At 44.2% G+C, this 50683-nt stretch carries 39 protein-coding genes; 31 read left to right on the plus strand and 8 right to left on the minus strand.

The features are described from left to right. Positions 1-178: 178 nt before the first annotated feature. From ACWNM1_RS20370 to ACWNM1_RS20390, 5 genes are all read left to right on the plus strand, one after another. The gene (locus ACWNM1_RS20370; protein ID WP_449602417.1) at positions 179-2356 is read left to right on the plus strand and encodes a methyl-accepting chemotaxis protein; all 2178 of its coding nucleotides are present in this window, start codon (positions 179-181) and stop codon (positions 2354-2356) included. A 165-nt stretch (positions 2357-2521) separates the two neighbouring features. Then, on the plus strand, positions 2522-4402 hold the full coding sequence (locus ACWNM1_RS20375) for a cache domain-containing sensor histidine kinase (RefSeq protein WP_449602418.1): 1881 nt from the start codon (positions 2522-2524) through the stop codon (positions 4400-4402). A 22-nt stretch (positions 4403-4424) separates the two neighbouring features. Continuing rightward, entirely contained in the window at positions 4425-5732 is a 1308-nt protein-coding gene (locus tag ACWNM1_RS20380) for an ABC transporter substrate-binding protein (protein WP_449602419.1), read from the plus strand. Between the two features lie 43 nt (positions 5733-5775). Then, entirely contained in the window at positions 5776-6840 is a 1065-nt protein-coding gene (locus tag ACWNM1_RS20385; protein WP_449602420.1) for a LacI family DNA-binding transcriptional regulator, read from the plus strand. 57 nt (positions 6841-6897) lie between these two features. Then, the gene (locus ACWNM1_RS20390) at positions 6898-7458 is read left to right on the plus strand and encodes a GNAT family N-acetyltransferase (protein WP_449602421.1); all 561 of its coding nucleotides are present in this window, start codon (positions 6898-6900) and stop codon (positions 7456-7458) included. Between the two features lie 61 nt (positions 7459-7519). Here the strand turns inward: ACWNM1_RS20390 and ACWNM1_RS20395 are convergent, their stop codons facing one another. The 4 genes from ACWNM1_RS20395 to ACWNM1_RS20410 form a co-directional block, all read right to left on the minus strand. Next, a complete protein-coding gene (locus ACWNM1_RS20395) occupies positions 7520-8422 on the minus strand; it encodes a manganese catalase family protein (RefSeq protein WP_449602422.1) in 903 nt (300 codons plus the stop codon). 277 nt (positions 8423-8699) lie between these two features. After that, positions 8700-9872, minus strand: coding sequence for a glycoside hydrolase family 130 protein (locus ACWNM1_RS20400; RefSeq protein ID WP_449602423.1), 1173 nt, complete (start codon positions 9870-9872; stop codon positions 8700-8702). Then, positions 9872-11086 carry an AGE family epimerase/isomerase gene (locus tag ACWNM1_RS20405; RefSeq protein ID WP_449602424.1) on the minus strand — a complete coding sequence of 405 codons (1215 nt, stop codon included), beginning with the start codon at positions 11084-11086 and terminating at the stop codon, positions 9872-9874. Before ACWNM1_RS20405 ends, ACWNM1_RS20400 begins: the two co-directional genes overlap by 1 nt. Before the next feature lie 22 nt (positions 11087-11108). Further along, positions 11109-12059 (minus strand): glycoside hydrolase family 113, encoded by a 951-nt coding sequence (locus ACWNM1_RS20410; RefSeq protein WP_449602425.1) that lies wholly within the window; start codon positions 12057-12059, stop codon positions 11109-11111. Positions 12060-12356: 297 nt separating this feature from the next. Between ACWNM1_RS20410 and ACWNM1_RS20415 the strand changes: the two genes are divergently transcribed. The 8 genes from ACWNM1_RS20415 to ACWNM1_RS20450 all read left to right on the plus strand — a co-directional run bounded on the left by ACWNM1_RS20415 (position 12357) and on the right by ACWNM1_RS20450 (position 23366). After that, positions 12357-13136 carry a response regulator transcription factor gene (locus tag ACWNM1_RS20415; protein WP_449602426.1) on the plus strand — a complete coding sequence of 260 codons (780 nt, stop codon included), beginning with the start codon at positions 12357-12359 and terminating at the stop codon, positions 13134-13136. A gap of 319 nt (positions 13137-13455) precedes the next feature. Next, positions 13456-14826 carry an ABC transporter substrate-binding protein gene (locus ACWNM1_RS20420; protein WP_449602427.1) on the plus strand — a complete coding sequence of 457 codons (1371 nt, stop codon included), beginning with the start codon at positions 13456-13458 and terminating at the stop codon, positions 14824-14826. A gap of 128 nt (positions 14827-14954) precedes the next feature. Further along, on the plus strand, positions 14955-15836 hold the full coding sequence (locus tag ACWNM1_RS20425) for a carbohydrate ABC transporter permease (RefSeq protein ID WP_042186108.1): 882 nt from the start codon (positions 14955-14957) through the stop codon (positions 15834-15836). A 3-nt stretch (positions 15837-15839) separates the two neighbouring features. Beyond that, positions 15840-16673 (plus strand): carbohydrate ABC transporter permease, encoded by an 834-nt coding sequence (locus ACWNM1_RS20430; protein WP_042186110.1) that lies wholly within the window; start codon positions 15840-15842, stop codon positions 16671-16673. A 76-nt stretch (positions 16674-16749) separates the two neighbouring features. Then, the gene (locus tag ACWNM1_RS20435) at positions 16750-17781 is read left to right on the plus strand and encodes a glycoside hydrolase family 130 protein (protein WP_449602428.1); all 1032 of its coding nucleotides are present in this window, start codon (positions 16750-16752) and stop codon (positions 17779-17781) included. A gap of 505 nt (positions 17782-18286) precedes the next feature. Continuing rightward, positions 18287-19249 (plus strand): acetylxylan esterase, encoded by a 963-nt coding sequence (locus tag ACWNM1_RS20440; RefSeq protein WP_449602429.1) that lies wholly within the window; start codon positions 18287-18289, stop codon positions 19247-19249. Between the two features lie 48 nt (positions 19250-19297). After that, a complete protein-coding gene (locus ACWNM1_RS20445; protein ID WP_449602430.1) occupies positions 19298-21370 on the plus strand; it encodes a methyl-accepting chemotaxis protein in 2073 nt (690 codons plus the stop codon). A 187-nt stretch (positions 21371-21557) separates the two neighbouring features. Then, on the plus strand, positions 21558-23366 hold the full coding sequence (locus ACWNM1_RS20450; RefSeq protein WP_449602431.1) for a peptidoglycan D,D-transpeptidase FtsI family protein: 1809 nt from the start codon (positions 21558-21560) through the stop codon (positions 23364-23366). Here the strand turns inward: ACWNM1_RS20450 and ACWNM1_RS20455 are convergent. Then, the gene (locus ACWNM1_RS20455) at positions 23327-24517 is read right to left on the minus strand and encodes an AI-2E family transporter (RefSeq protein WP_449602432.1); all 1191 of its coding nucleotides are present in this window, start codon (positions 24515-24517) and stop codon (positions 23327-23329) included. The genes ACWNM1_RS20450 and ACWNM1_RS20455 overlap by 40 nt on opposite strands. A gap of 210 nt (positions 24518-24727) precedes the next feature. On the opposite strand from ACWNM1_RS20455, the gene ACWNM1_RS20460 reads away from it, so the two are divergent. Beyond that, positions 24728-26128: a polysaccharide deacetylase family protein gene (locus ACWNM1_RS20460; protein WP_449602433.1), complete on the plus strand. Its 1401-nt coding sequence runs from the start codon at positions 24728-24730 to the stop codon at positions 26126-26128. 172 nt (positions 26129-26300) lie between these two features. Here ACWNM1_RS20460 and ilvD read toward each other — a convergent pair whose 3' ends face one another. After that, positions 26301-27986 (minus strand): dihydroxy-acid dehydratase, encoded by a 1686-nt coding sequence (ilvD, locus tag ACWNM1_RS20465; protein WP_042125516.1) that lies wholly within the window; start codon positions 27984-27986, stop codon positions 26301-26303. A 316-nt stretch (positions 27987-28302) separates the two neighbouring features. Next, positions 28303-29343: an acyltransferase family protein gene (locus ACWNM1_RS20470; RefSeq protein WP_449602434.1), complete on the minus strand. Its 1041-nt coding sequence runs from the start codon at positions 29341-29343 to the stop codon at positions 28303-28305. Between the two features lie 186 nt (positions 29344-29529). Here ACWNM1_RS20470 and ACWNM1_RS20475 point away from each other — a divergent pair, with 186 nt between their 5' ends. From ACWNM1_RS20475 to ACWNM1_RS20495, 5 genes are all read left to right on the plus strand, one after another. After that, positions 29530-30273 carry an alpha/beta hydrolase gene (locus ACWNM1_RS20475; protein WP_341049370.1) on the plus strand — a complete coding sequence of 248 codons (744 nt, stop codon included), beginning with the start codon at positions 29530-29532 and terminating at the stop codon, positions 30271-30273. A 32-nt stretch (positions 30274-30305) separates the two neighbouring features. Beyond that, the gene (locus ACWNM1_RS20480) at positions 30306-31070 is read left to right on the plus strand and encodes an HAD family hydrolase (RefSeq protein WP_076300028.1); all 765 of its coding nucleotides are present in this window, start codon (positions 30306-30308) and stop codon (positions 31068-31070) included. 34 nt (positions 31071-31104) lie between these two features. Next, on the plus strand, positions 31105-31845 hold the full coding sequence (locus ACWNM1_RS20485; RefSeq protein ID WP_449602435.1) for an NAD-dependent protein deacylase: 741 nt from the start codon (positions 31105-31107) through the stop codon (positions 31843-31845). A gap of 105 nt (positions 31846-31950) precedes the next feature. Continuing rightward, entirely contained in the window at positions 31951-32958 is a 1008-nt protein-coding gene (gene mgrA / locus ACWNM1_RS20490; protein WP_449602436.1) for an L-glyceraldehyde 3-phosphate reductase, read from the plus strand. Positions 32959-32987: 29 nt separating this feature from the next. Further along, on the plus strand, positions 32988-33986 hold the full coding sequence (locus ACWNM1_RS20495; protein ID WP_449602437.1) for an aminoglycoside phosphotransferase family protein: 999 nt from the start codon (positions 32988-32990) through the stop codon (positions 33984-33986). 86 nt (positions 33987-34072) lie between these two features. Here the strand turns inward: ACWNM1_RS20495 and ACWNM1_RS20500 are convergent, their stop codons facing one another. Further along, positions 34073-34939: an AraC family transcriptional regulator gene (locus tag ACWNM1_RS20500; protein WP_042186139.1), complete on the minus strand. Its 867-nt coding sequence runs from the start codon at positions 34937-34939 to the stop codon at positions 34073-34075. A 218-nt stretch (positions 34940-35157) separates the two neighbouring features. Between ACWNM1_RS20500 and ACWNM1_RS20505 the strand changes: the two genes are divergently transcribed. From ACWNM1_RS20505 to ptsP, 12 genes are all read left to right on the plus strand, one after another. Further along, entirely contained in the window at positions 35158-36333 is a 1176-nt protein-coding gene (locus ACWNM1_RS20505; RefSeq protein ID WP_060625251.1) for a galactokinase, read from the plus strand. Between the two features lie 4 nt (positions 36334-36337). Then, positions 36338-37324 (plus strand): UDP-glucose 4-epimerase GalE, encoded by a 987-nt coding sequence (gene galE, locus ACWNM1_RS20510; protein WP_042186143.1) that lies wholly within the window; start codon positions 36338-36340, stop codon positions 37322-37324. 55 nt (positions 37325-37379) lie between these two features. Continuing rightward, positions 37380-38960 carry a UDP-glucose--hexose-1-phosphate uridylyltransferase gene (locus ACWNM1_RS20515; RefSeq protein WP_449602438.1) on the plus strand — a complete coding sequence of 527 codons (1581 nt, stop codon included), beginning with the start codon at positions 37380-37382 and terminating at the stop codon, positions 38958-38960. A gap of 153 nt (positions 38961-39113) precedes the next feature. Beyond that, on the plus strand, positions 39114-40277 hold the full coding sequence (locus tag ACWNM1_RS20520) for an iron-containing alcohol dehydrogenase (RefSeq protein WP_449602439.1): 1164 nt from the start codon (positions 39114-39116) through the stop codon (positions 40275-40277). Positions 40278-40569: 292 nt separating this feature from the next. Beyond that, entirely contained in the window at positions 40570-41106 is a 537-nt protein-coding gene (locus ACWNM1_RS20525) for a hypothetical protein (protein WP_042186148.1), read from the plus strand. After that, a complete protein-coding gene (locus ACWNM1_RS20530) occupies positions 41106-42680 on the plus strand; it encodes a flotillin family protein (protein ID WP_449602440.1) in 1575 nt (524 codons plus the stop codon). Before ACWNM1_RS20525 ends, ACWNM1_RS20530 begins: the two co-directional genes overlap by 1 nt. Positions 42681-42791: 111 nt before the next feature. After that, positions 42792-43499: an ABC transporter ATP-binding protein gene (locus ACWNM1_RS20535; RefSeq protein ID WP_449602441.1), complete on the plus strand. Its 708-nt coding sequence runs from the start codon at positions 42792-42794 to the stop codon at positions 43497-43499. Further along, positions 43492-45105: a hypothetical protein gene (locus ACWNM1_RS20540; RefSeq protein ID WP_449602442.1), complete on the plus strand. Its 1614-nt coding sequence runs from the start codon at positions 43492-43494 to the stop codon at positions 45103-45105. The genes ACWNM1_RS20535 and ACWNM1_RS20540 overlap by 8 nt, the downstream gene beginning before the upstream one ends. A 128-nt stretch (positions 45106-45233) precedes the next feature. Beyond that, the gene (gene glcT / locus ACWNM1_RS20545) at positions 45234-46109 is read left to right on the plus strand and encodes a glucose PTS transporter transcription antiterminator GlcT (protein ID WP_339246209.1); all 876 of its coding nucleotides are present in this window, start codon (positions 45234-45236) and stop codon (positions 46107-46109) included. 278 nt (positions 46110-46387) lie between these two features. Continuing rightward, the gene (ptsG, locus tag ACWNM1_RS20550) at positions 46388-48451 is read left to right on the plus strand and encodes a glucose-specific PTS transporter subunit IIBC (RefSeq protein ID WP_449602444.1); all 2064 of its coding nucleotides are present in this window, start codon (positions 46388-46390) and stop codon (positions 48449-48451) included. A 100-nt stretch (positions 48452-48551) separates the two neighbouring features. Next, positions 48552-48827 (plus strand): HPr family phosphocarrier protein, encoded by a 276-nt coding sequence (locus ACWNM1_RS20555; RefSeq protein WP_449602443.1) that lies wholly within the window; start codon positions 48552-48554, stop codon positions 48825-48827. Beyond that, complete coding sequence (gene ptsP, locus ACWNM1_RS20560; RefSeq protein ID WP_149645821.1) at positions 48820-50532, plus strand: phosphoenolpyruvate--protein phosphotransferase; 1713 nt, start codon at positions 48820-48822, stop codon at positions 50530-50532. Before ACWNM1_RS20555 ends, ptsP begins: the two co-directional genes overlap by 8 nt. Positions 50533-50683 lie beyond the last annotated feature (151 nt).

Genomic DNA, 50683 nt, shown 5'->3' on the forward strand with positions numbered 1-50683 from the left:
ATACATAGGTTAAAAGTTATAAAAAAAGTATAGTAAAGCTAAGAAAAAAGGCCTAATAAACCGATATATAATATGGTTAGCGCTTTCATATGTCCTCTAATATTAGCGGAGATGATCATGATGGGGATCCTGATCAAGATAGTATTAGTGAAAAGCATAAAGAGAGAAGGTTAGAGAGATGAAGAAGAACAATAAAAAATCCGTAAATGTACAGAGCAATGAAGTAGGAACTGGAAAGACATCAAAGTTAGATGCTAAGAAAATGATGTTGGGTTGGGGAAGCCAAATCAAGAGAGTTAATCCTATCCAATCCGTCGGAGTGAAGTTATTTCTAATATTTCTATGTTCCACTGTTATTGTAGTTATGTCACTTGGACTTATATCTTATTCGAAGGCGAAAACAACGATAAAGAATAATGTATCCGAAGCCTATCGTCAGACTATTATTCAGACTGCTGAGAAGCTGGATATTACCTTGAAACAGTATGAGAACTTGGCATTACAGCTTTATTTTGATGCGCAGATGCAAACGGATCTGAAGGCTTTGTCTACTGCACAATCAGCTTACGAGAAATTTGAAGCAACAAGTGCAATAAGTAAGAAATTGTCCAGTCAGACAACAACAGATTCTAATATTATCAGTGTCTCTTTGATTCCAGAGACACCTGAGCAGGATATCGTTACAAGTGGTAGTGCTGGTATTAGTCTTGACGGATTACGTGAACAAGAATGGTACAAGAAGTTAGTAGAAGACACCAAAGAATATAATTCATATTATTCGGATGGTGACAAAGGCGGCGCCAAGAATATTTGGTTCTCCACTTCTATTCAAGGAAATGGTGATAAGGAGATTGCTATGGTAAGATCCCTTAAAAATCTGGGATCAGAAAAAGGATACATAATCATGCTTGTGTTGAAAAACACACTGCTGGAGGAATCTTTTGCAAGTGTGAAGCTGGGAGATGGCTCCCGTATTCAACTAGTATCTCCTGAAGGTACAGTTGTAGCTTCTTCTAATTCGATAGACGATGGAAAGCCATCCGAGTTTTCTTTTATCAAAGAGAGTAAGAAAAATAATAATAGCCTAGAAGCAAAAGATCCAAACGGAAAAGAAATTCTGGCGGTCTTTAATCCGATGATACGGGCGGATTGGAAGCTATCAGGCGTAGTACCTACAGACGAGCTAGTGAAGGAAGCCCGTCCGATTCTGTTGACGACGTTTATTACAGCTGCTGGCGCAGCACTGCTTGCGATATTGATCGGGATTTGGATGGTTCGTATGATTGCTCGCCCTCTGGCACGATTGAAGGATCTTATGGTTCAAGGTGCAAGCGGAGATTTAAGTGTACGTACAGAATATGTGTCTAAGGATGAGATTGGACAACTATCAGCCTCCTTTAACTTGATGATGGAGCGTATTACTGAGCTTGTATCTCAAACTAGAGAAACTGCTCGAGATGTGCTGGAGACCGCTGGCGAGCTTGGAGAAGCTTCGCGTAAGACAGCTATTTCCGCGAAGGAAATAGCAGCCGCTACAGAAGAAATTGCTGGAGGAGCAGGCAGTCTGGCACTTGAAGCTGAACGTGGTAATGAGCTTACAGATGTGATAGCTACGCAAATGCAGACCGTGATTAGTGCCAACAGTGAGATGGATGAGGCAGCACGCGGGGTTGGAGAAGCTAGTGCGCAAGGTGCCAAGCAATTAACGGATTTACTGGATCAGACTAGCCGTACTGGGGAAAAGACAGGTGCGCTTGTAGAACGTGTTAACAATTTGAAAGAAACAGTATTCTCAGTGATTAAGGTGCTGGATGTGATGAAGAGTATCACACAGCAGACGAATATTTTATCATTGAATGCGACGATAGAAGCCGCACGTGCAGGCGAAGCTGGCAAGGGCTTTATGGTGGTAGCAGATGAGGTAAGACAGCTCGCAGACCAATCGAAGCAGTCTATTGCTCTTGTAGCCGGAATCACCGACAAGATCATAACGGAAATGAACGAAACGGAAGCTGTATTATCTGAAGTGGCACCTCTCTTTAAAGAGCAAATAAGCTCAGTGAAGAGCACGAGCGATATCTTTGTATCCGTAAAAGGACAGATGGATGAGTTCATCACTAGTCTGGAATCGGTGACAACAGCGATCAGTAGCTTGAATCATTCACAGGTTGTGTTGTCGGAAGCCATGGGTAATGTAAGTGCTGTAGCTGAGCAATCATCAGCGACTTCCGAAGAAGTGGCTTCACTCAGTAATGAACAGCAAAGTGTAAGTGATCAACTCGTTTCATTGTCAGGTAAGCTGGAAAGTGCTTCAGGACAGTTAAAGGACAAACTGTCATTATTCACGATAAAATAAGTGGGTCCCTAACTAATTTTTTTTATGATTTACATAACAAAACCGCTTCCTCGTAATGAGGAAGCGGTTTTGTTATTGTGTAAACAAGGACTTCCCCGTATAATAATTTTGTTAGGTAAATAATAATAACAAGTTAGGTAAAAAAGGGTTAAGGAGAAGGACCGTATGAAAGGTAAACGCATCTTTGGCTGGTGGTCCGTAATCGGGGACATGAGTATGGAACGCAAGCTGCTCCTCGTCTTTTTAATAATTATTACCCTTCCGCTTACCTTCATTAGTGTGTTTACTTATAAGAGTTATTCAGAATCTATTCAGGGCAACACCATTGCTTATTCTGAGAAGCTAATCGATCAAATGATGGATGGAGTAGATGATTATATCGAAGATATGAAACGTATTTCATCTATGCCAGCCTATGTGAACGATATTAAACAAAATTTAATTCGTTCAAACCACTATCATGAGCAGAAAGAGATCATGAGTGGCGAATCAGGCAGTGCTACATTGTTACCCGGAGATTTTGATTTACTGTTGTCTATTCAGCGGGGCATAGAAGGCAACATATCATTTATTAACAATATTAAGCGAGGCGCGAACACGGTTTATATTTTTGATGCGCATGGGAATGGTTATTATTCTGCTAAGGATGGTGGAGTACGGCTCGACCTCGATCAAAGCTATGAGTACTGGAGTCAGCAGACGAAGGATTCCAGCGGAGAGGCACTCTTATTTGGCACTCAATCATTTACGAGTAATTTGCAGAGCACTCGATATGCTTTTACCGTTGTTCGCAAAATCGTGGATGGCTTGTTAAATCCGATTGGACTGATCGCGGTAGAAGCGAATATTAGCAATTTAGAGAATCGGGTTAAGGAGCTGGATAAAGTAACACATGGCAAATCTCTGATCGTTGATGAGAAGGGAATGGCCGTGTTCGACAGTGACAAAAAACTTCTTGCCACGGATGTATCTGATTCAGAGCTATTCAAAAGGGTGGATGGGAAATCCGGAAGTTTCTATGATACAGTCAACGGAAAGGAATTTCTGAATATTTACTCAAGCTCTAGCAAGACCAACTGGAAGGCCATTATTTCGATTCCTGTAGATGTGCTAATGCGGGATGTGAAGGTAACCCGTAATACAACGCTCGCTGCTACATTAAGTATCATTGTACTTGCGTTAATTATCTCCATTATCCTTTCCTTTGCACTCACTAAATCACTATCGCAGATGATTCAACTGATGAAAAAGGTTCAGGGCGGAGATCTGGATGTGATGTTTAGGGTTAAACGGCGTGACGAGATTGGTCTGCTCGGGCATCAGTTTAATCGAATGCTGGCTCGGATCAGGCAGTTGATTCAGGATATCTACCGAATTGAAGAACAGAAGAAGGAAGCGGAGCTTCACGCTCTGCAGAGTCAGATTAATCCTCATTTTATCTATAATACGCTGGAGTCGATCCGAATGACCGCTGAGCTCAATGATGATATTGAAGCTGCGGACATGATCTCAATTTTAGGTAAACTGCTACGGTATAGTACAAGTGATTTAAGTGGCAAAACGACAATGAAGCAAGAGCTTGGATATGTACGCAATTATGTTGAGCTGCTGAACTGTCGCTACCCTAATCGTTTCGTACTCGAGATCGACGTACCGAAGGAGCTAGATAATTACTCTATTATCAAGCTGGTCTTCCAGCCGATCATAGAGAATGCTGCTTATCATGGCTTGGATGATAACAAGCCACAAATGAATTTAAGTATCCGTTGCGAGATGACTGAGCAAATGCTGTTCTTTCATATTAAGGACGATGGCTGTGGAATGGATAAGATCACTTTGGAGAGATTGAACGATGGGCTGCAGAAAGAAAGTCCGCCTAAGAAAAGTATCAATGGGGGCATTGGTATGAAAAATATTCAGCAGCGAGTGCGCCTCCATTATGGAGCGGCTTTTGGAATTGAGGTATTTAGTGAGCTTGGACAAGGGACTGATGTTATTTTGTCACTACCGCTATTGGAACCGGAAACGATTAGGATATCTGACTGAAATAAGAGGAGGCTGTCCGTTAATGGGGATGAGATTACACTGGACTATGCGTACCATACTGCTGCTTCTCTTTTTGTTATCGATTAGTGGCTGTGAGAACAACACCAAGCAGACGGAATCTACAGTGCCTCCAGTTGGAAACGAGGTGAAGTCTGACTTATCAGGAACCATAGTCATGATGACCAATCGAATAGATCTGATTGAGAACGGAACCTTTCAAGGGTACGCAGACCAATTTAAGCAAAAGTACCCCGAAGCGAATGTTGAATTTGAAGGTTTATCCAATTACGCAACGGATGTTCTGGTAAGGCTGTCTACCAAGGACGCCGGAGATGTACTTTTGCTTCCTGTGAATCTTCCATCAAACGAACTGGATTATTTTTTCGAACCGTTGGATGAAGAAACTTCGGCTAGTGAGCGCTTCACCTCTTTTGCTACATATGATGGTAAGCGGTATGGGCTATCCACGGGAACTACTACGGTAGGGATTGTCTATAATAAAAGATCCTTCGAAAAAGCGGGAATTACCGCTGTTCCGCAGACTCTGGATCAATTCTACGAAGCTTGCGCTAAATTAAAACAGGCTGGGATTATCCCGCTGTATATGAATTATGGGGCGGTTTGGCCACTGCGTGAATGGGGGAATACTCTAGTTAACTATATGGCAGGCGACCCTGAATATCTTAATAAGATGGTAAATGAGGATAGTCCGTGGCAGCTTGATAATGAATGGGGGAAATCCATTTCGATTGCTAGAACCCTAATTGCCAAAGGTTATGTTGAAGATGAACTCTTCTCGAACAATTGGGAAATATCGAAGACTAAACTCGCTAAGGGTCAATCGGGTATGTATTTAGTTGGGAATTGGACAATTAGACAAGTCCTTGATGTTGGAGCTTCTCCTGAAGATATTGGATTCTTCCCATTTCCATATGATAATAGCGACTCTCATTATGCACCAATCAATTCAGACTGGTTCATGGGGGTAAGTAAATATAGCAAGAATAAAGAGCTTGCAATGGCTTGGTTGAACTTTTTTGTGAAGGAGACTTCCTATAAAGATGATTGGGGATTTCTTCCTGCTGATGGCAGCTTGGACCCTTTTATGCCGCAGTATCAAGAGTTTTTATCTTATAAACCTAAGCTGCTTGATGCCACAGTTCAAAGTGATGCATTCATTGATATCGCCAATCGTGCCAAGCTATCCTTTTGGTCCGGTGATTATATTCAGGAGTTACTTGCTGCACCTGATTTACAGAAGGCTTTTGACGAACTGAATGCCAAATGGAAGGAAGCGCGAGCAGAAACACAGGGTGCTTCAAAGCCTTAAAGATATAAGTACATAAATTTCAAGTAAATCTGGAGGGATTAATATGGCTAAAAAGGTCACCATGCAAAAAATAGCCGATCATCTCGGTGTATCCAAGTTTGTTGTTTCTAAGTCACTTTCGGGTAAAGCTGGCGTTAATGAGACGACGAGAGAACGAGTGATTCAAGCGGCTTCGCAGTTAGGCTATTTTACGCAAAAAAATGCTTTCGTCCAAGGTGTCAAACGGACTCCTCCGGTAGGGGGGAGTGATCGGAATAAGCAATCTGTGCTTGTATTAATGCCGAATATCCGCTCGCAAACTCAGGATTCCTTGTATTGGGGAAAAATTGTGGACGGTATTGCCCTTGCGCTGGATCAAGAAGGACTTGGAATGGTGATCATCTCTGAGAATCGTGCGGATAATTTCGTGAATATCTTGAACCCAAGCGGGATTCTTGGTTTGGTAGGTGTGGGCGAAATCTCCACTTCTTTACTACTTGAGGTACATCGCATCGGTCTGCCGATGGTGTTGATTGACCATGAGGATCCATTAATTCCAAGTGATACTGTATTCGCGAACAATGTGGATTCTATGGGTCGACTTACTAATCATTTGATGGGGACAGGCCATACTCAAATGCATTTTATTGGGAATATTGGATTTTCACGCAGTTTCCGGGATCGGTGGATTGGCTTCCGGAGTGCGCTGGAGGAGAGTGGAATAAGACTGTCTTTGGAAGATGATGCGAATCTCTTTTTGGAAGGGGTGGAGGAAGATGTATTCCAAGAGGATTTTAAAAATTGGGTGATGAAGCGGAAAAAAGCCAAGACACTCCCAACCGCCTTGGTCTGTGCCAATGACAAAACAGCACTCTCGGTCAGTGATATCCTGAAGGCAGAAGGTCTTAATATTCCAGGGGATATCTCGGTCACGGGCTTTGATAATATTGAGGATGCCTCAAGAGGCGTTCCGCCGCTTACTACTGTGCATGTCCCTAAAGAAGCGATGGGCCGGGCGGCAGTGGAGAAGCTGCTAAGTCGGATTGGGCACCCCTCTGCACCACTGGAGAAGATCCTGATCGCAGCAGACATAGTGCATCGCGATTCTGTGGATATACCGAGAGACTAGAAATTATCCGATTAAAAATTATTGAAGCATAGAAATTTGGTTAGGGGGAATTCAGCTATGTCAGAACCAGTTGCATTACCTAAGATTGAAGGCGAGAATATTCATCTACGTGGTGTAGAAGAGTCCGATCTGGAGGCCTATTACAACTTTTTACTTGATGATGAGATGGGCCGTCTAACAGGGTCGAAAGGGGATATCTCTCGCGAGCAAACTGCGGCCTGGATTAGAAAGATTAGTGTTCCAGCTGAGGATCGTGTGGATCTTATGATTATCGTCAAGGAAACGAATGAGCTTATTGGAGAAGTGGTGCTGAATGAAATAGATCCGGACAACCGTAGCGCAAACATTCGAATTGGGATTCGTAGTCATGAACATAGAGGGAAGGGTAATGGTACTGAGGCTATGACTCAAATGCTGCGATATGGCTTTGAAGCCTTGAAGCTGCATCGTATCCATCTGGGTGTATATCCTTTTAATCCAAGAGCCATTCATGTCTATGAGAAGCTCGGTTTCAAGCACGATGGTGTGGAGCGGGATGCTCTTTATGCAGATGGAGAATTTCATAACATGAATCTGATGTCTATGCTGGAGGATGAATATCGGGCTTTGTACAAATAAAAAAGTGAACCAATGGTGAGGAAGACGCTGCGTAAATTCCTCACCAGATTCACGTTAAATATTATTCTGTAATATTTCCAGCCATTTTGAGGCGTTTGGCAATTTCTTTAAAGTCTTCGGGGGAGATTCCTGGAGCAAACTCCTCTTCGACAGCAGGAGCTACGGGGATCGGAAAGCCTTTAGGTGCTCCCTTAATGACTTCAAGCGGGAGGTTATCTTCTGGGTGGGTTCCCTTCCAAATCTGATCGATGGCGCCGAAGTCACTCTCACTCCAGGTGTACAGTTTTGTATGCACACCTTTCTCCTCATATTTCTTCGCTTCACTAAACGATTTGTTATTTAACGAAGGAACCGGCACGAGTTTCGTTACATTAACACCTGTTGCGATTTCGATGGCTTTGGCATAAGCGACCACATGGACACCACCGCGCACTAAGAGAAATCCGACTACAGCGCGTGCAGCTGGATGGTCCGTCATTTCGTAAACTTTCATTTTATGTGTTCTGGCTCCACATTCGAGGAAGAAGTTATGTAGCAGATCTTCCACTAGGTTGCCGCTATTAAATACATTTGCTCCGGTCCATGGATTTCCCGTTGAATCAAAAGGCATAGCACCTTGAGCCCCCGCCAGAAAGTGATAGGATAAACGCGCATCTTTTACGGACCCTAGAGGGGTGGAATCTGGCTCTTTATAACTTGTTGACCCTCGAAGGCATTTGTTGATGGCATGCGAAACTAGCTCCACATGGCCTAGCTCTTCAGCTGTTATACTCATCACCAAATCATAAAAGGGCTTCAGCTTGTCTTTTGAACGGAAATTAAAGGATTGATAGAGATAATTGTTAAGGGTCGACATTTCTCCAAACTTTCCGCCAAGCAGTTCTTGTACAGCGGCAGCAGCATTGGGATCTGGCTTCTCAACTTCAGGAATCTCGATCATGATCTCATCCATACGTTTGAACATTTATATCTCAGCCTCCTTGGAGTTAGGGGTTTACTGAGCTATTTTGAGCTTAATCTATAGGATTTAATCATTAATGGGTTAAAGAGTATGGATATTTATCAACAATAAGAATATCCATTAACAGACTTACAAGTCCAGTCGAAAGAAAATAAGTAGACACTCCCAGATAAGCATAGTAATAGTAACCCGCTAATGGGCAGAGAATGATAAAAAAACGCAGAGCAGCGATCCTCCAATAACAGGAGAATCGCTGCTTGTTGATTTTAAGGTTTCCAATTTATAGCGCTAAATTACGATCGATGAGGGCGGTACGTTGTTCTACACAAGCATAAGAGCGCAGTGGATCTTCTGGTGTGTTCAGCACGTAATCTAACATTTGGTCAACCGTAGTTGTTGCTACATGGATGCGGGTGTCGGAGGAAGCGTAGTAGATATAGATCTCACCGTTATCGCGTGCAATTACACCGTTACAGAATACAACGTTGGAGACATCACCGACACGTTCTTCACCGTCTGGTGCGATGAAATGACCGCCTGGTGAATGTGTGACTTTGTTTGGCTCCTCCAGATCAGATAAAAAGGCATAAAGGACATATCTAAGCCCAGCGGCAGTGTTTCGCACACCGTGTGCGATATGCAACCAGCCTTTTGGTGTTTTGATTGGAGCTGGACCTTGGCCATTCTTAACTTCCTTGATGGTATGGTAGTGGCGCTCATCCATGATTGTCTCACTTGTGATCACGGCATCCTCAATCGTATCCGAGAGTCCCCAGCCAATACCGCCACCGGAGCCTGCATCAATAAAGCCATCCTGAGGGCGAGTGTAGAAGGCGTATTTTCCATCCACAAATTCAGGGTGGAGCACGACATTGCGCTGTTGAGCGGAACCTGTCTTAAGATCGGCCAGACGTTCCCAGGTCTTCAGATCCTTTGTACGAACAATACCACATTGTGCTACTGCGCTGGAAAGGTCAACGTGTGGAGCGTCTGGATCTTTGCGTTCTGTACAAAAGAGGCTATAGATCCAGCCATCTTCATGGGTTACGAGACGCATGTCGTAGACGTTTATGTCCGGAACTTCTGTCTCAGGCAACACGACTGGATGATCCCAGAAGCGGAAGCCATCCACACCATTGTCACTTTCAGCTACAGCAAAAAAAGATTTACGGTCATTACCTTCCACGCGTGCAACAAGATAGAACTTACCGTTAAGTTCTATGGCACCAGGGTTGAAAACACCGTTGACGCCTATTCTTTCAGCGAAGTAAGGATTGGTGTCAGGGTTGAAGTCGTAACGCCAGATAAGAGGAGTATGCTCAGCGGTAAGCAGTGGATAAGCATAACGGTCATAAATACCGTTTCCATAAGGAAGCTTTTCATTTTTACGGGTGATCAGCGCTTCATAACGTTCTGTTAATTGTTGTTTGCGTTCTTGGAATAATGATGACATTATACCGTCTCCTTTATAGTTGAATTCAGTCGTGCGATCATTTCGAAGCAGGCTCTACTGTTATGATATGGGCATTTCCAGGCACTAACCTTGGATGCGTGGGGCAGGGGCAGATGGTTCTCGTCCACGCCCCAGTACCATTCGCCTAACTGGTGATCTACCATATACTTATCAATAAAGGTCCAGGAGGCTTGGGCAGCATCGTTAAATTTGCCATCACCAGTCAGCTGATAAGCATTATAGAATCCAACAACCGCCTCCGCTTGCGGCCACCAATCTTTATCTTTGCTTAGCAATCCGCTCAGATCAGCTTCATTCCATATCCCGCCATCGGTATCTATACCTTCTGCAAGAACAGCTTCTGCCATGGAGATAGCGACGGTTCGAACACGCTGTAGCAGCTTTTCTTCGCCAAGTATTTCTGCGGCTTCCACAAGCAGCCAACTGCCCTCGATATCATGTCCATAGGAGATAATATCTGACTTTACATTCCAGGCCTCATCTAGGAAAAGATGAAAATGCTTGCCTTCGTTATCAATGATATGGTCTAGCATCGTTTCGATTAGCTCAGCCAGCGTGTTCGCCAGCTCCTCTGACTTCCATACTCGGTAAAGTCCGGTATACGCTTCCAACACATGTAGGTGTGTGTTCATTGATTTTTTCTCATTTAAGTCCTTGCTGCTAAGACTGAGGTTATCCGTGATTTTCCATTCCCGAGATAAAGCTTCAACATAACCTTTATAAGTAGAATCATAGCCATATTTCTCAACAAGCTGGAATATTTGAATGGCCTCATCTAGCAGCTCAGGTCGTCCGGTCGCGTGGTAGAATTCAGCCAGTGCGTAGATAGCAAAAGCTTGGCCATAGATCTGTTTTTTCTCCTGAGAAGGTTTGCCTTCAGCATTTACCATCCAGTATAATCCACCATACTCCTTATCGATGAAATGATCCATCAAATAGGCATAGGCACGCTCTGCCATGGCCAGATATTCTGTCTTGCCGTAGATCCGGTAAGCGCTGGCAAAGGACCAAAGAATACGGGCATTAAGCACAAGGCTTTTCTCCGCGTCAAGTGCAATGTTCAGCTGATTGTCGATTTCGCCAACAAAACCGCCATTGATTTCGTCCTTCGTTTCTTTCATCCAAAAACTGAGAATATTACCCTGCAGCTCATCCTCAAGCTGACTCAGCCATGATTCTGGTGAATTAATCATTGGTCATTAGTCACTCCTCACATTACTTATTGATTTTCGAGGTGAAATATTCGTTGATGATTCCAGCGGCTTGTTTGCCATACATACAATAATCATCATTGTGTTCTGCTTCATGAATTGGATAAAGGTGAGTAGGCCAATCCCAAAGCATAAAGCCCTGAACCCAATCTCTGCGCTCACAGCCTTGAAACATTGCCTGATAGAATTTGCTTTGTTCTTCTTGACTTGGTTCGCCCTTTAAGGTCCAATCATTAGGAATCGCCGCACTCCCGCTTCGGCTTGGGCAACCCGCTTCCATGAAAAAGAATGGCTTATTCTGCGATCTCACCACATGCTCAATCCGGTCGAGTTGAGTCTCCCAATCACTAGCTGGATAATATCCACTTGAAGAAATTACATCGAGCGCATCCCACCAGGTCACGTTATCCTCCTGATACTTATCGCAATTATAAGTAAGAATTCCTGAGTAAACCTTCCGAACCTCGGCAATAAGCGTACGCCATTCGGTTTCTCGTCTATCCGTTTGTACAAGCTCGCAGCCGATACAGAACATCTCACAGCCTGTTTCTTCAGCAATAGCAGCATAATGCAGAATAAATTTAGTATAAGAGCTGAACCACTCCGACCACTTAGGCTCGCAAGGAACATCCTTATCGAAAAAGTTAATGTGAGCACGCCAAGTTCCGTCCGCACAATTAACGATCGGCTTCAGGCATACCTTTAGCTGCAGTGACTTTGCTTTACTTATGGCCCATTTCACTTCTTCGTCACTAACGGTTGGAGTTTCCCAATAGGGAATTTCCGTAGAATGAGCGGTAGCTTGAAGCGCACTAAGAGCGATAGCCGTCCAGTTCGCTCCGGTGACAGAGGACATTAATTCCAGCGAACACTCAGCTTCTTCTGTTGTCCATGAACCACGTCTACCCGAGAAGCCCCAGGTTACGCCTGCAATGTATTCGTTGTTTGACATCATCCAGAATCCTCACTTTACACACAAAAATAGAAAACTTAGCAAACTTCATTTTGTTATATAGTTATTATTGTTTTGTTAGTTTATAATAACAACTTAATTTAGTTATATACTTTTTCGAAGATGATTTCAAGGACAATTTATAGTTGCAGCTGGGAAATTAGAATAACTTTCGTTATAGTAAATACAAGACTATAGAAGAGTGTAATCGTAGATTGACGTAATACATAGGAAGAATACTATTCGTGATGATGGAGCAATCATAATAACTGGCAGATACAACTGGAGGGAAGTGCTCAAATGATAAATGTTATGATTGCGGACGACGAGGAGGTCATTCGCAGGGGGCTCGAAAAAATCACATCCAGGATGGAGCTAGATGTACATGTAATTGGATCCTACGGTAACGGGGTGGAAGCCTGGGAGCATTTTGAAAAGTTATCCCGAGATGACATTGATCTGCTTATTACAGATATCAAAATGCCTAGAATGGATGGCTTTATGTTGATTGAACAGGTTAGAGGACATATGGAGGATATACCTATTGCCGTTCTTAGCGGTTTTAGTGAATTTGAATATGCCCGCCGAGCAATCCGCCATGGGGTGATGGATTATTTACTAAAACCTATTGATAAGACTCAGCTATATGAATTGCTCAAGAGAGTAGAGGACACAAAGAAAAAGAACGTCACAGAGCAGGAGGAGATGTTCTCTCAAGCGGCAGATGGTGGAGAGCATTACGTTGTTGAACAGACTAAAAGCATACTGGAGAGGGAGTATGATCAGAACTTCGAACTCGAGCGTTTGGCGGAGACCGTAGGTATGAATGCGAGCTACCTTAGCCGTTTGTTCAAAATAAAGACGGGCCAAACCATCACCGATTATCTAATTCGAATTCGTATTACTAAGGCGAAAGAATTGCTAATCGAGCATCCCGACTTAAAAAATTATGAAATTGCCGATAAGGTTGGCTATAGTGATCCGGTTTATTTTAATAAATTGTTCAAGAAAATGTGTGGTATGACACCTAAGGATTATAAAAGTGGCTGTAAATTACCGAAAACGGAACGTGAGTTTTAGTCCTATATAGGAAGCTATTATTTAGGAGAGCGACAAGCTCTCTTTTTTTTGTGATTATTTTCAATAAATTAGATAATAAAAACGCCATAACAAAAACAAAAATAACAAATATAAGACCAGAAAAAGCAATTCAAACCATCGTTTTGCGTTAAAAATAGATCTATAATGAGTTTGTAAGCGATATCATCACTTTTTTAAAGAGTATTTCAGTGAGTTTGATAATAGTGATTACTCTATTAAATTAATGGTGATGATAAAAGTTATTGTTTTTGTTATTAAACCAAATTAGAGTCGAATGGAAGAGAGGGGTCGTAAAAGCATGAAAAAAGGCAAAACAATGATGGGCTTGATGGCACTGACACTTATGGCAGGATTGTTTAGCGGTTGTTCCTCAAACAACAACACCAACAATGAAGGCGCTAAAAACACAGGAAGCAATGGATCCTCAACAGAGGCGACGGCAGCTCCGGCTGATGATGCAGCAGCCAAGGATATTAAAGGGGATATCACGGTTATTACGCAAAGAACGGATATTGTTGATACCGTATTCAAAGAGTATGCGGCTAAGTTCAATGAGAAATATCCTGATGTAAAGGTAAGCTTTGAAGCGCTTGCTACTTACGAAGATCAAATTAAAATTCGCATGAGCACTAGTGACTATGGCGACGTTCTGTTGTTACCTACAAGCATAGCTATTAAAGATATTCCTGATTTCTTCGAACCACTAGGTAAGCTCGAAGATATGCAAAAACAATATACAGGTGTGGAAGAACGTGCAGTAGACGGAATGGCTTACGGAATTCCAATGACCATCAACTTTAACGGTATTATTTACAACAAACAAGTCTTCAAAGATGCCGGAATTACAGAGGTTCCAAGAACGCCAGAACAATTCTTAACTGCTCTGCAATCTGTTAAAGACAAAACGAAAGCTGTGCCTCTGTACACAAACTACGCAGCTGGCTGGACATTGACCCAATGGGAAGCGGATCTGGCTACAGTAGCTGGTAACCGTGATTATGTGAACATTGGTCAAGTGGCTAGCGACGATAACTATGTTCCAGGTCAACCTCACTATGAGCTGTACAAAATCCTGTACGATGCAGCACAAAAAGGTTTGATTGAAGAAGATCCAACGACTACTGACTGGGAATCTTCCAAAGCGGATCTGGCTAACGGAAAAATTGGCACGATGGTTCTTGGATCTTGGGCAATCGGTCAAATCAAAGGTCTAGCAACGAATCCAGATGATGTTGGCTTTATGCCATTCCCTACGAATGCAGATCAAGTGCTTGTGCCGCTTGCAGGTGACTACAATCTGGGTGTCAGCGTTCATAGTAAAAACAAAGAAGCTGCTAGAGCTTGGGTGGATTGGTTTATCAACGAATCTGGTTACCCCACGACTGAAGGTGGCGGTATGAGCCCGGCGATCGGTGCAGAGCTTCCAGAAATTCTGAAACAATATGAAGGTACAGAAGTAACATTTGATACCCTTGCTCCTGCTAAAGCTGGCGAAGAAGGCTGGTCTGATGAAATCGACAAACAAGCTGAAATCGGTGCTTGGCAGCCAGACTTCAAGAAACGCATTATTGAAGCCGCAATTGGCAACAGAAAAGAATCCTATGATGACATCATGAAGGACCTGAACGACAAGTGGAAAGCCGCCCGCGCTAAAGTAACAGCACAGTAACAACTATAAGCTTTTTTAAATGCTATAGGCGGTAGTGGATGTGGGAGGGGATATGCGAATGGGCATTTCCCCCTTCACATTTAAACGAGTCATAAATAAACTAGGATGCTTTTTTGGAGGTGTATCGGGTGTTCAAGTTTTCGAATTTGAGTTACAAAAATCAACGGATTGCCATTATATGCTTGTTCTCATTAGTGCCGATCGTATTACTACTCACGTTTGCTTATTATCCAGTCATCAGCATGTTTCGGTACAGCTTCACCAGCTGGAATGGCCTAAGTAAAAATATGGAATACGTTGGGTTAGAAAACTACAAAACCATTTTTACGAAACCGGAGTATTTTTCCGTATTTAAGGTCAGCTTGTATTATTTCTTCACTACCTTTATTCAGATGGCACTTGCTTTGTATTTTGCAACGATTCTGAGCTTTAGTGTTCGCATGAAAAATTTATTCAAAGGGATTTTGTTCTTCCCAACCTTGCTAAACGGTGTAGCGATCGGCTTTATCTTTCTGTTCTTTTTCAAACCAGATGGAACGCTAGATACGATTCTTAACCTGCTCGGACTCAGCGGTTTACAGCAGAAGTGGCTGCTCAATCCAAATTTGATTAACTTCTCGCTCGCAGGTGCGTCACTGTGGAGATACATGGGGATGAACTTCCTGATCTTCCTTGGGGCTATTTCCTCGATCGGTTCGGATATTTATGAAGCTGCTGAGATTGATGGTGCAAACAGATGGCACCAGTTTATGCATATTATTTTGCCAAGTATTAAACGTATTCTGCAATTGAACTTGATCCTTGCGGTCAGTGGCGCTATTGGTGTTTTTGAAATTCCATACGTCATGACAGGCGGATCTAACGGAAGTAGCACCTTTGTTATTCAGACGGTCGATGTAGCCTTCAAATATAGCAAAGTTGGATTAGCGTCAGCGATGGCCGTAGTTTTGCTGGGTATCGTTATAGTAGTTACTATTTTACAGCGCGTTCTGATCAAGGAGGAGAAATAAACTATGCATTCTGTAAAATATACCACTGCTAGTATATTCAAATATCTCACCTTGATTTTGGGAGCACTTGCAGCATTGATACCTATCGTAGTTGTGTTTTTCGCTTCATTAAAAACAGGGCCAGAGTACGCTTCAACCGGACCGTTAACGCTGCCAGAGAATTGGCTGAATTTCTCCAACTACACTAAGGCTTTTGTCGATGGCAAAATGCTTCTAGGATTTAAAAACACTGTCATTATCGTTGTGATCTCTATCTTGGGTGCAACGCTGACGGGCTCAATGATGGCTTATATTTTATCCCGGTTTAAATTTAAAGGCAGTAAAGTTCTCATCAGTATGTTTCTGATTGCTACCCTGATTCCGGGTGTTACAACGCAAGTGGCAACCTTCCAAATCATCAATCACTTGGGCTTGTTTAATACCAGATGGGCACCCATCGTGATGTACCTCGGTACGGATATTATCGCTGTATATATTTTCATGCAGTTCCTGGATTCGATTTCCGAGTCACTGGATGAATCCGCGATGCTGGACGGGGCTTCGTATTGGACGATTTATTGGAGAATTATTTTGCCACTGCTGAAACCGGCTATTGTAACAGTAATTATTGTGAAGGGCGTAAATATTTATAACGATTTTTACACGCCTTTCCTATATATGCCGAAAACAGATCTCCAAACGATCTCCACAGCGCTCTTTAAGTTTAAGGGTCCATACGGATCGCAGTGGGAAGTAATATGTGCGGCGATTATGATCGCGATTATTCCGACATTGGTTGTGTTTACCGCGTTGCAAAAGTATATCTACAATGGATTTTCACAAGGTTCCGTTAAGTAAGCTTAGTAGTAGATTTCATAGCAGTACTAGATAAAATAGCAAACTGAAAAGTTGCATACATTTGGAGGGAATACTAATGAATGAAGTTAAATTAGTTGGAGCGAGTGCAGTGAACATCCCGAACATGCCTTGGCAGGATAAGCCTGCTGGCTACGAGAATCCGATTTGGAGACATAATGATAACCCGGTTATCAAAAGAAATCCTGCAAAAGGTGTAGCCCGTATTTTTAATAGTGCGGTTGCTGCGTATGAAGGTAGTTTTATTGGAGTATTTCGTGTGGAAGATAACACAACTCGTCCGCATTTGCGCATGGGGCATAGTGTTGACGGTCTAGATTGGAAAATCGATGATGAGCCAATCCGCTTTATAGATGAAGAAGGTAACCCTTATCAGCCGCGTTATGCTTACGATCCACGTCTGGTTAAGGTCGAAGATACATTTTATATTATCTGGTGTACAGATTTTTACGGCGCAGCTATCGGTGTTGCTAAAACGCAAGATTTCAAAACATTTATCAGCTTGGAAAATCCATTCCTGCCCTTCAACCGGAACGGTGTATTGTTCCCTAGAAAAATCAATAACAACTTCGTGATGTTGTCCCGTCCAAGTGACAGCGGACATACACCATTCGGTGATGTATTCCTTAGTGAAAGCCCTGACTTTGTATATTGGGGTAAACACCGTCATGTCATGAGTAAAGGTGGCCAAGGCTGGTGGCAAAGTGTCAAGATTGGCGGCGGACCTGCACCGATTGAAACTACAGAAGGCTGGTTGATGTTCTACCATGGCGTTACTGGTACCTGCAACGGTCTTGTATATAGCATGGGTGCAGTTATTTTGGATATAAACGAGCCTTCGAAAGTAAAATATCGCTCGAAAAATTTTGTGCTAACTCCTGAAGAATGGTATGAGGAAAGAGGTTTTGTGAATAACGTTCTGTTCCCATGTGCCACTCTGCATGATGCAGAAACGGGCCGTATCGCCATCTATTATGGCGCTGCTGACACTTATGTAGGCGTTGCATATACAACCGTTGATGAAATCGTCAACTATGTCATCGACACCCATGAAGAGGTTGGCGATGATGCGGGTATGGGGAAAATTTAATAGGGTGAACAACCTTAGAGGAACAAGTTTTAGGTAGAGTGAGGTTGGTTAGGTGCTTGGAGGTTGAGCAGCGTTGGAGAAAAGTGTGCGGCGTGTAGTGTGCTGTATTTTAAGTACTGGGTTCTCGTTGCGCTATGTGATATGTAGCTTGGGCTTTTCATTGCATTCTCTGCAATAGATTTCCGCAAAAATCACTTTTATGCTCATTTTCGCTCGAAATGATTGCACAAAGTGCACTTAAACTAACCTGTTTGGTGGTGTTTAGTGTAAATAGTTGCACATTGTACACTTATTTCAGGCAATTTGCCCCGGAAACCCCGCTGTGAGCAATTTTAGTTGTATAAAGTGCAATTAAATGAACAACACAACTTACTTAGCTGTAATAGTTGCACAAAGTGCAACTATCGAGCCCTTGTTATTAGTAGAAACTAACGGAAAACCCACATACACGGGTTTTCCGTTTCCATTGTTTTTTAAGTGAAAAAACCTTAAGGAGGACCTTAATATGGGAAACGACATGACATTGTCACAATTGAAAAAATATAACGGAAGCAGCCCAAAACCAGTCGACTATGACGCATTTTGGGAACGGGCTTTGCATGATCTGGACGCCCAGTCACTAGATTATGAACTAGAGCCTGCGGAGTTCGTCAGCGAGCTGGCGGAATGTTTTCATCTGTATTTTACCGGCGTTGGCGGAGCAAGAATCCATTGTAAATATGTAAGACCGAAGAAAAGGGGTTCAGAAAAAGGTTCTGGTGTCGTGATATTTCATGGATATTCCTGTGACAGCGGGGATTGGATGGAGAAGGTGACTTATGCGGCCCATGGGATTAGTGTCCTTGCGATGGATTGCCGGGGACAAGGCGGACTTTCCGAGGATAATCTTACAGTAAAAGGCACAACCATTCGTGGACATATTATTCGCGGCATTGACGATCCTAATCCGGACAACCTTTACTATCGTAATGTGTTTCTGGATACAGCACAGACTGCTCGAATATTGATGTCTATGGAAGAAGTTGATCCAGCACGAGTAGGTGCTTTTGGTTTATCTCAAGGCGGAGCGCTTACTGTAGCTTGTGCAGCATTAGAGCCGCGTGTGAGCATGGCCGTTCCTGTGTATCCGTTTCTTTCAGATTATAGACGGGCTTGGGAGCTTGATATCACTACGTCAGCTTATGAGGAAATTAACTATTATTTCCGCTTTTTTGATCCGCATCATTTACGTGAGGACGAGATTTTTAATAGACTGGGTTACATCGATATTCAGAATCTCGCGGAGCGAATTCAAGCCAAAATGTTGTGGGTTACAGGGTTATCCGATGTGATTTGTCCACCTTCAACGCAGTTTGCCACATACAACAAAGTACTAGCGCCCAAAGAGCTTATGGTTTATTATGAGTACGGTCATGAGTATTTGCCATATCTTTCCGATCGGGTGTTACAAATGTTCATGACCTTGTAAACGATAAGCCAGTAGGCATAACAGACGACAACGGTGGTGAATGATTAGATGAAAGTACAAGTGAAAAAAGAAAAAAGACGATTCCAGCTGCATCCATCCAAATCCATTGGGGTGCGGCTTTTTCTCATCTTCTTTGTTTCGACGATGGTGCTCGTGCTCTCTCTCGGCTACACTTCCTATTCCGTAGCTGAGCATACGATCGAGACGAATGCGCTGTCAGCCAATCAACAGACAGTCGTTCAAACCGCTGAGAAGTTTGATGTGGAATTGTTACGTTATGAGGATGGTCTAGGAAGAATCTTGTACGACAATGAAATTCAAAATGCACTCAAACAAGGGAATAATCCCACTACAAGTAATGAGGAACGTAAGGTACTATCTAACCAGATTAGTGCGCAGCTAAATGATTGGCTCACGGCATCAAACGGTGTGGAGGCCGTATACCTTATTCCGATGAATGAAGGTTTTCCAATTTCTTCGGCGGGTACAAAAGATAGCGCTTTTATTGAGAGTTTCAGAGAATCCTCATGGTTTAAGCAGCTAGAGGAGAAGCCACAGAGTGTATGGATTCCACGTGAATTACAGGGCCAGGAAGGAAATACGTCAGGTGTTTTCCATTTGGCCAAATCGATTGCCGGCGATTCTAAAAGCTCGGGATACATAGTCATTAATGATATTAGAATTAGCGAATTAGAAAATCAGCTTCGTAAAGTAGATCTTGGAACAAGCTCCTACATGCAATTGCTAACGAATAAGGATGAATTGATAGCCTCCTCCCAGCAAGTGGGGACGGATACATATCTGAATCTGGGAGGGACGCTTCTGGGTGGTCTGCAGAATACAGCAGGCTCATTGCCAACAAAGGATGAGAAGGGGAAATCTATATTAGCTGTATACGGAACACTAGAAACCTCGGGATGGAGATTACTTGGTGTTGTGCCGGCTGAGAACTTGACGAAAGACGCGCTGCGTATTCTTAAGACTACTTATATTATTGTTGCTGTAGCTGCTGTTATCGCCATTTTAATAGGATATTGGATGCTCAGAATGGTATCTCGACCGCTGACCAGACTAAAGAATTTGATGTCAGAGGGAGCGGAAGGGAATCTGGGAGTACGTACGAATATCACCTCACGTGATGAGATCGGTCAGTTATCCGGCTCCTTTAACATGATGATGGAACGAATAACAGAGCTGGTTATTCATACTAATGAAACCGCTCGGAAGGTACTGGAAACCGCGGATGAGCTTAGCTGTGTTTCGCGCAAGACAGCTGATGCAGCTATGGATATTGCCGCGGCCACGGAAGAAATTGCGGGTGGTGCTGGCAGTCTAGCCTTGGAAGCTGATCGTGGCAATGAGTTGACGGGGCAAATTTCGGTACAGATGGATTTAGTTAATTCAGCTACTCACGAGATGGATCATACCGCACATAGCATCGGCGAACTCAGTGAGGAAGGCTTCAACAGGTTGAACGAATTACTTAATGAGACGAAAAGGACGGGCCTGAAGACGAATCAGCTTGTGGTGAAGGTTAATGAGCTGACAGAAACGGCATCTTCCGTTATGAGGGTTCTTAATGTCATGCAGAATATTACACAACAGACAAATATCTTGTCTCTGAATGCCACCATTGAAGCAGCAAGAGCAGGCGAGGCTGGACGCGGATTCATGGTGGTAGCCGATGAGATACGTCAGCTTGCAGATCAATCGAAAGAGTCTATCGCTGTTGTGGCTGAAATAACAGATACCGTTATGAGAGATATGAACGAGACGGTTGTGGTTCTTTCAGAAGTTGCACCGCTCTTTAATCAGCAAATGACTTCCGTGCAGAGCACTAGCGATATCTTCGTATCTGTGCAGGATCAGATGCAGCATTTTATCGCCCGTCTGAATGCTGTAACTGTGTCGATGGACAGCTTGAGTCAATCACAAAAGGTTTTATCTGATTCGATGAGCAACGTAAGCTCTATAGCTGAGGAATCATCGGCTGCCTCTCAAGAAGTTGCCTCTCTTAGTGGAGAGCAACAAAGTGTAAGTGATCATTTGGTAGAGCTTTCTTTGAAGCTGGAGGATGCATCCTTGCAGTTAAAGGAGAAGTTATCGAAGTTCAGCGTATAGGGTAGACATAACAGAATACTAAAATAATGAACCGCTTATTCCTTTTGGAGAAGCGGTTCTTTGTTTTGAGCGGTGACAAGCCAGAATATAAATTTTAGCTTCTGATGTTGCAATGAACATTTTATGGCGATTCTAATGGATGTAGGTAGGACATAATAAGTGTGGAGTCTGCTCAGGAGGGAAGACATTGCGTAATAACAAACATCGGCGTGTATTCAGCGGTCTTCTTATTTTATCTGCGGCTGTAGGCGTGTTGATCCTTAGGCTGGCGTGGGTTCAGCTAATTATGAAGGAACAGACGGTTCCTGGAACAAAATATACACTTGCGAAGATGGCGGAAATTCAAAGTGAACGGGAGACTGTACTGGACAGCGGTCGGGGACGTCTGTATGACCGCAAGAATGAGCCTCTTGCGGGGGAAACCATTTGGACGGCGGCTTTTTTTCCACAAGAGGAGATGGCTAAGAAATCTGTGACGAAGGTTGTTTACGAAGAAGCTAAACCCATGCACCGACTGGCGGAGATTCTGGGTGTCAGCTATGAACAACTGTTAAATAAGCGGTCGTCACTGAAAGAACCTTTACTATGGCCATCTTCAGTGGGAAAAGGACCACTCGCGTTGTCTCAGGTACAGGCAGAAGAAGTGAGTGCACTGGGGATCGACGGAGTAGGCGTGCTCCCTTTCGCACGCAGATATGATGGGATTTCTTCAGGTCGGCAATGGCTAGGTTATTTATCGGAAGCCACCATGCATGCTGGAGTTAAAGCTTCTCCTACGGGTCTTAGAGTTCCTATGACGGGAACGGACGGTTTAGAGAAGACATTAGAGCCTTTGCTTCAAGGAGTAGGACACACGGAAGCATATGTTCAAGTGGATGCGCGTGGGAATCGCCTTCCAGGCAGTCCCATTCAAGTTAAAGCTCCGGGCAATCCTTATTTCCCTCTGTCTTTATATACAACGATTGATAAGAAGCTTCAGGAGGGAATTGAGGAGCTTGCGCTCAAATCCGGAATGAAGGAAGGAGCCATAGTGGTGTTAGATACCGGGACTGGAGATATTGAAGCCATGGTATCTTTACCCTTTTATAATCCAGAGAAGATATCTCCGCAAGGCGGGGAGTGGAACAATCGGGCACTCCAGGCTGCCGTTCCTGGATCGATCTTCAAAATCGTTACAGCCGCCGCGGCGTTAGAAGCGGGTGTAACCTCCGCTGACGAGCTTTTTTATTGTTCAGGGCAATTTGAGAAATATGGATTGTCTTGTCTGACAGGAAAAGGACACGGACCCCTTACGCTGGCGCAAGGATTCGCCGTGTCCTGTAATACTGTATTTGCTGCTCTGGCAGAGCGCTTAAGCGGTATCCAGCTTCAATCAACTGCACTGGCGCTAGGACTCGGTAGAGATATCAGCTGGCAAGCCGAGAAGACGCTTGGGTTTCCGCTTCTAAAACCACTATCCGGAGAGCAAAAGGGAACCATCTTTACAACCTTACTGCCGGATGACAAGGGAGCCAGGGTACAGACTGCAATTGGACAGCGAGATGTACAAGTCACACCCTTACAAGCAGCTAATCTTATTGTAACGCTACTGCATGGAGGTGAAGTAAGGGCGCCGAGGATTCTGCAGCGAATCACATTTGCGAACGGGCAGAAGCTGGAGGAGCTGCCGGGACATCTGTCCCCTTCCTCAGCAGGAAGGATTTCTGAGTCTACAGCCCGCCAGTTACTGTCCATGATGCGCAAAGTTGTGACGGAAGGAACGGGAACCCGTCTACAAAGTACACACTGGCCCGTTGCAGGTAAATCAGGGACGGCACAGACGCTGGTTAAGGGCGTAGCACGCAACAATCAATGGTTTATCGGCTACGGTCCAGTGGATCACCCAAGATATGCCGTATCAGTTGCTGTAGAGAATGTCGCTCCGGACAGTCCGCATCTTGCTATCAAGCTGTTTGGTCAGATATTTGATTTATTATCGTCTTCTACAGAAGCTTGAGGCTCCGGAGGAGTAGCAGTGGCCTTGCCTTTAGATGAAGGGCCATTTGCAGCAAAGGGTGAAACGATAAATTCCTCTTGAGGCAAATAGATCCAGCTCTGAAGATATCCTTGTTGAATTAGTTCTTTGATCAGAATAAGCAGAATCGGCGACAGGATCAGACCGGCCATACCGAAAGCGGATGTGGACAGAATGACGAAGGACAGCATCAGAAAAGCAGACGATACGCCAATCGAATTCCCGGTAATCTTCGGTTCAAGTAGTTGTCTTACAATCAATACAATCGCCAGGAGTACGATTAAACCGATTGCTAATGAGGTATTGCCAACAATGAACAGATAGATGATCCAAGGGACTAAAATCGTCGTTACACCAAGGAGCGGTAAGACATCAAATACAGCACAGATAAGCGCCATAGTGATTTCGTTACCGGTCCTTAGTATGAATAAGCCAACCAGTACGATAACAAAGGTAATGCTGATCAGAATAAGCTGGGCTTTTAAATAAGAGCCGATGGCTTTAAAAACGTTGCCCTGCAAAAAAGCGTAAGCAGTTTTAAATGTTTTTGGCATTTTGTCATGGGCAATCTTGCGCCAATCTTTAATCTCCATACTAAGGAAAAATGCCAAAATAATGGCGATCCCAAAATTGGCCATGAAGGAGGAGAAGGATCCGAGCACGCCGACCATATATTTTAGAAAAGTAACAAGCCATCCAGTAAGAACATTCGTGGCATCTTTAAAGTAGCCATTCACTTTATCGGTAATATCCGGCGGCAAGTTTTCGATTTTTTGCTGAAGGTAGGTTGTGGATTCCACGAAATGTTGTTGCACCACATATGTATACTTAGGAAGATTATCTTGAAAGTGAAGCGCTTGGATGGTGACCAATAGCCCGGCGCCAAATAACGTACCTAGAAGAACGATTAGGAACAGAAGCACTGAAATCGCCGAAGCGAAGGGTTTGGCAAGCCCCCGTCGGTTCAAGAAACGGGCAAGCGGTTCAATAAGCAAAAATACAAAAAAAGATAGGAATACAGGTGCAGCTAACTGATACAATTTACTGAAGGCGAACATAACCAGATAGACCGTGAGGACAATTAATCCAATGTCGAAGAACGTGCGCCAATATTTTTTGTATAACGGCAGCATAGATATAAACAACTCCCTTTTTTTTATAAGTTGATAGGTCAGCTTGAATACATTGTACATGATTTTACCTAAAAACCGTCTATTTCTTTGATACATGTGTTAAAATAGGGGGTAACGTATTTTTTATCTAACTTCACTTGGCCGTATCACAGGTTCTGCTTGCAGACGTAAGGCGAGCCAAAGTCAACTCTGGAAAAGCGAGGAATTCATATGCAGACTTTGCTGCTCTGGTTATTTTATATCTCATCTTTTTATGCTTTTATCCCGGGTATGATTAGCCGCATTTTTGGTTACCGTGTCTTTCGTAAAGGAACTGGGCGAAATGAGTTCGCGTTGACCTTTGATGATGGACCTGACCCTCGATTTACACCGTTACTTCTGGATTTATTGAAGAAGTATGATGCAAAAGCAACCTTTTTTGTAGTAGGATCTAACGCTGAACGTTATCCGGAGCTTATTAGGCGGATACATGAAGAGGGACATCTTATTGGAATTCATAATTATGTTCACAAGACGAACTGGCTCATGCGGCCCGCAACCGTTCGTCGGCAGATTCAGCGCACGAATGATATTATCTACAACATAATAGGCGAACGTAGTACTTATTACCGTCCACCTTGGGGGATTGTCAATTTGTTCGATATTTCCAAACGTCGCCAAGTTGAAATTGTTCTATGGTCGGTAATGTTTGGAGATTGGCGTGAGAAGCTTGGTGCGCAGCGTCTCACTGAGAAGATGCTGGCCCGATTGAATCCCGGTGAAGTGATGCTGCTGCATGATAGTGGCACAACGTTAGGTGCCGATCCGGGCGCACCCGAGAATATGCTTGTAGCCCTTGAACTGACGCTGCAGGAGGCCCAAAGAAGAGGACTGCGCAGTATTCGAGTGGATGACATGATCAAGATGGCGGAGAAATCACCGATTCGGCATTTATCCTTTGGTAAACGAGTACTGGTCGGACTCTGGTTGGCTTGGGAGCAGGTATTCCAAGTAATGTTCCAGCTCAAGACGATTAACCCAGCCGATCCATTCATGCATTATCGAATGCGTAAATATCGGGGTGAGCCTGTTGATCTGGGTGATGGAACCCTGCTGAGAAAAGGCGATAAAATCATTGAGCTGCATATTGATAACAGGCAATTATTCGAATTAGGTATTCATTCTCGTTCTTCTGCTCAACTTGCGATTCGCATGATCCGCAGAATGGAGAAAGGGTTGCCAATGCTGGCAGAGGTCATTGCGAAAGATGTAAACCTCGCGCAGGCCAAAGCACTTTATGGGGTTAGTATGATTAACCGTGGGCCAGAGAAATTCGGCTTTAGTGTACATGATTTGCCGGACGGCATATTCGCACGTTCCACTAAGTTCTATTTGAAAATCCTGTTAAGTGTGATTCATCCAGATGGCGGTGCTAGGCTCAAGGAGCGTAGCGAGGTGCTTGTACCAAAGCTAATCCTGATGCCTGTCTCAGAATTGCTCAAGAAGATGAATCAGCAATTGCCTCATGATGAAAGGTCAGTAAGGAAACGTAAACCGCATCAAGAGGAAGCATTGTCACTTAACGATTCACTTACAGAAGTGGAATTGCCAGGAGCGACAGTAACGAATTGATTCATGATATTATTTAGTCTTATATAATGAGTAATATAGATGCCACACAAACCAGAAATGGATTGTGTGGCATTTTTTCATGTGCCCAATAAAAAAAGAGCAGTCCGACCATAGATTATCTAAGGTGAACTGCTCTTGTATGCTAGGAACAACTAGAACTCGGATTTGCTAATTAAATCTTCAGTACTGCACCGTTACTTGCGTTGGTAACCATTTTGGAATAGCGAGCCAGGTAACCTGTCTTAACTTTAGGCTCAAACTCTTTCCAGCCCGTACGGCGAACCGCCAATACTTCTTCGTCAACCAGGAGTTCAATCTTGCGATTGTTGAGGTCGAGTTCAATGATGTCTCCATCTTCAACAAAAGCGATCGGGCCGCCTTCAGCCGCCTCCGGAGAAATGTGCCCGATGCTAATTCCGCGGGAAGCCCCCGAGAAACGTCCGTCTGTAATCAGACCAACCTTAGCACCAAGACCCATCCCCACGATTTGCGATGTAGGAGCTAGCATTTCCGGCATTCCCGGTCCACCCTTTGGACCCTCATAACGGATAACGACTACATGGCCTTCTTTAACCTTACCGTTAGCGATACCTTCGAGTGCGGATTCTTGGGAATCAAAGCAGATCGCAGGACCTTTGTGATATCCACCAACAGAAGCATCTACTGCGCCTACTTTAATGATGGAACCTTCAGGAGCCAGGTTGCCGTATAGGACGGCGAGACCGCCTCTTTCGGAGTAAGGGTTATCGATCTTATGAATAACGGATGTATCTTGGATCTCATGTCCGATTACGTTCTCGGCTAATGTTTTGCCGGTAACCGTCATGCAGTCACCGTACAGAGCACCTGGTTTCTTCAGCAGTTCATTCAAGACGGCACTAACGCCGCCTGCGCGGTCCACATCTTCAATAAAAATATCGGATGCTGGAGCCAGCTTCGCCAAATATGGAACACGGTTAGCCACTTCGTTAATGCGTTCAAGCGGATAATCGATACCAGCCTCTTGAGCCAGTGCCAGGGTGTGTAGCACCGTATTGGTGGAGCCACCCATTGCCATATCCAGTGCAAAAGCGTTATCGAGTGATTCCTTAGTTACGATATCTCTTGGTTTAAGGTCTAACTTAATTAATTCCATCAGTTGAGTAGCAGATCTGCGTACAAATTCTCTGCGCTCATCAGCTACAGCTAGGATGGTACCATTACCTGGCAATGCCAGTCCAAGTGCCTCTGCCAAGCAGTTCATGGAGTTGGCAGTGAACATTCCTGAACAAGATCCGCAGGTAGGACAACCGAATTGTTCTAATTCAAGCAACTCAGCATCATTGATTTTTCCGACTTGGTGAGCACCTACGCCCTCGAATACGGAGGTAAGGGAGAGCTTTTTACCTTTACTGTCTACGCCGGCTTTCATTGGACCACCACTTACGAACATGGTTGGGATGTTGACACGCAATGCGCCCATCATCATTCCCGGTGTGATTTTATCGCAGTTAGGGATGCAGACCATGCCATCGAACCAATGCGCGGAAACGACAGTTTCCAAGGCGTCAGCGATGATCTCACGGCTTGGTAGTGAATAACGCATGCCGATATGTCCCATTGCGATACCGTCATCAACGCCGATCGTATTGAATTCGAAAGGAACGCCGCCAGCTTCACGAATCGCTTCCTTAACGATCTTACCGAACTCTTGAAGATGCACATGACCTGGAACAATATCAATATAGGAATTGCAGACCGCAATAAACGGCTTTCCGAAATCTTCTTCTTTTACTCCGGCTGCACGCAGGAGACTACGGTGTGGAGCACGGTCAAAGCCTTTTTTAATCATGTCTGAACGCATTTTCTTAGCTGCCATATTGACATTTCCCCCCTAAATAAATTGCAATGAAATATAGTGTCGCATTAACGCAATGAACTCCAAAGACCTGCGTATATACGGTTTATAGAATGAACGGGGACGAGCTTCCTAGAGAAGAAGGGCGAAGCCGATTCTATAAAAAATGCCGCTGTTTTGGTATAAACGGTTCCCGCCTATAATGAACGGAGAAGTCATTGTTATTAGTGAGTCTATCACAAAGAGCACGTTTTTTCTACCGGACAATGTGAAGTTTCTCATAAGGAGACCGGTCTTAAATAGTATAAAAAAACCTATCCGCAAGGGGATAGGCCACTTATAATGAACGCCTTAAGGCAACACGCTGCAGGGTGATCATCCAGCCAACGGGGGGCTCAACAACAGGATGCATCAGCCTTTTTACACTTGGTTGGGCTAAGAGAATGGTCAGTAAGATTGCAGAAAGCACTAATAAGATGGCACCTATAGAATGGTTGATATAAGCGTACAGGCCAGAAACAGCAGCAAAACGAACGATAAATCCGTGAAGTAGAAAAACATATAACGTACGGGAACCCCAGTCAGTCAGCCGGCTAAGCGAGTAAGGAATCCACCCCATAAACGCTAGTGCAGCAGTGATTTGTAGTCCGTAAACGCCCAGACGATAAATTCCTGCGTACCATTCTTGAAGCCCAAGCTGCATGTAGGTCATACTTCCATAAAGCCAGCCTATCGGCAAGTCTGATCCCCAAGATGCAAACAAAAGGAATAGAAGGATGGAGACTGCGGCAGCGGTAATTTTAATCCATTTTTGAAAAAAGCGAGAAAAGGACTGGAACGAATAATGATAACCTAATACGAAGAATGGCAGGTATACAAAAGTGCGGCTAATGCTGAACCATACGCCATCAAGCTGTAGGTACCCAACGGCAATTCCAGCGGCGACAGCAAAAATGAATTGAGTGGCAGGCGCCCATTTACGCATCCCGATCATCAGTATACGCCAGAAGGCATGACTTGCCAGGAACCATAAGAGCAAATAGGGGGCGAAAAAGGAATGATGGATTCCCTGCACCTGATATATGGTGGCGTCCAGCACAGAGTAGAGGCTTTGAAAAATAATGTACTGCAATCCGATTTGCATGATAATCCGACGGCCTTGTGTACCCGTAAGGTGTTTATTGGCAAAAAAGCCCGTAACAAGCACGAAGAGCGGCATATGAAAGCTGAAGATCCACATATATAAGCTATGCAAGCTGCTCATTGAGCCTATCAATGGTTCTATGGCGTTTCCAACGATTACAGTAACAATGAGAACAAAACGTAAATTTAGAAAAAAGGTCTTTCCAGGCGTGTCTAGCGAGTTTTCCCCTACCATGACTTCCCCCCAAAGATGCTTGATGCTTTAATTTTAAAATACAAGATTTTCTTCAATTGAATTGTGAATTAACTCACTATTGAAAGCGTTGTCATAAGTGCCAAATGTGGCGATGTGTTGAAGGTTGTTAGAACAGTGGGTTTCTACTATAATTTTCTTATATGCAGTAACATCCGGGAGTGGAGCATGTTGAAGAAAAGAATAACTAAGCGTCGTATTGGTTTAATTGTACTAATCATTCTTGTTGTAGCCGGATTGCTGTTGTGGAAATATTTAACTCCGTATGCACCGGCTGAAGAAGCTGAAACTGCACTGATTTCAAGCGGTGGAGTTACAGTTGAACAGAATGAAAACTGGATTTCGTTCGAACCCTCCATTACTAAGGGGGCCTCGATCATATTTTACCCTGGAGCTCTGGTGAAACCAGAAGCTTACTCCCCACTGGCGAAGGGCATTGCTGCTGCGGGGCATCCTTTCTACATCGCTAAAATGCCGCTTAATTTAGCAGTAACAAAGGGCGATGCTGCAGAAGAGATTATTCGTGTGCATCCAAAGCAATCTTTTGTTCTAGGTGGGCATTCGCTTGGGGGTGTCATGGCGTCACGTTATGCGATTGAGCATGCGGACCAGCTGGAAGGTGTGTTTTTCCTGGCTTCTTATCCAGATGAAAAAGGTAATCTGCGTGAGACTACTTTGTCAGTATTGTCGGTAGTGGGTACAGAGGATCAGGTTATTGACAGAGACAGCTACAACAAAGGACGTTCCTATTTGCCGGATAATACGGTTTATAGTTCAATCGTCGGTGGAAATCACGCTCAGTTTGGAAGCTATGGACCACAAAAAGGAGACGGGAAAGCAACCATTTCCGAAGAAGAACAGCAAAATGACACTGTGCGAGCCATGCTGGATTGGCTTGGGAATATCAGGTAGTCTTCGGTCTTTCCAACAAAGGGAGGATATTTATGCCAGAATTACAGATTAACGATGAATGCATTCCCTGTTCAGGAATATTGTTCGACAAAGATGGCACGTTATTGGATCTATTAGCCACTTGGGGGAATTGGGCCGAGCTTGTACTGTGTGGAATGGAAAATCAGCTTGCGATTATGGGAACTGATTTTATCGTGGATCGGAGTAAAGTGCTAGGTACCCAGCATGATGCTGCAGGAAAATTGATTGGTTATGATCCAGCAGGGCCGCTCACCATGGCTACAGAAGAAGAAAGTTATGGTGTGCTTGCATGGCAGCTATATGCTGCGGGTGTTCCTTGGAATGAAGCGTTGACCCGTGTAAAGAGTATAGCTAAGGACGCTATGTATGAATTACGCAAACGCCGCACGGCACAACCTCTAGAAGGGCTTCTTCCTTTTCTGGAACAGTGCGCGGCTGCATCACTCAAGCTTGGGGTGGTTACCTCGGATGGCGCAAAGACCACTCAGGAGCATCTGGATTGGCTTGGTATTGCTCATTACTTCCATTCGGTAGTTACAAGAGACAGAGTATTAAACGGAAAACCTGCACCTGAAATGGCTGAATTAGCCTGCCGGGAGCTGGGGCTGTCTCCTGAAGTGACGATTATTATTGGTGACAGTAATGCAGATATGCAATTGGGTAAAGGTGCAGGCTTACGCCTCGCCGTTGGAATCTCCAACATGGGTGATGGAAATCACTTGATTGACGCAGATGTGATTATTTCTAGCTATAATGAGCTAAGGATCACCTACTGATCAGCATACTAATGGAAAGGATGTGCTACAACATATGGATCAATTGCAGACACTTGCTTCTTGGATTAAAGACTGTGACAACATCGTTTTTTTTGGAGGGGCAGGTACATCAACAGAGAGTGGGATCCCGGATTTCCGCTCGGCAGCAGGATTATACCAGACTCAGCACAATTCACCTTATCCGCCTGAAGTGATGCTGAGCCGAACTTTTTTTATGTCCTCACCGGACATTTTTTTTGATTTTTACCGCAGTAAAATGATTCATCCCGATGCTCGTCCGAATGGCGCACATCTGCTGCTTGCAGAGTTAGAACGACAGGGCAAGCTTAAGGCAGTGATTACGCAAAATATTGATGGCCTACATCAGCTGGCGGGTAGCCAAAAGGTACTTGAGCTGCATGGTTCCATTCATCGTAACTATTGCATGGACTGCTCACGTTATTACAGGCTGGAGCAGCTCCTAAGTACCACTGAGATCGTCCCTCGCTGCCCCGAATGTGGTGGTATTATTAAGCCGGATGTTGTGCTATATGAAGAAGAATTGGACCACTCGGTGCTGGTGAGTTCTGTCGAAGCGATAGCAGCTGCAGATATGCTTATGATTGGTGGAACCTCTCTTACGGTCCAGCCTGCGGCTAGTCTGGTCACTTATTTCCGGGGCAAACGTACGGTGCTGCTGAATGGCGACCCGACACCTTTTGATGATCAAGCTGATCTTCTGATTACAGATCGGATTGGGAAAGTACTCGGCAGTGTAAAGGATCTGCTTGGTTAGAAGGGATAATCTCATGGCTTGTCGGTTGCCAGATTATTATTGCGCTTAGTAGTTTAAAGATAAGGTAGTACAGAAACAGCGCGTAATGAGAGGCAGGGATAAGCAATGGTATATGTAGCAAATGAAGCACGATATGAAGACATGCGTTATAACCGTTGCGGGAACTCAGGTCTTAAGCTTCCGGCAATCTCAGTAGGACTTTGGCAGAATTTTGGTGGAATTGATTCTTACGAGAATGGCAGAGAAATGATCACTCGTGCTTTTGATCTTGGAATTACTCATTTTGATCTAGCCAACAACTATGGACCACCAGCGGGTTCAGCAGAAGAACTCTTTGGGAAAGTGCTTGCAAGTGATATGGCTCCATATCGAGATGAAGTGGTGATTTCTACAAAAGCAGGGTACAACATGTGGCCCGGTCCTTATGGCGAATGGGGTTCGCGTAAATATATGCTAGCTAGTCTGGATCAGAGTCTGAAGCGGCTGGGCATAGATTATGTTGATATCTATTATTCGCATCGGCCGGACCCGGAAACACCTCTTGAAGAAACCATGCAGGCGTTAGACCATGCTGTGCGTTCTGGCAAAGCTCTGTATATAGGATTATCTAACTATACCGCGGAGCAGACGCTCGAAGCGGTTAGAATCTTGAACAGCTTAGGAACGCCGCTCTTAATTCATCAGCCGAGTTATTCTATGCTCGATCGCTGGATTGAGGGGAGTTTACAGGGTGTGCTGGAACAGAGCGGAGTTGGCAGTATCGCTTTTACACCTCTGGCTCAAGGATTGTTAACCAATAAGTATTTAAATGGAATCCCAGAAGGATCAAGAGCGGCCAAACCCTCTGCTGCGTTAAATGAAAGCCGAATTACACCGGATGTGAAGCGCAAGATCCACGCATTAAATCAGCTTGCTGTTTCAAGAGGCCAGAGTTTGGCGCAGCTTGCACTAGCTTGGACACTACGTGATGGGAAGGTTACTTCTGCATTGATAGGGGCTAGCAGAGTTAGTCAGATTGAAGAGAATATAGCTGCACTTCAGCATTTGGAGTTCTCGCAGGCAGAATTGGATCGCATTGAGACTATTCTTCAAACGGAGAATGGAACTGGATGAAGACGATGGTGAAGGGATGAGATGCGTCAGTGGATTTGCATCATGATGAAAACAGGGTGAAAGAGTGGACTGAAGCCAACTCGCAATCCTTAGGGCTAAATAGCTCGAAGATTGAGGCTAAGTATATTTGGAACCCTGGAGGGTTTGTAAACCAGTCTTATCGCATAACGGACGGACAAACCATTCGCCATTTAAAACTCTCGCAAGAACAAAAAGCAACAGGACTTAAACAGTGGGTAAAGATCAGCGGGCATTTGACTAATAATTATAAGGCTCCACGGTTGATTAGGGAGATTGCACAAGAAATAACGCCTGGTTATTCTTATGGTTTAGTATTTGATTTTATCGAAGGTAAACCATTAAGCTCCATTTCCGATCCACTTCCAGTGATTGAGAAGGTTCTGAAGTCCCTTCATCAATTACATGCGGATACAGAGATTAGGATGGTAGTTGCAAGTGAGGCTAAGGACTACAACTATGCCGCCGCATTTACTGACGAATACATCCATCGATTTGAAGAAGATTTACAAATCATTAGAGCGGAAAAGCATTTGCTGGACTTCGTAGCGGCGGACACTTTAGATTGGTTCGATACGGAAGTGGAAGCTTTGAGAATAATGGTTAGTCAGCACCCTTCTTTTCAGAGAAAGGCGTCCGACATCGTACACAATGATGTGAATTGGCAGAATATCTTAGTCAATGATAATAATGAATTTTGGATTATTGATTGGGATGACCTTACGGTTTTTGGAGACGCTGCAATGGATTATTCCGTACTACTTTGGCCGCTCTATAAATCAAAAGATTGGACTTACTGTAGGGATCTAGTTATTGATTTAGCAGGCCTTGCAATATTGGAACGGATTGAGTTTTATTTTAGAGCGAAGCTCCTTGATGATGTGATTGATGTTCTTGCTGACTATGTTGAAGCGGAGCAAGTGCCAGAACTGAAGGAAATGGCTCAGAAAAGGGCAAAAGAGATATATCTTCGTGCTTACCCTGAATATCTGAGTCTATATGCAACATAACCGAAGCTAACTGAATGATCAGCTTAATAAAGGGATTCACATATTGGACTTGCCTAATATGTGAATCCCTTTTTCAAAGGCTTCCCTTACTGATTTGTCTTTTTTACATGTCTAGTCGTTGTGAGACGGTAAGCGGTGGGTGACTGAGCACAAAACCGTTTGAATTGGCGTGAGAAGTATAAAGCATCGGTGAGCCCCACGGATGCTGCTACCTGTTCCACGGACAGCTCGGGTCGTTCACGCAGCAGCTGTCTGGACTTTTCAATGCGCAGCTTCAGCAAGTAGGTCACCGGAGATAGTCCGGTCTCCTGCTTAAATACACGGGATAGATAGGCCCGGTTATAGCCAAGAGTATCACACATTTGTTCAATGGATACTGGATGAGCATATTGGGAGGCCATGTAGTGGATCATTTGCTTCACAGTACGTTTAACCTGCGATTCAGCTCCAGGAAGACGGGAGAAGGAAGAGAGTAAATCTGCGGCTTCACCTACAATGAGATAAAGATACCCTAGAGAAGTTAGGTGGGCACTTTCTTTGTTTGCTTTGAAGGCTTGCATGATACTGGAAAGGGCACCTGGGATGACGCTATCACCCGTTGTAGTCACCACAGGTTTTTGAGGTGTAAAGCCTGTCTGCAGCACGAGGCTATCAGCCTCACTCCCAGTAAAAGCTGCCCAGCGATAGCACCAGGGCTGATCTTTATCCGAAACATAACTGACCAGCTGTCCTGGATGAATAAGGAAGCAGTCACCTTTTCCCAGTGCATATTGATGATGTTCTGTACGGAAAACACCTGAGCCAGACTCTATAAAGTGAAGTAAATAATAATCGTAAATCTTAGGGCCAGCTTGATGCATAGGAATCGTCTGACTCTGACCAGCAAACAGTACATGGAGATTTTGTTTATCGTAATATACGGGATTAGATCCTACGGAATAAGTATGCTCCATTTGAGACAGCCTTTCTTGTGTTATTGTCATTTTATGGCTTATAGTTTAGGTTGTATCAATTATTTGTGTAATTATTATATTATGGGAAGTCACATTTATCCATACATTACACACATGATTGCATTATCAGAGGATGACTGATTCTATTATAATGAATACATAAAGAACGCTTTACTAATTCCCACTGGCTGAAGCAGCGAAAGGATGGAGTGGCATTAATGAGCACACAGGAACTTAAAAAGAAATTCATCGAAAAGTACGGGGTAAGCGAGCAAGAAGCTCAAGTATTTTATGCACCAGGCCGTGTTAATCTCATTGGAGAGCACTTGGATTATAACGGTGGATACGTGCTGCCGGCAGCTTTGGAATTCGGAACAACTTTGATTGTGCGTCCACGCAGTGACAGCAAAGTGAATTTTGCATCTACTAATTTTCCTTATGAAGCATCAATTGATTATAGTGAAATTGGCAAGGCCAAAACTGGGGAATGGATCGACTATCCGGTTGGAGTAATGGTTGAATTGGAGAAGAAAAACACTCCTGTATCCAAAGGTTACGATCTGCTGTTCCATGGTGATATTCCGAATGGCGCAGGCTTGTCCTCATCGGCTTCTCTTGAAGTCGTGACTGCTTATGCTTTCCTAACTCTCGAAGGCGGTGACACGGATACTGTTGAGATTGCACTCTTGTCTCAGCGTGCTGAGAACCAGTACGTAGGTGTAAACTCCGGAATTATGGATCAGTTCGCAGTTGCTAATGGTAAACGAGATCATGCAATCCTGTTAATGTGCGATACGCTTGAATATAATCTGGTACCTTTCATCACAGGTGCTTACAAACTGGTTATCGGTAACACGAACAAACGCAGAGGACTTGTAGATTCCAAGTACAATGAGCGTCGTCAGCAGTGTGATGAGGCCTTGTCTATTTTGCAAAAAGAAGTTCCTTCACTAGCTTATCTGGCACAGCTCAATCGTGAACAATTCGAAGCACATCAAGATAAAATCACAGATGAAATTGTTAGACGCCGCGCTCGCCATGTTGTGGAAGAGAATCAACGTGTACTAGAATCCGTTGAGGTCTTAAAGAACAATGACCTGAAGCAGTTTGGACAGTTCATGAATGACTCACATACTTCCTTGCGTGATTTGTATGAAGTTAGCTGTGAAGAGCTAGATATTATGGTTGAAGAAGCACAGCGTATTCCCGGTACACTGGGTTCCCGTATGACTGGCGCAGGTTTCGGCGGCTGTACTGTATCCTTGGTACATGAAGATGATGTAGAACGTTTCATTCGTGAAGTAGGCGAGGCATATACCACAAGATCCGGTTTGGTTGGTGAGTTCTACGTTTGCGGCATCGGTAATGGTGTCCAAGAATTGAAGGGAGTGTAATCAAATGGCAATTTTAGTAACAGGTGGAGCAGGGTATATTGGATCTCATACTGTAGCAGAGCTGTTGGATCGCGGCGAAGAAGTGGTCGTCATCGACAATCTGCTAACAGGGCATCGTGAGGCGCTACTGGGAGGCAAGCTGTACGAAGGTGATCTGCGTGATAAGGAATTGCTTGGCAAGCTGTTCGCCGAGAATGAGATTGATGCGGTTATCCATTTTGCAGCAAGCTCTTTGGTTGGTGAAAGCATGAAGGACCCTGTGAAATATTATGACAACAACGTATACGGTACACAATGCCTTTTGGAAGCTATGCAAAAAGCTGGCGTGAACAAAATCGTATTCTCGTCTACAGCTGCAACCTACGGCGAACCGGAAAAGGTGCCGATTGAAGAAACAGACCGTACCGAGCCAGCAAACGTATATGGCGAAACTAAGCTGACTATGGAACGCATGATGGCTTGGTTTGATAAAGTACTGGGTATCAAATATGTAGCGCTTCGTTACTTTAATGCTGCAGGTGCACATGCTAGTGGCAAAATCGGTGAAGACCATCGTCCGGAAAGTCATTTGGTTCCGCTGGTATTGCAAACCGCTTTGAAGCAACGGGAGAGCATCGCCGTATTCGGAGACGACTATCCTACAGAAGACGGTACTTGTGTGCGCGATTACATTCATGTTAGCGATCTGGCTGACGCCCATGTTCGCGCAGTAACTTATCTGCGTAGCGGAAGCAGCAGTAATATTTTTAACTTGGGAAATGGACTTGGCTTCTCGGTAAAACAAGTTATTGAAACTGCGAAAAAAGTTACAGGACTAGAAATCCCTGTAGTTATTCAAGAACGCCGTGCTGGAGATCCGGCAGTACTGGTAGCTTCCTCCGATAAAGCGCGCTCTATCCTTGGATGGAACCCTCAGCATGCTGACTTAGAGAATATCATTCAAAGCGCCTGGAACTGGCATTCTGCCAATCCACAGGGGTACGGAGAATAAGGGGCTTTAGCATAGCTTAACTAGAGCATGTGACCCTACTTAAGGAGAATTGAAAATGCACAACGAGAATAAGGTTACGCCTGCTGGCCAGAAAGCCTTACATGCGATTGAGCAGCTAGTTCTGTTCGCACTACGTGAGCAGCTCATTGCTCCATCAGATGAAGACTATAGCCGTAATGTGCTGCTAGATCAGTTCGGATTTAGTGAGCCGTTCGTTGGCGAGATCGATCAAAGTCCACTTACAGGTCCACAGGTTCCACTGGATGCACTGATTGATTATGGTTTTGAAATCGGATTGATTTCAGAGAATAGCGACACTTACCGTGACTTGCTGGATGCCAAGATTATGGGACTCCTAATGGCCCGTCCATCAGACGTAAATGCGGAGTTCAATCGTTTAGCTGCTGAAAAAGGTATCTCTGCGGCTACAGATCGCTTTTATAAATTAAGCATAGATTCCAACTATATCCGGATGGACCGGATTTCCAAGAATGTCTACTGGCTGCAAGATTCGCCTTACGGTGACATCGAGATGACCATCAATTTGTCCAAGCCTGAGAAGAGTCCGAAGGAAATTGCTATGGCCCGCCTGCTCCCGCCGCCGGTCTATCCAAAATGTCTGCTGTGCCGCGAGAATGTTGGGTATGCTGGTCGGGTTAATCATCCGCCGCGCCAGAACCTGCGTGTCATTCCACTTCAGCTGAATAATGAGAAATGGCTCTTTCAGTATTCGCCATATGTTTACTACAACGAGCACTGTATTGTATTCCATCATGATCATGTGCCAATGAAGCTTACCAAGGATACCTTGAAGCGGCTACTTAGCTTCGTGGAATCTTTTCCGCACTATTTTATTGGCTCGAATGCAGACTTGCCGATTGTTGGCGGATCGATTCTGACGCATGACCACTTTCAAGGTGGACGTCACACCTTCCCTATTCAGAAAGCGCCCAAAGAAGATACGTTCACGCATGCATCTTATCCGGATGTCAGCATTAATATCGTAAAATGGCCTATGTCCGTATTACGTTTGAATGGTGAAGATCCAGCGGTATTGCTGGAGTGTGGCAATGCACTTTATGAAGCTTGGAAAGCGTATAGTGATCCTGATGCAGAAGTGTTGGCGTTCAGCGAAGTTGATGGTGAAGTGCAGCCTCATAATACCGTTACTCCAATCGTTCGTCGGGCGGAAGATGGCAGCTTCGAGATGGATCTCGTGCTGCGTAACAACCGGACTAACGAGCAATATCCTGAAGGGATTTTCCATCCCCATCGGGAGATGCACCACATCAAGAAAGAAAATATCGGCTTGATTGAGGTCATGGGACTCGCAATTCTGCCAGGTCGTCTGAAGGAAGAGCTCGATTCTATTGCGAGCATCCTTGCAGGAGATCAAGCGCTATTAAAAGCGGTGAAGAATGATCCAAGTCATCCACTTGCGCAGCATGCTGTTTGGGTTCAGGAGCTTGTAGAGCGTTTCGGGACGGCATTACAGCATGAAGAAGCCGTCAAGATTGTACAGAACGAAGTCGGCATCAAGTTTACACATATTCTTGAACACGCGGGTGTCTATAAACGGACTCCGGAAGGGCAAGCTGCTTTCCGACGTTTCGTGAAGAGCTTCGGCGCGATCTAAAGTTTGGAAAGGGGATGTTCTTAAGGCCTTAGGTCTTAAGGATATCCCCCTTTTTTATGACGCTTGAAGCTACTCCATTTGAATGCAGCTATTCAGAGGTTTATAATACGAGTGGGCACAACATTCTGAAATAACTAATGGAGGTTTACACATATGCGTAATTTTGATTTTTATAATCCTACCAAGTTGATCTTTGGACAGGGTACGCTGGAAGCGTTGAAGACTGAGGTTCCTAAGTACGGCAAGAATGTACTGTTGATGTACGGTGGCGGAAGTATCAAGCGTAGCGGTCTGTACGATAAGGTAATGGCTGAGCTGAGCGCAATAGATGCTGTGGTTACTGAACTCTCAGGCGTAGAGCCGAATCCGCGCCTTTCCACCGTACATAAAGGTGTAGAGCTGTGTCACGAGCATAATATCGACCTCATCCTCGCTGTAGGCGGCGGCAGCGTGTTGGATTGCGCTAAAGCAGTTGCTGTTGGGGCGAAATATGAAGGTGACATGTGGGACTTTGTTGAACGTAAGGCAGCTGCTCAAGATGCTCTCCCACTCGGTACAGTGCTGACGATGGCAGCTACAGGATCAGAAATGAATAGCGGCTCTGTTATCACTAACGAAGTGACCAAGGAAAAAATGGGCTGGGGCAGTATTCATGCATTTCCGGCATTTTCTATTCTTGACCCAGAGAACACTTTCACTCTGCCACGTGATCAGACGGTCTACGGCATGGTAGATATCATGTCTCATGTTCTGGAGCACTATTTCCATACTGATGGCAACACACCGGTACAAGACGGCTTCTGTGAGACTTTGCTACGTACGGTGATCGAAACCGCACCGAAGCTTATTGAAGATTTGAATAATTACGAACTGCGTGAGACGATCATGTACTGCGGCACAATGGCGCTTAACGGTATGGTTAGCATGGGTTTTGCAGGAGATTGGGCGACTCACAACATCGAGCACGCAGTATCAGCTGTATACGACATTCCACACGGTGGAGGCCTGGCCATTCTGTTCCCACAATGGATGAAATATAATATCGATACTGATCCTGCCCGTTTCCGCAAGCTTGCTGTAAACGTGTTTGGAGTTGATCCTGCGGGCAAGAATGATAAGGAAATAGGACTGGAAGGAATTGAAGCGCTACGTAGCTTCTGGGATTCCATTGGCGCACCGAAGACGCTCGCTGATTATGATATTGATGACAGCGAGATCGGCAGTATGGCTGATAAGGCGGTTCGTTTCGGACCGTTTGGTAATTTCCGCAAGCTTGACCGTGAGGATGTAGTTGAAATTTACAAAATGGCTCTGTAAGTAGATTCGTCTACGAAAGAGACCCTTCATCTTTAGTCAAGAAGATGTTATAGAACGTTAAAGAAAAGCGATTCTTCCGTAATGGATGAATCGCTTCTTTGTGTTTATGCTCTACTGTGGATTTCTCCTCAATATCGTCCCTGATCTCTGCTGCTGCTGACCGCATTTTTCGTGCGTTTATCCTCAGAATGGAACTTTTATGGGTGAATATCCAAAGTTTGTGAAACCAATGACCTACTTTATTCGTTTAAAGTAATATGACAGTCCTGAATGAAGACAGGAGGAAGTAAATATGCAAACGCTGTATTTAGGCTGCTTGGCGCTAGGCGTCATATTTGCCATAGTCAGCGTCCTGGTGGGTGATGTGATCGGAGATGCTTTGCATGGAGTCTTTGATTTCGTATCCGTAGATTTTCTGAATCCCACCGTACTGGCAGGAGGAATAACCGTGTTCGGCGGAGCGGGCATTCTTCTAACCCGGTACAGCGCTCTGGAAGCTGGGGCGATCATTGCTTTATCTTTGTTAGCCGCCGCTTTTTTGGGAGTACTTATGTATCTAGGGGTGGTTAAGCCCATGGAAAAAAGCGAAATGTCCAATGGGTTCTCTATGAGTGATCTGCCTGGCAAGATCGGGGAAATCACAATTCCTGTTCCCGCCACGGGTTATGGTGAGATTATGGTAAAGTTTGGCGCCGGCAATAGCCTGCATACGGCAGCAAGCTTTGATCATGAGCTGCTTCCGGCAGGGATTAAAGTTGTTGTAGTGGAGGTTAGAGAAGGCGTTGCATTGGTGTCAGAATTTGAAAAGAGAAGAGGAGTGGATCTTTAATGTTCGGTATTCCTGAGTATTTGTTAGTCCCTGCTGTTGTCGTTGCTGTTTTGTTTGTGCTAGGTATCGCATTCTGGGCACGTTACAAAACTGTTGGACCAGATGAAGGGATGATCGTAACAGGGTCATTCTTGGGGAACAATCATATTTCAGACGATGGATCTGGTCGTAAAATAAAGATAGTACGTGGGGGCGGAGCATTTATCCTCCCTATCTTTCAGAAGGCTGAATTTATGTCGCTTCTTTCTCATAAACTCGATGTGACGACTCCGGAAGTATACACCGAACAAGGGGTTCCGGTTATTGCTGACGGTGTAGCGATTATTAAAGTGGGTAGCTCGACTGAAGATGTGGCGACAGCCGCTGAGCAATTTATGGGCAAACCGATTGAAGCGCTGAAGAGCGAAGCACAAGAAGTTCTTGAGGGTCATCTGCGGGCCATTCTCGGTTCGATGACCGTTGAGGAAGTATATCGTAACCGTGACCGTTTTGCGCAAGAGGTTCAAGGAGTAGCGGCACGTGATCTTAAAAAAATGGGTTTGCAAATTGTTTCCTTTACTATCAAGGATGTACGAGACAAACATGGATATCTTGACGCATTAGGTAAACCGCGGATAGCTGCAGTGAAGCGGGATGCAGAGATCGCTGAAGCAGAAGCAGTGCGGGATGCGAGAATTCAAAAGGCAAACGCTGAAGAGCAAGGGCAAAAAGCAGAACTGCTGCGGGATACGAATATCGCCGAAGCCTCCAAGGAAAACCAGCTTAAAGTGGCTGCGTTTAAACGGGATCAGGATACAGCGAAAGCGGAAGCCGACCAGGCTTATCATATTCAAGAGGCACGTGCAAAGCAGACCGTTGTTGAAGAGCAGATGAAGGTTGAGCTGGTACGTAAGGAACGTGAAATCGATTTGCAAGCCAAAGAAATTCAAGTTCGTGAGAAGCAGTACGACGCAGAAGTGAAGAAAAAAGCGGAAGCGGATCGTTACGCAGTAGAGCAAGCGGCGGAAGCTGATAAGGCGAAGAGAATGCGTGAGGCAGATGCCTTGCAATATAGTATTGAAACGCAAGCTAAAGCGACAGCTGAGCAGAAGCGTCTTGAAGGTCAAGCGATGGCGGATGCAGAGCTGGCTAAAGGTACAGCGGATGCTGAGGTTATCCGGTTGCGCGGTCTAGCGGAAGCAGAAGCCAAAGAAAAGCTGGCGGAAGCTTTCCAGAAATTCGGCGAAGCAGCCGTGCTCGATATTATCGTCAAAATGCTGCCTGATTTGGCTGGCCAAATCGCGAAGCCGCTGGCATCCATTGACAAGCTTACCGTTGTAGATACCGGTAATGGTGAAGGTGCGGCACGTGTCAGCAACTATGTAACTCAGTTGATGTCTACGGCTCCTGAGATGCTGAAGAGCGTCTCTGGAATTGACGTAGAGGCCCTGATCAAAGGGCTGACGACTAGATCCTCAGGGTCAACTGGAAGCAAGGCTGTTCCGGTCACACCCGTGACCTCCATACAACCTCCAGCAGCATCGGGGGGAGCGAGCAAAACTTCAACTTCTGTGGCGGAGCAACCTGAAGACTAGTTAAAGCAATAACTACTATAGAATAATTTAAATTAAGGTAAGCTCGGTGATTGCTACCGGGCTTACTCTATGTTTTGGGTCTTAGCTATAGAATAGGAGAGGTGCGCGAGCGTGCAACTAACTTTAGATCATATCCATAAAAGCTTCGATGGTAAACAGGTGATTAAAGATGCAGCCTTCACCTTTGAAAGAGGGAAGATCTACGGGCTGCTTGGACGGAATGGAGCAGGTAAAACTACACTTTTCAATTGTTTGAGTGGTGAGATCCAAATGGATAGCGGAGCTGCCTTTATTGGTGAGAAGGATAGTGCCCGTCCGCTTCGTGACGAGGACATCGGATATGTATTTTCCCTACCCATTTTGCCTGAGTTTCTGACAGGTTATGAGTTCGTAAAGTTTTATATGGACATCAACCGTGAGAAGATCGATCCGAATAAAAGCATTGAAGATTATTTTTCAATTATTAAGTTTGAGGAAGAAGATCGGCACCGACTGATTAAGGGTTATTCCCACGGGATGAAGAATAAAATTCAAATGCTCTGCTTTATCATTACTCGCCCGCCTTTGATTTTATTAGATGAGCCTTTAACTTCTTTTGACGTGGTTGTGGCTCTTGAGATTAAGAAATTGCTGCGTGAGATGAAGCAGGATCACATCATTATTTTTTCTACGCATATTTTGCAATTAGCCGCCGATTTATGTGACGAGTTGGTTATTCTAAATCATGGAACCCTTCAAGAAATTCCGCGTGAGACTCTGCAAAGTCCAGAATTTGAGGAGCAAATTATAGTTTTACTTCAGGATGGCAACAATGATTAGCACACTTCGCAGCATTCAGAGGATTAGAGGTTCGTCCGGAGCCAATCGGCTGATTTACTATTTCAAAAAGCTGCCTGTTCTTGGCAAACTTTTAAAAGGGGATATTTACTCTAACATTGCACTAAAACAAGTCTTCGCTGGGATAGTACTTGCATTTAAGGTAGGGTGGGGGTTTTTAGGCAAGTTCGCCTATTTGGGAATTGTGATCTATTTGCCAATCGTCCTTACACACAAAGAATTGCCGCTCGCCGAACAGTATGCATTGTTCTTACATATTTTTATAGTTCTGAGCTTTATAGTGGCTGCGGTTTCGAATGTATTTATATTAGAGCCCAAACGGGATAAATATATATGTGTGAAGCTGATGAGAATTCCGGCGAAACAGTATATGCATGCTACGCTTTTGCTTAAAGGGCTAACGTTCTTTATATATTTTATTCCGGCATTAACCGTGTTTGCGGGGATTTTTGGGGCACCGCTGTGGCATGGCGTATGGCTTACACTACTGTTAACGGCCTGGAGAATAGTCACCGAGGCGTTAAATCTTTGGTTTTTTGACAAAAAAGAAATTGTGTTAGTTAAAAAGATGAGCTGGGTATGGTCGGTGATTGGACTAGGTGGCCTACTTGCCTATGTACCCCTTTATCTAGGGTATGCTTTTGTAAATGATGTGACAGGATTTAGTGTCCCCGTGAGTCTTGTGATTGTTGTACTTGGAGGAATTGCAGCTGTGTATATTGGGAAATATCCTAACTATCGCAGTGCTGTAGATGTCGTTACCAAGATAGATGATCCACTTTTGGACATGAACCGGATGATGAAAGAAGCGAGGGTGGCAGATGTTCAGACCAAGGAGAAGGACTTTTCGTCGGAAGAACTTAAGGGGAAAGCATTTCAAGGAAAGACAGGTTACGCCTACCTGAATGCTATTTTTTTCTCCAGGCATAAACGCTTGTTGATTCAACCCATCCAGAGGCGTTTAACGATCATTGGTGTGCTCTTTATAGTGGCTGTCCTAATGATGCTTATTTCGCCGGAGACTTCGTCCGAATTTACAGCATATCTGCTCGGTGGACTTCCCTTTTTTGTATTTATAATGAACTATACTTCGATAGGTGAGCGAGTATGCAAAGCGATGTTTTACAATTGTGATCTAAGCTTATTGCGCTATGGATTCTATCGTGAACAAGCTGCGATTCTGGACAATTTTAAGATTCGTCTTATTAAATTGAGTGGCCTTAATCTTATCCCTGCTGTCGCCATATGTTTAGCATGTACTCTGCTGTTTCTTCTTTCTGGTGCAGATTGGGGTTTGATGGATGCAGTGATCTTTTGGGTAACGATTCTTTGTCTTTCCTTGTTCTTCTCAGTGCACCATTTGTTCATGTATTATATTTTTCAACCGTACAGTACGGAGCTAAATATAAAAAATCCGTTCTTTTTTATCGTCAACAGCATTGTAATGGGACTAAGCGTGGCTTGTATCGGATTTCCAAAAGCATCGTCGCTATTTACGCTGGTTGTTCTTGCGGGAACGATTGTTTATATGGTTATTGCCGTGACGTTGGTATACAAGTTCTCCAGCCGAACCTTCCGGGTAAAATAGAACGCGAGTGTTCTTCTAATATCGGAATGTTGATGATATGATGGTAACGAGAGGTTTTTAATCGTACCGTTTCATGTTGCGTTTGCTGCTTGGAAGTCAGGTGTTTAGAGATAAAAGAGGTGGCAAAAATGAGTAGCATAACTGTAGCGAAGGTGTTAAATAACAACGTTATCATTGCGGACCATCCCCAATATTCCGAGGTTGTAGTGATTGGCAAAGGGATAGGGTTTAATCGAAAATTGCATGATCGGATTAATCTATCTTCTGTGGAGAAAATGTTTATTCTCCGCAGCCAGGAAGAACAGGAACAATATAAACAGCTTCTTCCCCAAGTGGATGAGAAGTTGATTGAGATTGTACATGAAATTTTGTTATATATTATGCATAGCAGTAGTCAACCACTTAATGAGCATGTTCATATTGCACTCACTGATCATATCTCATTTGCTATACGGCGTTATGAACAAGATATCCCAATTCACAATCCGTTTTTGTATGAGACTAAGGAAATTTATCCTGAAGAGTATAAAATGGCAGAGTATGCGATTGAGCGGATTAATGAAGGCATGGGCGTGGAATTGCCTGTAGATGAGGTGGGTTTTGTTGCACTTCACATCGTTAGCGCGCTGAGTAATAGACAAATTTCCGAGGTCAGACAGCATTCTCTTTTGATTGGTGATTTGATCGGAATCGTAGAGAATAATCTCGAATATCGAATTCCACGTGATTCACTTGATTATTCGCGATTGGTGACTCATCTACGATTTGTTCTAGAAAGACTGCGCCGTGGAGAATCAGTGCGGGAGACTTCTACGCTGGATGGTCTTATGAAACGAGAGTATCCCGAAATGTATACCTTGGCTTGGCAATTAACTAAGGTGATTGAGAACCGAGTGCGAATTCCTGTGTATCCAGCAGAGGTCAGTTATTTGACAGTTCATTTGCAACGTCTTGCCCAGAAGAAAGAGGATGAAGTGGATATGGAGACGAAGCGAGAAATATAAGGATAATGTATAAAGTGAAACTTATAATTTCTTATATTTTAAAAAAAGCTTGTCACTACAAAAAAACGGTGCTACAATATCGGTGTCCTAATTAAACAGAATACCAAGCGTGTAACTGATTCGATCAGGCATGAGTGATTTACAGTATTTTGGTTGCTAGTCCCCATCTTGGGGTAATCTAACCTTAGCGTTAGATAACAACCTCTATACTGTGTTGCTCATGCCTTTTTTGGCATCTGTTTTACTGAAAATGTGAATAATGAAAGGAAGTGACCATGATGTTCAAAAAGCTTTTCGGCGTTTTACAAAGAGTCGGTAAAGCGCTGATGCTCCCAGTAGCCATACTGCCAGCAGCCGGTCTGCTCCTTGGAATAGGAAACATGCTGGTAAACCCCGATTTTCTACAATACGTTCCGGCACTTGAGAACGATGTAGTTCAGGCAATTGCGAACGTATTGATGAACTCAGGGCAAATTGTATTTGATAATCTATCCTTACTATTTGCCGTGGGTGTTGCCATCGGTTTATCCGGTGGTGAGGGTGTTGCTGGTCTAGCCGCTATTATTGGTTTCCTCGTAATGAATGTTACGATGGGTACTGTAATTGGCGTCAATGATTATGTCCTGAGCCAAGGCGACTTTTCCTATGCTAGCGTCTTAGGAATTCCAACACTGCAAACGGGGGTATTTGGAGGTATACTCGTCGGTATATTGGCATCGTCCATGTACAAACGATTCTTCAAAATCGAACTTCCATCCTACCTGGGTTTCTTCGCAGGTAAACGTTTCGTTCCGATCATGACTGCGGTAACGTCTTTGATTCTTGGTCTGGCATTGACCTTAGTTTGGCCGCCAATTCAACACGGTCTGAACTATGTATCACAAAGTATGATTGATACGAATAAAACGCTCGCAGCGTTTATCTTCGGAACAATCGAACGCTCGCTCATTCCTTTTGGTCTGCATCACATCTTCTATTCTCCGTTCTGGTATGAATTTGGTACCTACGTAGATAAAGCTGGGGAATTGGTTCGTGGTGACCAACGGATCTTCATGCAGCAGCTTCGTGATGGCGTAGAATTCACAGCAGGAACATTTACAACAGGTAAGTATCCTTTCATGATGTTCGGTCTTCCAGCAGCTGCTTTAGCCATTTATCATGAAGCTAAACCTCATAATAAAAAACTTGTCGGAGGTTTGATGCTTTCCGCAGCATTGACTTCATTCCTGACAGGGATTACAGAGCCGCTTGAATTCTCATTCTTGTTCGTAGCTCCATTGCTGTTCGCAGTACACGCTGTTTTTGCAGGTTTGTCCTTTATGACCATGCATATTCTTAATGTCAAGATTGGTATGACCTTCTCTGGAGGTTTTATTGATTACGTGCTCTTTGGTATTATCCCGAACCGTACGGCTTGGTGGCTCGTAATTCCAGTAGGTCTTGCCCTTGCCGTAATTTACTACTTCGGATTCCGCTTTGTTATTCGGAAGTTCAATCTGATGACTCCGGGTCGTGAAGAGGATACGGGTGAAGTTGAAGATACTAACACAGCAGCTGTTTCTAGAACGGGTGATGATTTACCACGAAACATCTTGTCTGCGTTGGGTGGTAAAGAGAACATCGCTCATCTGGATGCTTGTATTACCCGCCTTCGTGTGGAGGTTAAAGATAAATCAGGTGTGGATAAGACTCGTTTGAAGAAGTTAGGTGCATCAGGTGTACTTGAGGTGGGTAATAACGTTCAAGCGATCTTTGGCACACGTTCCGACACCATAAAATCTCAGATTCAAGATGTAATTAACGGGAAGACACCTGCACCGACGCCGGTAGTGGCTACGCCACAGCCTGAAGAAGAACAGCAGGCAGGTGAAGCTGGTGAAGCGATTATCAAAGAAGATATCGTCTCTCCGGTAAATGGTGAACTAGTGGATATCACTGAGGTTCCTGATGCAGTATTCTCCCAAAAAATGACGGGTGATGGTTTTGCTTTCCTATCCGAGGATGGAAAGATTGCTTCACCGGTCTACGGTAAAGTGTTTAATGTGTTCCCGAGCAAGCATGCGATCGGCATTATGTCCGATGGAGGTAAGGAAGTGCTCGTTCATATAGGGGTTAATACAGTTAAGCTTAAAGGTCAAGGCTTTACAGTTCTAGTTGAAGAGGGCGACCTTGTAGCTGCTGGACAGCCGATCATGGAAGTGGATTTAGAATATGTAAAAGCACATGCACCATCAGTAATGTCTCCTGTTATTTTCTCCAATTTGCCAGAAGGCTCTTCCGTAACTTTGAAGAAGCCAGGTAAGGTATCTATTGGCGATAAGGATATTATTACCATTCAGTAAAAGTGCAAGGGTGGACGCTTCCTTTAAACATTAAAGGGAGCGAAGCCTTCACTATAAATTTAAAAATATTCTATTAAAAGAAAGCGAGTTGGATAATATTATGCAAACAACATTCAGAATTATCGATGAAGATGGAATTCACGCACGTCCGGCAACTGCCTTGGTAAATACAGCTACGAAATTCAAAGGTACAGAAGCTTATGCAGAAGCAAAAGGCAAAAAGGTTACATTGAAATCTATCCTTGGCGTATTGTCATTGGGCCTAGAAGCTGGAGACACTTTGTCTCTGATTACTGAAGGTAGCGAAGAAGCTGAAGCTCTGAGAGCACTTTCTGATGTAATGATTAAAGAAGGGCTAGGGGAAATCCATGAATAAAATTTCAGGAATCGCGGCTTCAGCAGGGATTGCAGTAGCCCGTGCTTTTATCCTGAAACATCCGGATTATACAATTACAAAGACTAGTATCAGTGATCCTGAAGCAGAAGTCGCCAAGTTGAATGACGCACTTGCTAAATCAAGTGCTGAACTGCAGACTATTAAAGAGCGTACTTTAGCAGAACTAGGAGAGAAGAAAGCAGAGATTTTTGCATCCCATCTGCTGATTCTTGAGGACCCTGAGCTGATTAATCCCGTAATTGATAAAATTCGTCAGGAATCGGTTAACGCGGACTATGCACTAAACGAAGTAGCTACACAATTCATTGAAATGTTCGAAAACATGAAGAGTGCTTACTTACAAGAACGTGCAGCTGACATGCGTGATGTGACCAAACGCCTGCTAAACCATTTGCTGGGTATTCATTATGTTAGTCCTGCAGAAATCAATGAAGAGGTTATTGTTATCGCTGAGGATTTAACACCTTCAGACACAGCGCAGCTAAATCGCAAGTATGTTAAAGGCTTCACAACAAACATTGGTGGACGTACGTCCCACTCCGCGATTATGGCACGTTCTTTGGAAATTCCAGCGGTAGTTGGAACTAAGAATGTCATGACAGAAGTGAATTCTGGGGATCTAGTGATTGTCGATGGTCTGAACGGTGACGTTCTTATTAATCCTAGTGAAGCAGAAGTGGCGGAGTACGTTCGCAAGCAGGAAGCTTACGACTTGCAAATTGCAGAGTGGAAGAAACTTCGTGATAAACCAACGATTTCTGCAGACGGTAAACACGTGGAGCTGGCGGCTAATATCGGTACACCAAACGATGTCAATGGTGTAATTGAGAATGGTGGCGAAGGTGTAGGCTTGTATCGTACTGAGTTTCTATACATGGGCCGCGATAAGCTGCCTTCTGAGGAAATTCAATATAACGCCTATCGTACTGTGCTTGAGAATATGAAAGGCAAACCGGTAGTCGTACGTACACTTGATATCGGCGGCGACAAAGAACTTCCGTATCTGGATCTTCCAAAGGAAATGAATCCTTTCTTAGGATTCCGTGCGATTCGTCTTTGTCTGGATCGTCAGGATATTTTCCGTACGCAACTGCGTGCTTTACTGAGAGCAAGTGTTCATGGGGATCTTCGCATTATGTTCCCTATGATCGCAACACTTGGTGAATTCCGTGCAGCCCGTGATCTTCTGCTTGAAGAGAAAGCGAAGCTTCGTGAAGAAGGCAAGGAAGTATCTGACAACATTCAGCTCGGCATTATGGTTGAGATTCCTTCGACTGCTGTACTGGCTGACCAGTTTGCAAAGGAAGTTGATTTCTTCAGTATTGGTACGAATGACCTTATTCAATATACAATGGCTGCTGACCGTATGAATGAACGGGTGTCTTACCTGTATCAGCCATACAATCCGGCCATCCTGCGTCTGGTCAAGAATGTAATTGATGCAGCGCATGCAGAAGGTAAATGGACAGGAATGTGCGGTGAGATGGCTGGGGACGCAACAGCGATTCCACTCTTACTAGGTCTTGGCCTTGATGAATTCAGTATGAGTGCAACGTCAATTCTGCCAGCACGTAGTCAAATTTCTAAATTGTCGGCTGCCGACATGAAGGAACTGGCTGCAAAAGCACTGCAACTTGGCACTGCTGAAGAAGTAGCTGCACTTGTTCAAAGCATCACTAACTAACTATTTCCATATGGATTACTCCGTTAAACGTTTTATAACGTTCCAACTACTATTACCGACTTCCGATGTTTGGAGGTCGGTTTTTTTGTGTTTATATCGATAATTTTATTTCTTACGTTGGCTTAAGTTCATACGTGAGCGTTATACTCAA

The organism is Paenibacillus sp. Marseille-Q9583, assembly GCF_976954365.1.

What these genes read in the sequence shown, in the direction of transcription:
- galE (WP_042186143.1), top strand. Translation starts at nt 36,338, where the DNA reads ATGGCAATTTTAGTAACAGGTGGAGCAGGGTATATTGGATCTCATACT.
- ACWNM1_RS20375 (WP_449602418.1), top strand. Translation starts at nt 2,522, where the DNA reads ATGAAAGGTAAACGCATCTTTGGCTGGTGGTCCGTAATCGGGGACATG.
- ACWNM1_RS20520 (WP_449602439.1), top strand. Translation starts at nt 39,114, where the DNA reads ATGCGTAATTTTGATTTTTATAATCCTACCAAGTTGATCTTTGGACAG.
- ACWNM1_RS20410 (WP_449602425.1), bottom strand. Translation starts at nt 12,059, where the DNA reads ATGATGTCAAACAACGAATACATTGCAGGCGTAACCTGGGGCTTCTCG.
- mgrA (WP_449602436.1), top strand. Translation starts at nt 31,951, where the DNA reads ATGGTATATGTAGCAAATGAAGCACGATATGAAGACATGCGTTATAAC.
- ACWNM1_RS20435 (WP_449602428.1), top strand. Translation starts at nt 16,750, where the DNA reads ATGAATGAAGTTAAATTAGTTGGAGCGAGTGCAGTGAACATCCCGAAC.
- ACWNM1_RS20385 (WP_449602420.1), top strand. Translation starts at nt 5,776, where the DNA reads ATGGCTAAAAAGGTCACCATGCAAAAAATAGCCGATCATCTCGGTGTA.
- ACWNM1_RS20475 (WP_341049370.1), top strand. Translation starts at nt 29,530, where the DNA reads ATGTTGAAGAAAAGAATAACTAAGCGTCGTATTGGTTTAATTGTACTA.
- ACWNM1_RS20555 (WP_449602443.1), top strand. Translation starts at nt 48,552, where the DNA reads ATGCAAACAACATTCAGAATTATCGATGAAGATGGAATTCACGCACGT.
- ACWNM1_RS20395 (WP_449602422.1), bottom strand. Translation starts at nt 8,422, where the DNA reads ATGTTCAAACGTATGGATGAGATCATGATCGAGATTCCTGAAGTTGAG.
- ACWNM1_RS20455 (WP_449602432.1), bottom strand. Translation starts at nt 24,517, where the DNA reads ATGCTGCCGTTATACAAAAAATATTGGCGCACGTTCTTCGACATTGGA.
- ACWNM1_RS20400 (WP_449602423.1), bottom strand. Translation starts at nt 9,872, where the DNA reads ATGTCATCATTATTCCAAGAACGCAAACAACAATTAACAGAACGTTAT.
- ACWNM1_RS20470 (WP_449602434.1), bottom strand. Translation starts at nt 29,343, where the DNA reads ATGGTAGGGGAAAACTCGCTAGACACGCCTGGAAAGACCTTTTTTCTA.
- ACWNM1_RS20390 (WP_449602421.1), top strand. Translation starts at nt 6,898, where the DNA reads ATGTCAGAACCAGTTGCATTACCTAAGATTGAAGGCGAGAATATTCAT.
- ACWNM1_RS20530 (WP_449602440.1), top strand. Translation starts at nt 41,106, where the DNA reads ATGTTCGGTATTCCTGAGTATTTGTTAGTCCCTGCTGTTGTCGTTGCT.
- ACWNM1_RS20460 (WP_449602433.1), top strand. Translation starts at nt 24,728, where the DNA reads ATGCAGACTTTGCTGCTCTGGTTATTTTATATCTCATCTTTTTATGCT.
- ptsP (WP_149645821.1), top strand. Translation starts at nt 48,820, where the DNA reads ATGAATAAAATTTCAGGAATCGCGGCTTCAGCAGGGATTGCAGTAGCC.
- ACWNM1_RS20420 (WP_449602427.1), top strand. Translation starts at nt 13,456, where the DNA reads ATGAAAAAAGGCAAAACAATGATGGGCTTGATGGCACTGACACTTATG.
- ACWNM1_RS20405 (WP_449602424.1), bottom strand. Translation starts at nt 11,086, where the DNA reads ATGATTAATTCACCAGAATCATGGCTGAGTCAGCTTGAGGATGAGCTG.
- ptsG (WP_449602444.1), top strand. Translation starts at nt 46,388, where the DNA reads ATGTTCAAAAAGCTTTTCGGCGTTTTACAAAGAGTCGGTAAAGCGCTG.
- ACWNM1_RS20440 (WP_449602429.1), top strand. Translation starts at nt 18,287, where the DNA reads ATGGGAAACGACATGACATTGTCACAATTGAAAAAATATAACGGAAGC.
- glcT (WP_339246209.1), top strand. Translation starts at nt 45,234, where the DNA reads ATGAGTAGCATAACTGTAGCGAAGGTGTTAAATAACAACGTTATCATT.
- ACWNM1_RS20380 (WP_449602419.1), top strand. Translation starts at nt 4,425, where the DNA reads ATGGGGATGAGATTACACTGGACTATGCGTACCATACTGCTGCTTCTC.
- ACWNM1_RS20430 (WP_042186110.1), top strand. Translation starts at nt 15,840, where the DNA reads ATGCATTCTGTAAAATATACCACTGCTAGTATATTCAAATATCTCACC.
- ACWNM1_RS20415 (WP_449602426.1), top strand. Translation starts at nt 12,357, where the DNA reads ATGATAAATGTTATGATTGCGGACGACGAGGAGGTCATTCGCAGGGGG.
- ACWNM1_RS20525 (WP_042186148.1), top strand. Translation starts at nt 40,570, where the DNA reads ATGCAAACGCTGTATTTAGGCTGCTTGGCGCTAGGCGTCATATTTGCC.
- ACWNM1_RS20445 (WP_449602430.1), top strand. Translation starts at nt 19,298, where the DNA reads ATGAAAGTACAAGTGAAAAAAGAAAAAAGACGATTCCAGCTGCATCCA.
- ACWNM1_RS20485 (WP_449602435.1), top strand. Translation starts at nt 31,105, where the DNA reads ATGGATCAATTGCAGACACTTGCTTCTTGGATTAAAGACTGTGACAAC.
- ACWNM1_RS20480 (WP_076300028.1), top strand. Translation starts at nt 30,306, where the DNA reads ATGCCAGAATTACAGATTAACGATGAATGCATTCCCTGTTCAGGAATA.
- ACWNM1_RS20540 (WP_449602442.1), top strand. Translation starts at nt 43,492, where the DNA reads ATGATTAGCACACTTCGCAGCATTCAGAGGATTAGAGGTTCGTCCGGA.
- ACWNM1_RS20505 (WP_060625251.1), top strand. Translation starts at nt 35,158, where the DNA reads ATGAGCACACAGGAACTTAAAAAGAAATTCATCGAAAAGTACGGGGTA.
- ilvD (WP_042125516.1), bottom strand. Translation starts at nt 27,986, where the DNA reads ATGGCAGCTAAGAAAATGCGTTCAGACATGATTAAAAAAGGCTTTGAC.
- ACWNM1_RS20500 (WP_042186139.1), bottom strand. Translation starts at nt 34,939, where the DNA reads ATGGAGCATACTTATTCCGTAGGATCTAATCCCGTATATTACGATAAA.
- ACWNM1_RS20515 (WP_449602438.1), top strand. Translation starts at nt 37,380, where the DNA reads ATGCACAACGAGAATAAGGTTACGCCTGCTGGCCAGAAAGCCTTACAT.
- ACWNM1_RS20370 (WP_449602417.1), top strand. Translation starts at nt 179, where the DNA reads ATGAAGAAGAACAATAAAAAATCCGTAAATGTACAGAGCAATGAAGTA.